Annotated in this window: 50 protein-coding genes (2 of these 50 only partly in view); 13 read left to right on the forward strand and 37 right to left on the reverse strand. The window is 69.0% G+C overall.

Annotation, left to right across the window (positions count from 1 at the left end; all coding sequences use genetic code 11):
- The 21 genes from ACFWDI_RS03030 to ACFWDI_RS03130 form a co-directional block, all read right to left on the reverse strand.
- On the reverse strand, positions 1–1,036 hold the beginning of the coding sequence (locus ACFWDI_RS03030; protein ID WP_385300963.1) for a putative baseplate assembly protein. It extends 2,132 nt beyond the left edge of the window; 1,036 of the gene's 3,168 nt are visible here — the first part of the coding sequence; its start codon is at positions 1,034–1,036; its stop codon lies off the left edge, out of view.
- Entirely contained in the window at positions 1,033–1,410 is a 378-nt protein-coding gene (locus ACFWDI_RS03035; RefSeq protein WP_385300964.1) for a GPW/gp25 family protein, read from the reverse strand. Before ACFWDI_RS03035 ends, ACFWDI_RS03030 begins: the two co-directional genes overlap by 4 nt.
- A gap of 5 nt (positions 1,411–1,415) precedes the next feature.
- Complete coding sequence (locus tag ACFWDI_RS03040) at positions 1,416–1,787, reverse strand: hypothetical protein (protein ID WP_385300965.1); 372 nt, start codon at positions 1,785–1,787, stop codon at positions 1,416–1,418.
- Positions 1,784–2,311 (reverse strand): phage baseplate assembly protein V, encoded by a 528-nt coding sequence (locus tag ACFWDI_RS03045; protein WP_385300966.1) that lies wholly within the window; start codon positions 2,309–2,311, stop codon positions 1,784–1,786. Before ACFWDI_RS03045 ends, ACFWDI_RS03040 begins: the two co-directional genes overlap by 4 nt.
- A gap of 26 nt (positions 2,312–2,337) precedes the next feature.
- Positions 2,338–3,477, reverse strand: a complete 1,140-nt coding sequence (locus tag ACFWDI_RS03050) for a hypothetical protein (RefSeq protein WP_385300967.1) — start codon at positions 3,475–3,477, stop codon at positions 2,338–2,340.
- Positions 3,470–3,820: a LysM peptidoglycan-binding domain-containing protein gene (locus tag ACFWDI_RS03055; protein WP_385300968.1), complete on the reverse strand. Its 351-nt coding sequence runs from the start codon at positions 3,818–3,820 to the stop codon at positions 3,470–3,472. The genes ACFWDI_RS03050 and ACFWDI_RS03055 overlap by 8 nt, the downstream gene beginning before the upstream one ends.
- A 3-nt stretch (positions 3,821–3,823) precedes the next feature.
- On the reverse strand, positions 3,824–4,489 hold the full coding sequence (locus ACFWDI_RS03060) for a hypothetical protein (RefSeq protein ID WP_385300969.1): 666 nt from the start codon (positions 4,487–4,489) through the stop codon (positions 3,824–3,826).
- Positions 4,490–4,511: 22 nt separating this feature from the next.
- The gene (locus ACFWDI_RS03065) at positions 4,512–5,225 is read right to left on the reverse strand and encodes a hypothetical protein (RefSeq protein WP_385300970.1); all 714 of its coding nucleotides are present in this window, start codon (positions 5,223–5,225) and stop codon (positions 4,512–4,514) included.
- Between the two features lie 40 nt (positions 5,226–5,265).
- Positions 5,266–5,982, reverse strand: a complete 717-nt coding sequence (locus tag ACFWDI_RS03070) for a hypothetical protein (RefSeq protein ID WP_385300972.1) — start codon at positions 5,980–5,982, stop codon at positions 5,266–5,268.
- 247 nt (positions 5,983–6,229) lie between these two features.
- On the reverse strand, positions 6,230–7,000 hold the full coding sequence (locus ACFWDI_RS03075; RefSeq protein ID WP_385300973.1) for a hypothetical protein: 771 nt from the start codon (positions 6,998–7,000) through the stop codon (positions 6,230–6,232).
- A gap of 14 nt (positions 7,001–7,014) precedes the next feature.
- Positions 7,015–13,449: a DUF4157 domain-containing protein gene (locus ACFWDI_RS03080; RefSeq protein WP_385300974.1), complete on the reverse strand. Its 6,435-nt coding sequence runs from the start codon at positions 13,447–13,449 to the stop codon at positions 7,015–7,017.
- On the reverse strand, positions 13,446–13,742 hold the full coding sequence (locus ACFWDI_RS03085; RefSeq protein ID WP_327321668.1) for a hypothetical protein: 297 nt from the start codon (positions 13,740–13,742) through the stop codon (positions 13,446–13,448). The genes ACFWDI_RS03080 and ACFWDI_RS03085 overlap by 4 nt, the downstream gene beginning before the upstream one ends.
- Positions 13,733–15,877, reverse strand: coding sequence for an ATP-binding protein (locus ACFWDI_RS03090; RefSeq protein WP_385301225.1), 2,145 nt, complete (start codon positions 15,875–15,877; stop codon positions 13,733–13,735). The genes ACFWDI_RS03085 and ACFWDI_RS03090 overlap by 10 nt, the downstream gene beginning before the upstream one ends.
- A gap of 33 nt (positions 15,878–15,910) precedes the next feature.
- Positions 15,911–16,837: a Pvc16 family protein gene (locus ACFWDI_RS03095; RefSeq protein ID WP_385300976.1), complete on the reverse strand. Its 927-nt coding sequence runs from the start codon at positions 16,835–16,837 to the stop codon at positions 15,911–15,913.
- Between the two features lie 4 nt (positions 16,838–16,841).
- Positions 16,842–17,567: a hypothetical protein gene (locus ACFWDI_RS03100; RefSeq protein WP_385300977.1), complete on the reverse strand. Its 726-nt coding sequence runs from the start codon at positions 17,565–17,567 to the stop codon at positions 16,842–16,844.
- Positions 17,560–18,306, reverse strand: a complete 747-nt coding sequence (locus ACFWDI_RS03105) for a hypothetical protein (protein WP_385300978.1) — start codon at positions 18,304–18,306, stop codon at positions 17,560–17,562. Before ACFWDI_RS03105 ends, ACFWDI_RS03100 begins: the two co-directional genes overlap by 8 nt.
- 30 nt (positions 18,307–18,336) lie before the next feature.
- Entirely contained in the window at positions 18,337–18,861 is a 525-nt protein-coding gene (locus ACFWDI_RS03110; RefSeq protein ID WP_030352235.1) for a phage tail protein, read from the reverse strand.
- Between the two features lie 29 nt (positions 18,862–18,890).
- On the reverse strand, positions 18,891–20,741 hold the full coding sequence (locus ACFWDI_RS03115) for a phage tail sheath family protein (protein WP_385300981.1): 1,851 nt from the start codon (positions 20,739–20,741) through the stop codon (positions 18,891–18,893).
- A gap of 470 nt (positions 20,742–21,211) precedes the next feature.
- The gene (locus tag ACFWDI_RS03120) at positions 21,212–22,774 is read right to left on the reverse strand and encodes an APC family permease (RefSeq protein ID WP_385300982.1); all 1,563 of its coding nucleotides are present in this window, start codon (positions 22,772–22,774) and stop codon (positions 21,212–21,214) included.
- A 332-nt stretch (positions 22,775–23,106) separates the two neighbouring features.
- The gene (locus tag ACFWDI_RS03125) at positions 23,107–24,423 is read right to left on the reverse strand and encodes a globin domain-containing protein (RefSeq protein ID WP_385300983.1); all 1,317 of its coding nucleotides are present in this window, start codon (positions 24,421–24,423) and stop codon (positions 23,107–23,109) included.
- A gap of 204 nt (positions 24,424–24,627) precedes the next feature.
- Positions 24,628–25,410: a glucosamine-6-phosphate deaminase gene (locus ACFWDI_RS03130; RefSeq protein WP_385300985.1), complete on the reverse strand. Its 783-nt coding sequence runs from the start codon at positions 25,408–25,410 to the stop codon at positions 24,628–24,630.
- Positions 25,411–25,677: 267 nt separating this feature from the next.
- On the opposite strand from ACFWDI_RS03130, the gene ACFWDI_RS03135 reads away from it, so the two are divergent.
- Together ACFWDI_RS03135 and ACFWDI_RS03140 are read left to right on the forward strand one after the other, a co-directional pair.
- On the forward strand, positions 25,678–26,652 hold the full coding sequence (locus ACFWDI_RS03135; protein ID WP_385301226.1) for an alpha/beta fold hydrolase: 975 nt from the start codon (positions 25,678–25,680) through the stop codon (positions 26,650–26,652).
- A 46-nt stretch (positions 26,653–26,698) separates the two neighbouring features.
- Positions 26,699–29,983, forward strand: a complete 3,285-nt coding sequence (locus tag ACFWDI_RS03140; protein WP_385300986.1) for a BTAD domain-containing putative transcriptional regulator — start codon at positions 26,699–26,701, stop codon at positions 29,981–29,983.
- A 6-nt stretch (positions 29,984–29,989) separates the two neighbouring features.
- Here the strand turns inward: ACFWDI_RS03140 and ACFWDI_RS03145 are convergent, their stop codons facing one another.
- From ACFWDI_RS03145 to dhaK, 6 genes are all read right to left on the reverse strand, one after another.
- Positions 29,990–30,868 carry a siderophore-interacting protein gene (locus ACFWDI_RS03145; RefSeq protein WP_385300988.1) on the reverse strand — a complete coding sequence of 293 codons (879 nt, stop codon included), beginning with the start codon at positions 30,866–30,868 and terminating at the stop codon, positions 29,990–29,992.
- Positions 30,869–30,995: 127 nt separating this feature from the next.
- Positions 30,996–31,628 carry a class F sortase gene (locus ACFWDI_RS03150; protein WP_385300989.1) on the reverse strand — a complete coding sequence of 211 codons (633 nt, stop codon included), beginning with the start codon at positions 31,626–31,628 and terminating at the stop codon, positions 30,996–30,998.
- A gap of 92 nt (positions 31,629–31,720) precedes the next feature.
- Positions 31,721–32,566 (reverse strand): hypothetical protein, encoded by an 846-nt coding sequence (locus ACFWDI_RS03155; protein WP_385300990.1) that lies wholly within the window; start codon positions 32,564–32,566, stop codon positions 31,721–31,723.
- A gap of 391 nt (positions 32,567–32,957) precedes the next feature.
- Positions 32,958–33,368: a PTS-dependent dihydroxyacetone kinase phosphotransferase subunit DhaM gene (locus tag ACFWDI_RS03160; protein WP_385300991.1), complete on the reverse strand. Its 411-nt coding sequence runs from the start codon at positions 33,366–33,368 to the stop codon at positions 32,958–32,960.
- Positions 33,365–33,970 (reverse strand): dihydroxyacetone kinase subunit DhaL, encoded by a 606-nt coding sequence (gene dhaL / locus ACFWDI_RS03165; RefSeq protein ID WP_385300992.1) that lies wholly within the window; start codon positions 33,968–33,970, stop codon positions 33,365–33,367. Before dhaL ends, ACFWDI_RS03160 begins: the two co-directional genes overlap by 4 nt.
- 34 nt (positions 33,971–34,004) lie before the next feature.
- Entirely contained in the window at positions 34,005–34,997 is a 993-nt protein-coding gene (gene dhaK / locus ACFWDI_RS03170) for a dihydroxyacetone kinase subunit DhaK (RefSeq protein WP_385300993.1), read from the reverse strand.
- A gap of 229 nt (positions 34,998–35,226) precedes the next feature.
- On the opposite strand from dhaK, the gene ACFWDI_RS03175 reads away from it, so the two are divergent.
- Positions 35,227–35,688, forward strand: coding sequence for a cyclic nucleotide-binding domain-containing protein (locus ACFWDI_RS03175; protein WP_385300994.1), 462 nt, complete (start codon positions 35,227–35,229; stop codon positions 35,686–35,688).
- Between the two features lie 49 nt (positions 35,689–35,737).
- On the opposite strand, the gene ppk2 is transcribed toward ACFWDI_RS03175, so the two are convergent.
- On the reverse strand, positions 35,738–36,559 hold the full coding sequence (gene ppk2, locus ACFWDI_RS03180) for a polyphosphate kinase 2 (RefSeq protein WP_385300995.1): 822 nt from the start codon (positions 36,557–36,559) through the stop codon (positions 35,738–35,740).
- A gap of 23 nt (positions 36,560–36,582) precedes the next feature.
- On the opposite strand from ppk2, the gene ACFWDI_RS03185 reads away from it, so the two are divergent.
- Positions 36,583–38,967 (forward strand): phosphoketolase, encoded by a 2,385-nt coding sequence (locus tag ACFWDI_RS03185; RefSeq protein ID WP_385300996.1) that lies wholly within the window; start codon positions 36,583–36,585, stop codon positions 38,965–38,967.
- Between the two features lie 87 nt (positions 38,968–39,054).
- Here ACFWDI_RS03185 and ACFWDI_RS03190 read toward each other — a convergent pair whose 3' ends face one another.
- From ACFWDI_RS03190 to ACFWDI_RS03215, 6 genes are all read right to left on the reverse strand, one after another.
- Positions 39,055–39,873, reverse strand: coding sequence for a neocarzinostatin apoprotein domain-containing protein (locus tag ACFWDI_RS03190; protein ID WP_385300997.1), 819 nt, complete (start codon positions 39,871–39,873; stop codon positions 39,055–39,057).
- A 44-nt stretch (positions 39,874–39,917) separates the two neighbouring features.
- Positions 39,918–40,649 (reverse strand): hypothetical protein, encoded by a 732-nt coding sequence (locus ACFWDI_RS03195; protein ID WP_385300998.1) that lies wholly within the window; start codon positions 40,647–40,649, stop codon positions 39,918–39,920.
- A gap of 296 nt (positions 40,650–40,945) precedes the next feature.
- Positions 40,946–42,247: an LCP family protein gene (locus ACFWDI_RS03200; protein WP_385301000.1), complete on the reverse strand. Its 1,302-nt coding sequence runs from the start codon at positions 42,245–42,247 to the stop codon at positions 40,946–40,948.
- Positions 42,248–42,395: 148 nt separating this feature from the next.
- Positions 42,396–44,450: a phosphocholine-specific phospholipase C gene (locus tag ACFWDI_RS03205; protein WP_385301001.1), complete on the reverse strand. Its 2,055-nt coding sequence runs from the start codon at positions 44,448–44,450 to the stop codon at positions 42,396–42,398.
- Between the two features lie 356 nt (positions 44,451–44,806).
- Positions 44,807–45,223, reverse strand: a complete 417-nt coding sequence (locus ACFWDI_RS03210) for a VOC family protein (RefSeq protein WP_385301003.1) — start codon at positions 45,221–45,223, stop codon at positions 44,807–44,809.
- A gap of 55 nt (positions 45,224–45,278) precedes the next feature.
- Positions 45,279–45,449, reverse strand: coding sequence for a hypothetical protein (locus tag ACFWDI_RS03215; RefSeq protein WP_385301004.1), 171 nt, complete (start codon positions 45,447–45,449; stop codon positions 45,279–45,281).
- A gap of 247 nt (positions 45,450–45,696) precedes the next feature.
- Here ACFWDI_RS03215 and ACFWDI_RS03220 point away from each other — a divergent pair, with 247 nt between their 5' ends.
- The 3 genes from ACFWDI_RS03220 (at position 45,697) to ACFWDI_RS03230 (ending at position 46,984) form a co-directional block, all read left to right on the forward strand.
- A complete protein-coding gene (locus ACFWDI_RS03220) occupies positions 45,697–45,945 on the forward strand; it encodes a DUF5133 domain-containing protein (RefSeq protein ID WP_385301005.1) in 249 nt (82 codons plus the stop codon).
- A 149-nt stretch (positions 45,946–46,094) separates the two neighbouring features.
- Positions 46,095–46,493 carry an STAS domain-containing protein gene (locus tag ACFWDI_RS03225; protein ID WP_385301006.1) on the forward strand — a complete coding sequence of 133 codons (399 nt, stop codon included), beginning with the start codon at positions 46,095–46,097 and terminating at the stop codon, positions 46,491–46,493.
- A gap of 11 nt (positions 46,494–46,504) precedes the next feature.
- Entirely contained in the window at positions 46,505–46,984 is a 480-nt protein-coding gene (locus ACFWDI_RS03230) for an ATP-binding protein (RefSeq protein WP_385301007.1), read from the forward strand.
- Here the strand turns inward: ACFWDI_RS03230 and ACFWDI_RS03235 are convergent.
- Positions 46,968–47,903: a SigB/SigF/SigG family RNA polymerase sigma factor gene (locus ACFWDI_RS03235; RefSeq protein ID WP_385301008.1), complete on the reverse strand. Its 936-nt coding sequence runs from the start codon at positions 47,901–47,903 to the stop codon at positions 46,968–46,970. The two genes, ACFWDI_RS03230 and ACFWDI_RS03235, sit on opposite strands and share 17 nt — an antisense overlap.
- A gap of 152 nt (positions 47,904–48,055) precedes the next feature.
- Here ACFWDI_RS03235 and ACFWDI_RS03240 point away from each other — a divergent pair, with 152 nt between their 5' ends.
- Both ACFWDI_RS03240 and ACFWDI_RS03245 read left to right on the forward strand, forming a co-directional pair.
- A complete protein-coding gene (locus tag ACFWDI_RS03240; RefSeq protein ID WP_385301009.1) occupies positions 48,056–48,454 on the forward strand; it encodes an ATP-binding protein in 399 nt (132 codons plus the stop codon).
- Between the two features lie 185 nt (positions 48,455–48,639).
- Positions 48,640–51,579 (forward strand): HAMP domain-containing protein, encoded by a 2,940-nt coding sequence (locus ACFWDI_RS03245; protein WP_385301010.1) that lies wholly within the window; start codon positions 48,640–48,642, stop codon positions 51,577–51,579.
- A gap of 36 nt (positions 51,580–51,615) precedes the next feature.
- Here the strand turns inward: ACFWDI_RS03245 and ACFWDI_RS03250 are convergent, their stop codons facing one another.
- Complete coding sequence (locus ACFWDI_RS03250) at positions 51,616–53,910, reverse strand: SpoIIE family protein phosphatase (RefSeq protein ID WP_385301227.1); 2,295 nt, start codon at positions 53,908–53,910, stop codon at positions 51,616–51,618.
- Between the two features lie 236 nt (positions 53,911–54,146).
- On the opposite strand from ACFWDI_RS03250, the gene ACFWDI_RS03255 reads away from it, so the two are divergent.
- A complete protein-coding gene (locus ACFWDI_RS03255; protein ID WP_385301012.1) occupies positions 54,147–54,470 on the forward strand; it encodes a plasmid stabilization protein in 324 nt (107 codons plus the stop codon).
- A gap of 31 nt (positions 54,471–54,501) precedes the next feature.
- On the opposite strand, the gene ACFWDI_RS03260 is transcribed toward ACFWDI_RS03255, so the two are convergent.
- Entirely contained in the window at positions 54,502–54,879 is a 378-nt protein-coding gene (locus tag ACFWDI_RS03260; protein WP_385301013.1) for an ANTAR domain-containing protein, read from the reverse strand.
- Between the two features lie 383 nt (positions 54,880–55,262).
- Here ACFWDI_RS03260 and ACFWDI_RS03265 point away from each other — a divergent pair, with 383 nt between their 5' ends.
- From ACFWDI_RS03265 to ACFWDI_RS03275, 3 genes are all read left to right on the forward strand, one after another.
- Positions 55,263–55,781, forward strand: coding sequence for an ATP-binding protein (locus ACFWDI_RS03265; protein ID WP_385301014.1), 519 nt, complete (start codon positions 55,263–55,265; stop codon positions 55,779–55,781).
- A 111-nt stretch (positions 55,782–55,892) separates the two neighbouring features.
- The gene (locus tag ACFWDI_RS03270; RefSeq protein WP_327321635.1) at positions 55,893–56,117 is read left to right on the forward strand and encodes a DUF6458 family protein; all 225 of its coding nucleotides are present in this window, start codon (positions 55,893–55,895) and stop codon (positions 56,115–56,117) included.
- A 114-nt stretch (positions 56,118–56,231) separates the two neighbouring features.
- A protein-coding gene (locus ACFWDI_RS03275) for an NAD(P)/FAD-dependent oxidoreductase (protein ID WP_385301015.1) crosses the window boundary here: on the forward strand, positions 56,232–56,571 show its start. Its footprint extends 986 nt past the window's final position; 340 of the gene's 1,326 nt are visible here — the first part of the coding sequence; its start codon is at positions 56,232–56,234; its stop codon lies off the right edge, out of view.

The following is a 56,571-nucleotide window of genomic DNA, read 5'->3' on the forward strand; positions in this document are numbered from 1 at the left end:
ACTCGTCCCGCAGCGTCGCGGAGACTGCGCCCTTGGGCAGCGAACACACCTCGTCGCCCCAGGTCCAGAAGCGGATCGTGTTGTGCTCGGGGCGCAGCACCAGCGGATCGTGGCCGACGACCGGCTCGAACACCTCCATCGATCCGCGCTCGTCCAGTACGGCCAGATCCCGGTCGTCGATGACGGTTCCGATCTCGGGCCGGTCGCGCGGCCCCAGCCTGCGGACGTCGACGGCGGCGAAGCGGAAGGTGCCGGGCAGCAGCGTCAGCTCCCGTACCGTCTCGACCGCGACGAAGGCGCGCGCGTTGACGCCGTCGTGCATCGGGTAGTCGATGAGCCGCACATGCCGGCGCACGGACACCCGGCGGCGGGCCGTGTCGAGGTACGCCTCCGTCGCGACCGCGTCCTGCTGATAGCTGATCAGATCGCCGGTGTGGGCCAGCAGTTCGACCAGCGTTGTGCCGAGGTCGGCGGCGTTGCGCTCGACCCAGTCCGGGGTGGTCAGCGCCAGCCGGTCCAGGATCAGCCGGCGGATCGACTCGTAGTCGCGCGCCGTGTAGTCGATGACCGGCGCGACCATGGGGGCGGGCGGGCAGTCCGGCTGCTCGTCCTTGCAGTCGAAGGGGGTGGGGCAATCGGGACGGAAGTCGAACTCTGCGGAGAAGTACCGCTGGTCGAAGCCGGGGAACGGCTCGGTGCCGGGCCTTCCGTACGGATCCGTGTCGACGACCGAGAGCCGGTGGCGGGAGGTGTCCCCGGTGCGGTCGAGCGTGACGAACAGCCGGTCGTCGAGCTCCGGGTCCTCCTCGCGCTCGACGGACACCTCGACGACCTCGAGGCCGGTGATCCGGCGGCCGCCGTCGATGCGTATGTTCTCCGGGCACAGGCCGTGGGGCGCCTTGCCGAGGAAGGTGACGGTCAGGGTCAGCCCGTCGTCACCGACCTCCACCGCGTCCACGCCACCGAGCTGTGCCGACCGTACCTTTGCGCGCCTGCCGTCGGTGCGGCAGACCAACTCCTTGCTCACCCCGCTCATGCCGGGCCGCTCCCCTCGAAGACCTCGTCGCGCCGGCTGGCGGTGGAGCGCACCACATAGCGCAGATGGACCCGGACCACGTTCTCCTCGCTCACCACGTCCAGGGCTTCCACCTCGATCAGTTCGCCCAGCCGGCGCTGCAGCGAGGCCTGTACCGAAAGCTCCAGCGCGGAGGCCAGCTCCGGGCTGTTGGGCGTGAAGACCAGATCGAGCAGCCCGCAGCCGAAGTCGGGGCGCATCACGCGCTCGCCGGGGCTGGTGAACAACAACTGCTCGATCAGATCCCGCACATGGTCGTCGTACGCCGCGTGTGCGGTACGTCCCCGCCGGTCGATCCGGAGGGGGAAAGCGATGTCGCTCCTCGTCTGCCTCATCCGACTCATCGCGAAGACACCCCCCGCGTCGTCGCAGCGACGACCGGCGGTCCCTGCGGCACGAGCGCGGCGCTGAAGCAGAGTGCGGACGTGCTGTCGAGCAGCACGGGCGAGCCGTCGATCAGCACGCTGTCGCGGCCGGGCGTCCAGCGGACCGTGACGCACGGATGCGGTACGCGGTCGATCGTGTGCCGGCAGCCGCTGACGGTGAAGACATCAGCGGCGGTGGGCACGGGCATGCCGTCGATCCGTACGCCGGACGACGGGGCGGAGGCGGGCACGACCCGGCCGCCGTGCGGGCAGCTGATCGCGGACCCGCCGTTCACGAGATTCCCGGACAACACGTAACTCCCCGTTTCCTTGGTCCCTGTGCTCATCGCTTCTTCGGCACGATCAGCCGGCCCTCGTTGACGTTGACCTGGTCGCCGATCAGCACGATCGACGCGCCCTTGCCGTTGCTGATGGTCACGCCCTTCTCGTCGATCTGGATGTACGCCCCGCCTTTGGCCTCCAGCAGAATCCCCGTACCGCCGGGCACGTCCGACATCACCAGCTTGTGATCGCCGGGAGTCTGGATCACGACCGGCTGGGAGGCGGGCAGTTCGGCGCGCGCACGGGGCGGCAGCTCGGTCTCATCGCCGTACCAACACCCCGTCCAGATCGGGAAGCTGGGATCTCCCTGCTCGAACTCCATCCACACGCCCGCACCGATCTGCGGCACGACATACTGACCGGCCTGGCGCCCGGTGAACGGGAGGCAGGGCAACGCCCAGGTGGAGGCCTCGTCGCCCAGTACGTCCGGCACCTGGGCCGTGATCCTGCCGATTTTGAGAGGATCCCTGTTGTCGATCACCCGCCCCCGGAACTTGCCGAGAAACCGGTTGTTCGGTCCTGCAGCCATGCGAAGTTCTCCTGGTCCTCACGTCTTTACGGACGCACTGTGTCGCTGCGAGCGATCAGGCCCTCTCGGGAGAGCGTGAAGTTCTGCTGGTACGAGCCGGGACGGAGGTTGTGGGTGACGGACTTGACGTAGTAGTCGCCGTCGTACGTCACCCCGGAACCCCGAACCCCCACCAACTCCCGTGGCCGCAGCACATATCCATGCCGATTGACATCCAGCGAGCCGGACCCGGAAATCGCATCCGCGGAGGTCGCCGCCCGGGCCAGGGTCTCGGCCTCTGCCTGTCCGAGTTCCTTCTTCGCCGTACCGGAAAGAGTCTTGCGCTTGAGGGCGGGCGAGGCGCGGCGGCCGAGGGGTGGCCGCAGCGGGCTGATGTCGGGCTGCGCCAGCAACCGGGCGTCGCGCGTCCGCGGGTCCTGCACGCGCGCCTGCGGCTCTTCGCGGGCGGTCCCGTCGTAGGAGAAGGTCAGCTGGTCGACGGTGGAGTTGTTGTCCATGTTGACGTTGAGCGCATGCTGGCGCTGCCCCAGCCGCCGCTCGGGCCCCCAGAAGGCGGTGGACCGGCCCGGCCGGGGGCCGGGGTCGAGGTAGAAGGTGTAACCGTTCGCCCTGGCCAGCTCATTGAGATACTGCAGATCGGTGCCGGTCTGGTAGTCGACGCGGAGCTGCTCGCGGGGTGGCTGATGGATCTGCTCACGGATGATCCAGGGATCGATGCCGTAATCGGCGTACCTCCGCAGAATCCGGTCAACTCGCTGAGCCGGGGCCAGATTCGGATACCGGTCGGTCCGCTCTTCGAGATCCATCAGCAGGGTCAGGTCCTCCCCGGTGACGGTCAGCGTGGTCTGCCCCGGCAGATTGCTGGCACCGACCTCCTGCCGCACGATCAGCCCGTCCAGGATCACGGTCGGCGTTCCCTTCACCGAGGTCGTGACGATCACCCGGGTCTTCGGATCGAAGAACCCCTCGGGCAGCAGCCGCTGTGTGATGAGCCCTCTCTTGGTCAGGTCGAAGGCGAGCTGGAACCCGCTCCGTTCCCCGGCGGTCATGGTGATCTGCGCGGACAGCAACGCCTCGGTCACTTCGGCCGGCACGGGACGGGTGAGCTTGGGCCCCATCTGGAGGTTGAGATATACGGGCCCGCTCCCGATGGGCTCATCAGCCATGGAACCCACCCGGCAGCGGAATGTCGATTTGCTGTCCCGGCTCGTCGGTCAGCTCGCGCGGATCGAGAACGGGATTCGCGTCCGCGATCTGCCACCACTGGCCGGGGTCGCCGAAATAACGCTGCCCGAGCTGGTCCGGGCGCTCGCCGCTGCTGACCGTGTGGGGCGCGGTCTCGTCGGCGGCCGCGCTGAGCGGTGGCAGCAACCGCCGCTTCGTGTAGCGCACTTCGGTGCCGTCGGGCTGCTGGTGAACCCCGATCTCCGCGTCGTGATACCGGCTGGTCCGGGGATACGGATGTGTCCCCGGGATCGCGTCCAGTGCACTCTCGTAAGGATCAATCACGTCTTACAGCCCCCGTCCCAGCCCAAGTTCTGCCAGCCGCCCGCCTCTTGCGGCTCTGGCCAGCCGCTCCTTCTGCGCCAGATGCGCCAGATACAGATCGGCACCCCGATGCCCGGCCGGCAGATCACTCACGCTGAGGACCTTCATGCCGATGCCGAGGCTTGCCCGTATGGGGTTGAGATTGACGTCGAACGCGGACTCATTGATCGACAGTTCGGTGAGCCGGACGGGCATGACGCGCTTGCTCCCCCAGGTGAAGAGGGTCAGGGGCATCTCGATCGGGCTGATCTCGATGGTCCCCTTCTTGGTGAGCCGCGCGGCTTCACGGAGCTGGGCGGTGGTGGGATGCACGAGCATCTCGAGGGTGGCCAGCTCGGGATGGATCCCCTCGGGAGCGGTGACCTCGAACTGATCGGTGGCATCGATCTCGGCGGTGAACTTCCAACTCTCCTCGGCGGGCCCCTTGAGCCGGAGAGCCTCGTTACGGTCCCCTCCGCTGCCGCCTCCGCCGGCATCACCACCTCCTCCGGCGGCTTGGGGGGCGAGTGAGCGCTCCAAGGTGTCCGGGTTGAACTGCAGCACGATGATGCGCTGGGGGGTGCCGCGTTCGGGGTCGACGACGACGATGCCGGAGCGGATGGGCTTGGGTATGTCTGCGAAGCGGGTCATGGAGATCCAATCCGGGGGAGCGCTACCAGGGGGCGACTGAGCTCTGCTCGTGAGGGAGATAGAGGGGAGCGAACGCGAGCTCGACGTGCTGCTTGTCGATGATGTCGAGGACGCGGCCACCAAATACGGGAATGGCCGGATGCGCAAGAACTCTGCCCTGGACCAATTTCCTTGTGGTCCAGGCAATCCCATACACGCGCAAGTGACTCAGGCCGGAGTCCGTGATGATGGACCGGCCGTCATCCAGCACCATCCACAGTCCGTTTCCGCCTTGAACAGTGGCGAACGCGTGAGGCGTGTGGATGGGCTCGGGCAGCTCGCTCGCCAATGTGAGCGACCACAGGTCATCGATAGTTTCGTCGTGTCGCTGCCATTCCAGGTCGGAGGTCACTGGTTCCAGGAGATCGACCATGGTTGTGTTGGCGATCAGGGAGTCTCCCTCCGGGGCCTTGGCGAGAACGGGGTGGGAAGAAGTGATGCGGGACATTGTGAGTATGTCGATGCCCAGGTAGGCGGCCAACTCGTCCACGTGGTCGGTCGACTCGGCCGAGAATTCGTAGCGGAGACGAAAACCGACGCCCGTCCGATGCAGTTCCTCCTTCACCGAACCCCGGGAGCCGGTTGGCACACGCCACTCGCCGAACCGTGATTCAGGTTCTGCTCCTTGACTGACGAGGAACGAATGGAGCTGGGGGTCGGCTTCCTCGTCCAGGGTCACCAGATAGCTGGTCTTCATCATCACCTCCGCTCGTGGTCCTGGAGCACAATGCAATCACTCACAGCCGGGCCTCCAGACGCTGGGCGAGCTCGGTGTAATCCCAGGCGGGAAAGAGAACGGGGAACACATCCAGCATGGTCGTCAGCTGTGTTCGCACAGCTTTGAAGTCCGGTTCGCCGAGAGAGACTTCATCGGTGAACAAGTACTGCCAGCCGAAGGTGCCTTTCGTGAGGGCCAGTTGCTGGATGTACTCGGTGTAGGTGAGGTCCAGACGTACGTACTGCCTGTCCCAGCCTTCGGCTCTGTTGAGGTCCATGTCGTAGTACCAGATCTCCAGCGGGTCGACATGGGGCTGGATCCGGATGGCGGCGAGTTGACCCGTGGCGGCCACGGGAGTGTCGTCGATGACGCGAAGCTCGGCGAAGAACCGGCGTTCCTCATCGCTCGACCCCGACCAGGAGAGCTCCGGCGGATGCTTGAGCACTGCCGTGAAGAGATCCGTCACACGGAACTCCCCATGGAATTCGGGAAGCCCGGAGACGGAGTTGGTGCGCCACCGGTTGCCAATCTCGGTGATCCGGGGGCTGTGGATGCAGAGCTCACGGCTCAGGACGACTCCTTGCCAGTCGGGGAGATAGCGGAAGAGAGCCGGCGATTCCTCGTAGCAGTCGCCCAGCTCGCCGGTCGCGGACCGGTCCACGCTGAAGTGAGGGCATTCCTCGATCTCCCGCTGCGTCTTGAAGAGTTGCTGCTCGATGTCCGTTGGGCTGCGCATCGCTCCCAGTCTCCACTCGGTGTTGCTGTTCCCCTGTCCATGGCTTACGCGGACCGTCTCTAACCCCCGGCGAGTTGATTACCATCTGGGCGATACCCCCGGGCAGACAACCGATCCAAGATCGCGGACCACCACGTGTCGGAGTCTCCTCGAAAGCGAACGAGTCGCATGATGCGCTGGGGGTCGACGACGACGATGCCGGAGCGGATGGGCTTGGGAATGTCTGCGTAGCGGGTCATGGGCTCAATCACTCTGTCGTGTCTGAGGCGTTGTCAGCACGCAAGGCGTCCAGGACGGCAGCTTCGGGATAGGAAACGGTCTCCGGCCAGGTCGAGACAATTTCTTCGACGATCGAGCGGTGCGTGGACAAGTGTGCAGTGGACAAGATAATGGCGGCATCCGTCTCGAAACGGCCTTTGTTGATCTTGGCGGCGGCGGCGATCATGTCTGCAACCTGTGGGATTTTCGCGTTCCCCAATGAGAGCAGAGCGTGCCGGCGCCTGCTCTCTGGCATCGAATCATCGAAGGTGATGTCGCGGAGTGCTGTCACTAGGTTCTGACTCGGTACGTCCGAGCGTTCCAGCAAGGCGCCAGCTGCCATGGTCGCTGCAGCCAATGAGTTGATGCTCACGGCTTTCCGAAGGGCTGCTGCGATGAGGTCTGCATCCTGGGGAAGAGCCAGGTCCATCAGCACGAGAAGAGCGCTGGCGTGATCTGCGCCGTCTTCCTGTGCTCCGGTTGCTTCCTTGGGAAGGGCAGGTCGGCTCAGGAAATCTCGTGCTTTCCTCAGGAGCTGGGGCTCATGGCCCTCGAAAGGATTCCCCCCTCCGAATCGCGTCGTTGACTCCGCATACCGGTAATGGTCGAAGGCCATTCCCACGGCTGCTACAGAGTCGCTGTCGAGCAGTGTTCGAAAATCCCCATCGCTCCTTTCCCCGGATGCAAGAAGCGCGCGTGCTTTTTCAAGCCGGGAGTCCCTGAAATGAACGCTCCCCCAGTGATAGGTGTTGAATGTCATTTCCCCTGCCTCGGTTATGATGGTGGAAAGAATTCGTCGATGGCTTTCCCTGGAATCTCGCCCATGATCAAGACCTCCTGGGTGCGTACGGCGTCCTGGAGGGCGCCCTTGGCCATGGTGTTGTCGGGGCCGCTCAACCCCCATGCGTCTTGATTGTCTCTTCTGGTCAAGTCGAATATTTGACTCGGTGAAACGTACAACAAGTCGATGATTACCCTGCCGTACTGCCCGCCGAGTTTCGTCGTCGTCTTCTTGCCGCTGGTAATGTCCTTCGCGTTCTTCTTTGTTGTCGAAATGAAGGGGGAGTCCTCTTTCATCTCGCCCGTTCCGTGCTGCTGAGGCTTGAATGGTCCCCTGGGGTTCCTCGGGGTTAGGCCCTTCTTCCCAGGCTTTGGCTTGTCTCGTTCCGAGATGTTTCGTTCCACGTAGCGTGGAACGAACTGATCAGCCTGCGCACGCACATACTCCGCTTTCCTGGGATCGCCTCGATGTTGGGAGTCTCGATAGAGGGTTTGATCCCCCACGTCCTGGACTCTTTCATACTTCCTCGTTCGCCTGAATTGCCCGATGGCGATCTTGGGTTTTTCGTGCTTCGGTCGAATGAAATGGAGGATGACTGAATCGGTTACTTCGTCCTCCCTGAGGTTCTTGAGTGCCTCAGGGGTCATGCTTGGCTCCCATTCCAAATGTCCGGTCGTTGATGCGGACGAGCTGTTCTTGGGTGTACTGCTTCTGTTGGTCGCCCCTCTGGTGGTCTTTCGATTCTTCGGCCTCTTCTCCTTCTCGTTGTCCCCGAGAACTTCCCTCGCCGCTTGATTGCAGATGTCTATGATCTCACCTAGCTGCGGATACTGCTTGCCTCTTGTTTTTGCTTCGATTCTTTGCCGAAGGGTGGTTGTAACCTCATCTTCCGGCCCGACGTCAAACGTTTCAAATTGCCCCTTTGTTACCCGTGCCTGTGGGTTGAGGGTGGCGATGAGGGAGAAGTCGTCGGTTCCGTGCGGAGCAAGCGAGGTGAGACGGTTCCAGATGCGCAGCCCGTTCAGCAACGCATAGAAGACCGGCTCAGGTATCCCTTTTTGCAGGAGGCTTACGATCTTTGGGCGAATTCTGGAGACTATCTTGTGGAGGCGTGCTTCTTTGGACTCTTTGGACTTCTCGTTCTTATTTCGCCGGTCCTGATTCTGCTTCTTCTGGTCCTGCTGGTTCTTCTTGTTGGTGCGCAATTGGTCGCGCTTCTTCTTGAAGACGTTGCGCAGCTTCGACGCGCTGTTCTTCAGCGCCTTGCCCGGCTTGCTCTTCTTGAGCTTCTTGCCCAGCGTCTTCGCCGCGTTGCGGACCTTCGTCAGGGCCGACTTGACGGCCTTCTTCGCCTTGCCCAGGGCGTTGCCCAAAGGAGACTTCGGCTTCTTGGGCTTGGTCGGCTTCGGTCCCTCGATTTCCCTCTTCTTCTTGGGAGTCTGGGGGGTGCTGTCCTTCTGGCCGCCCGGAGTCTTGTCCTTCGACGGACCCGGTGTCGTGTCCTTCGGCTTCGCCGGCGCCGGCTGTGGTTTCGGCGGAGCCTTCGGTGTCGGGGCGTCCTTCGGCTTGGGCGGGGCCTTCGGGTTCGGGGAAGGCTTCGCCTTCGGCTTCGGGGCCACAGGCGGCTTGCGCAGGGTCTGGTTCGCGTTGCGCACCGCACCCCGCGCCTTGTTGACCGCGTCGCCCGCCGCCTTCTTCGCCCCCTTGCCCGTCTTCTTCAGGCCCTTCATGATCTTCTCGGCCATCGTCTTGAGACGTCTGCCCACGCCCTTCGTCGCGCCGGCGAGGCGGATCATCAAGAAGTTGGCGATGAAGTCCAGCAGCGCCACGACGCCCGCCGCGACCGCCTCCGCGAACAGGCAGGCTGCCGGTCCGGCCTTGACCGCCTTCAAGTAGGCCCAGAACTTGCTGAAGGCCGAGAGGATCGAGCTGATGCTCTGCCAAGCCGCCATCAGGCCCTGGACGATCGTGAGGATCGCTCCCGCCGCGGGGACGATCATCGAGACGACCTTCTCGATGACGAGCGACGCGATCATCATCGGCAGCGACGCGATGATCGCGTCCCACGCCATCTTCCCGATCTGCTTGATCGAGACGCAGCCCTTCACCAGGACGTTGATCACGGCCTTGCCGAGGCCGAGGATGCCCTCGACCTTGGTGTCGAACCACCGCTTGACGCCCGTCTTGATGGCGCCCCAGAGGTGATCGCTGATCCCCGCCTTCGCCGAGCTGCCCGCCTTGCTGATCCAGCCGCCCGGGTCCGGCGCGATGTCCGCGATCAGCGCCGCGAACTTGCCCAGCGCCTCGATCGCCGCCTGTGCGAACTTGATCGCGCCGAGAATGACCGCCTGGTAGATCTTGATGACGGCCTTGATGCCTGCTTCCAGCGCGTCGAGCAGCGCGTTCAGGCCTGCCGCCAGGGCGTCGAGCAGGGCGTTGACCGCCTTCTTCAGGCCGTCCGCGAGCGCGTTGACCGCCGCGATCGCCTTGTCGCGCAAGCCCTCGATCGCCTTGCGGAACTTGTCCCGTAATTCGGGGAAGGCCGCGAGCAGCACGTCCCCGATGGCGATCAGCGCGTCCGCCAGCGCGTTGATCGCCTTGATGGCGAGGTCACGTACGAAGTCGATGGCCTTGTTGGCCCACTCCTTGAACGTGTCGATGATGCCGTTGACGACCTTGCGCGCGGCGTCGAAGACTGCGGTGACCGCGTCGAGGATCGCGTTGAACGCGCTCTTCACCGCGTCGGCGACCCAGCCGAAGAAGCCTCCGGAGGGCTTCTCCTCCTCCTTCTTCTTCTCGGCCTCCTTCTCCGCGTTCTCCCGCTCCGTGTCGATCTGCTGGTTGTCCTTGTCCTTCCTGTCGCCGACCTCCTTGTCCTTGTCGTCGCGGGCCTTGACGATTTCCTTGTTCTTGTCGGTGTGTTCCTTCTCGGACTTCTTGTCCGCGTCCTCGATCTTCTGGTCCTGCTCATTGCGCCAGCTCTCGCGCTCGCGCTGCGCCTCATCGGCGGCCCGGCCGCGCTCGGCCGTCTGCTTCTCCGCGTTCTGGGTGACCTCGCGGTCGATCTCGGTCTGCTTCTCCTGCTTGGCTTGCTGCTCGCCCTGCTGCTGTTCCTTCTCCTTGGCGACCAGATCGCCCTGCGCCTGGCCCGCCGCACCCTGAATCTCCGAGCCGCGCTCCTGCTTGGCAACAGCGCCGACGCCGGGCTTGGGCATGGGCGAGGCAGCCAGATTGCCGCCCTTGCCGCCGGCGCGGCCCACGGCCTTGCCGACCAGCTGCTCCTGGGGCGCGTTGGGGAAGATCCGGTCCTCACCCATCGGCTTGGCCGCGTCCTCACGGCCCGTGCTCTGGATGTCGGACTGCTTCTCCTTCAGCGCCTTGGCCTGGTCGTCCGTGCGCTTCGGGTCGCTCTCGCCCTCAAGCCTGATCTTGGGGGCGGGGCCCACCGTCTTGTTCTGGAGTTCCGGGTCGACGGTCGGCACCGCGTCGGCCGCGGCGTCGACGTTCTTCGCCTCTTCCGCGGTGAGCTTGTCCGCCACGGGTGGTGGCGGCGGGGGAGTGTTGTCGGTCGACTTCGCGCCTTCCGCCTTCTCGCTGCCCTTCGCCTTCTGCTTCTCGGCCTGGTCCTCGGGCCCGAGCTTCTCGACCTTGCCGGTCACCTCGGCGGCAGGCGCGGCCGCCTCCGGAGGGCCCGACTGGGTCTGGGGCGCGCCCGAAGGGCGTTCCCGCGTAGGCGGGTTGGCGGCCAGGCGCTGCTGCTCCTCGCCGACCTTCTTGTCCGCGGCGGCGTCCACACCGGGCATCGCGGCGGCGGCCTGGTCCGGGGCGAGCTTGCTGACCGTACTGATCGCGGCCTTCGGGTCCTGGCCCGAGACGTCCGGCGGCTCCTCCTGCTTCTCCTCGGGGGCCGCACCGCCTCCTCCGCCGCAGCTGCCGCCGCCCTCGTCCTTCTCCGCCGCGGGCTCCGGCGGGGCGCAGCCACCCCCGTCCTTCTCCAGCGACGCCTCGGGGGCGGCCTGGGCGCCTTCCGGTGCCGGCGCGCCCATCTTGCCGGGGCTCGCGGCCTGTTCGCCCGCCGGGCTGACGGCAGCCTGGGCTGCGGAAGGCGCTGCTCCGGGGCCCGCCGCCGTGGTCGGACCGGCCTGTTCGGCGGCGCCGACCGAGCCGCGGGGAGCCGCACCGGGACCGCTCTCCTTGGGGATCTGGCTCTTGGGCCCGGCCGCTTCCCGCTCGGACTTGGGTGGCTCGGCGTCACGCCGTGCGGCGGGGGAGGGGTTACGGTCCTCGGCGGGCGCCTTCTGCGTCTGCGCACCAGCAGGCCGCAACGCCGCCGGGCCGGGTGATGTATCCGGCGCCGAAGACGCGGCGGCACCGCCCTGCGGCTGCCCCTGCTCGCCCCGCTGCTCCTGATGTCCGCGCTCCTTCAGTTCCTGCTGCTCGTCCTGCGCATCCTTGGCGTCCGGCCTCTCCTCGCCGTCACCGGAGTCCTCGTCCTTGGCGGCCCCGTCTTCCTGCTGTTGCGCGGGGTCCTTCTTCTCGGCCTCGGGCTCCTGCTGGTCCTTTTCGGTGGTCTCCGGGTCGGGGCCGACCTCCTGGTCGGTCGGCTTGTCCGGCTGGAGGTCCTTGGCGCTGCGGTCCTGGGCCTGGGCCGCGGGTCCGCCCTCGGGCTGCGGCGCCTCGCCCTCGACCGGACCCACGTCCTCGCCCGGCGCCTTCGCCTCGGGCCCGGCGGACTCCTCGTCCTCCTCGTTGGCTTCGTTCTCCCGCTGCTGCTCGACCCGCTCCGCCTTGGTCGGCGGCGGCGAAGGGAAGGACGGGACGGACGGTTCCGCGGCGCCGGGGGGCGTCCGGTCGGCGGTCGGTACGGAGGAAAGGTCCAGGTCGGCGTCGGGCAGATAGTCCTCGGGCTTCAGCTCCGGCCCGCCCTTGGCCGCACCGCCCTTGTCCCGGTTGCCGTCCTGCTCACCGCCGATTTCACTGTCCGCGCCCGCCTCAAGCCCGAGCGGCTTCTCCTCCTCGCGCGGTTCGTCCTCGTCCTCGTCCTTCTCGTGCAGGCCGTGCTCGGACAGCGCGCTGTCCCGCTGCTCCGCCCGCTCGTCCACCTTCTCCGGGCGTACGGGACCGGGCTGCCCCTTCGCCTTCGGGTCGAGGTTCTCCTGCTTCGACCCGTCCGCCGGCTTCTTCGCGTCGTCCTTGCGCTTGCGCTTGTCGGCGCCGGGAGCGTTCGCCTGCTCCGGGTCCTGCTCCTCCCGGTCGCGCTGCTCCTTGCGCTCCTCCTTGGCCTGCTCGGCGCCATCCGCCTGGCCCTGCGCACGCTCGTCGGCGGCCTCGTCGACCCGCTGCCGGTCCTGGCCCTGCTGCTCCTCTTCCTGCCGCTGCTCCTGCGCGGCCTGCTGCCGGGCCTGGGCGCGCTCGTCCTCCTGCTCCGTGCGCCGGGCGGCTTCCGCCTCCTCGGCCGCGGCGTCGGACTGGGCCCTGCTCCGGTCACCGCCGCGATTCTCGTCGCGCGCCTTGGCGTCCTTCTGCTCCTGGCGGGCGTCCTCCTCCCGCCTTCCCTTGGCCTCGCGCCCGCCCTCTTCCTTGCGCTTCCACTGCGTGCGCTCGACACCCAGCAGCTCGAAGAGGTCCGCCTCCGGCTCGGGCACCTCGGCCGGCTGGAGGTCCACGGGCAGGACCTCGGCCTGCTCGGTGAGGTCCAGCAGCCGGTCGTACTCGTTCGAGAGGAGGCGCCCCTCCAGCCGGTCCAGCACCGAGTCCTGCAAGTCCCGTGACATCCGGGCAAGTTGGAGGCGTACGCGGTGGGAGAGGTCCGCCGGGTCGCCGCGCAGTGAGCGCAGCACGCCGTTCGCCAGCCGGTCCACCAGGGTCGCCGGGTCCAGCTGCTCCATGCGGGAGCGGTCGGCGTCGACCGTTGCGTAGCGCAGCCAGCCGGGCGTGGACTGGTCCGGCTCCACCTCGGGGGCCTGCTCCCCGTCCCGTACGAGGGCCTGCGCCGCCGACTCCGCCTCGCGCTCCATCGCCTGCTGCGGCAGGCTCAACGCACCCGGATCGCGGCCCGCCCGCAGTGCGCCCAGACCGTCCGGGTTCTGCACGGTGTGCAGCAACTCATGGGCCAGCAGCCGCTGTCCGTCCGCCGTGCCCGGCCGGTACGTTCCCTCGCGGAAGAAGATGTCCTGGCCGACCGCGACCGCGTCCGCGCCCAGCAGCTCCGTGAGCGTGCCCGCGTCCCGGTCGGTGTGCAGCCGCACTCGGCTGAAGTCGTGCCCGAGCTGCTCCTCCAGCTCCCGCCGTACGCTCAGGTCCAGCGGCTGTCCGGCTCCGCTGACGATGTTCTTCGGCTCCGGCGTACGGGACTTGGCCCTCTCCTTGCGCTTGCGCCGCCGTTCGGCCTGCGCCGCCTGCGCGTCCTGGGCGTGTGACGTACTCATTGCGCCTCACCCCGCCCCGAAAGACCCGCGTGCACCGCACGCGCCAGCGCCTCGCCGAGCCGCCCCGGCGACGTGGTGGCCGGCAGCGGCGGCAGCCCGGACAAGGAGTCGAGGGCCTGGCCGCCGTCAGCAGCCAGCGGCACACCCCTCTCCCGTACGAGACGGGCCAGCTCAGCCTCGAAGGCGGCCGACACCCGGTCGGGGTCGAGCCGCTCGAACCCGTCGAGCACCAGCTCGCCGATGTCCACACGGATCGTGCGCTCCGCAGGGCGCGGTGCCTCGTTCAGACCCATCCGTGGACCTCCGAAGGTGTCAAGGAGCGGTCCAGCTTGAGGTATTCGGTACGCGCCGCCTCCAGCATGTGACGCATCTGGAGCCGGTCGCCCTCCTCCGCGGCGAGGAAGGCGCCCGACAGCGCGATATTGCGGATCGAGCCGCCCGCCACGGTCAGCCGGGCGAGCAGCTCCGGATCGACGCCCTTCGTCGGCGCCCGCGCCGGCAGCACCCGCCGCCAGATCTCGGCGCGCTCGCTCTCCCCGGGGAAGGGGAAGTCGACGACGAAGCGGATACGGCGCATAAAGGCTGTGTCCAGGGCCTGCTTCATATTCGTCGTGAGGATCGCCAGACCGCGATACGCCTCCATACGCATCAGCAGATAGCTGACCTCGAGGTTGGCGTACCGGTCATGGCTGTCCTTGACCTCGCTGCGCTTGCCGAAGAGGGCGTCCGCCTCGTCGAAGAGCAGCAGCGCGCCGCCGCGCTCGGCCGCGTCGAAGACCTTGCGCAGGTTCTTCTCGGTCTCACCGATGTACTTACTGACCACCTGGGACAGATCGATGATGAACAGATCCAGGCCCAGCTCCTTCGCCATCACCTCGGCGGCGAGCGTCTTGCCGGTACCGGAGCCGCCCGCGAACAGCGCGGTGACGCCGAGGCCGCGGCGCAGCGTCGCGGCGAAGCCCCACTCCTGGTAGACGGTCGCCCGCTGACGCACATGCGCGACGACCTCGCGCAGGATCCTCAACTGCCGTTCCGCCAGCACCAGATCGCCCCACGCCGCCTGCGGCTCGATCCGCCGGCCCAGCTCGTCCATGCCCATCCGCGCCTCGGTGAGCCCGGCCTTCCAGGCCAGCCCGGTGGCGTCCAGTTCGTCCTCACCGGGCAGATCCCGTACGACGGTCGCGCCGGCGGACCTGATCAGATGCGGCGGCAGCGAGAACTGCTCGACGAGATCCTTCAGGTCCTCCTCGGACACCTCGGGCACGTCCTCGAAGGCGTCCGCCCACACGCCGAGTTGCTCCTCGGTGTCGAGAGCCGGGACGGTGACCCGTTCGCCGCGCGGCCGGGCGGTCGGCCGCGGGTCCGGGCTGGAGACGACGAGCGGTACGGCCGCGCTCTCGATGAACGCGTCTGTGGCCGCGGCCTGTTCGCGTTCCAGGTTGCCCACCTCGACAAGCAACGCGGCGGGCAGCAGGATCGCCTCGCGCTGCCAGAGGCGCGCCAGCCGGTCGCGCTCGGCCGGGTCGGTCGGTATGTCGTCTGCGGCCATCGCGTACAGGCCGAGGCCGGAACGGCGGGCGGCCGCGGCGGCGATGTCGGTGCGGCTGCGCAGATCGCCGCCGACGAGCTCGACGCGGAGTGGTGCGTAGGGGCCCGCTCCCGCCCAGCCCGCGGCGACCCGGCTCGCCGCGAGATCGTACGAAGCCGGCAGGGACTCCGGCACAGTGGTACGGCGCAACAGCCCGTGCAGCCGGGAGTCCAGATACGGCGAGCCGACCAGGAAGTGCAGAATGCGCTCGTCGAGGCGGAGCCGCGAGGTGGTCAGCCGGGTCTCGTCGTCCAGCTCGACGAGCCGCCAGCGGCGCAGCGGGGCGACGGGCGTGAGGGCGCTCCAGTGCGGGTCGGCGAGCGCGGCGAGGGCGAGCGAGAAGGTGGGATGCGCCCGGTCCGGAGAGCCGCTCGCGGCGGCGCAACGGCCGCCGGTGGTGGGGTCCAGCTCCGCGGCGGCGGCGAGCAGGACGATGTCGCGCTCGAAGGGGCTGAGCCCGAAGCAGGCGACGAGCGCGTCCAGGGTGGCGGGGCCGGCGGCGGCGAGTGCGGAGGTGCGGGGGGCGGTGAGCTCGGGCGCGGCGGCGGCCCGCGACAGGTCGGGCGTGGCAGCGGTGGTGTGCGCGCGCCGGTCGTTCCCCGGCGGGACGTCGGCTTCGCGTACGGGTACGGGTACGGGTCCGGCCGCGTCCGCTGCGGGGCCCCCGGCCGCCGCACTGGATCCGGCAGATGCGTCGCCCTCCGCCGTCCGGGTACGGTGCTGCGCGCGCTGTGCAAGGGCGTCGACGCGCGCGAGGACGGACCGCACGGCCGCAGCCAGCGCGCGGCCGTCCGCACCGGCGTCCGCCGTGCCCGGACCGGTTCCCTCGTACGTACCCATGCCCTCACCCGCCCCCGTGTCCCGCACCGCGCCTCAGCTCTCCTTGCCGTCTGTGCTCGCGCCGGAGTCCTTGCCGGTACGGGAGGCGGGCGCGGCCCGCTTGGCCACCGGCCTGGAGACCGTGGACTTGGACGCAGCGGTCTTGCTCGCACCGGCCTTGCTCTGGACGTTCTTGGACGGCGCAGTCCTGGAGGACGCTGTCTTTGACGGTGCCGTCCTGGTCGCGGCCCGCTTCTTCCCGGCGCCCGGTTCAGCGGATGCCGTCTCCGCCCCGGCGGCCTCGGTCTCGTCCTCGGCACGCGCCGGCTCCTCGGCCGGCGGCGTGGTTCCCGGCGGCACCGGCGCTCCCGGTGCCCCGAACGGCAGCACCCGTACCGTCCGCTGCTCCACCGGCTTCGCCGGGACCGGCTTCTCGCGGCCCTCGATCAGGACCAGCGACGCCTGATACGCCACCGACAGCGTGTACGGAGTCTGGTGGAGCATCCCCCACAGCTTGGACGTCTCGTCGATGTCCATCACCGTCGGTGTGAAGCGCACCTTCTGCACAGACGCCGCAAGGTCGCTGCCCGCCAGGTACGGACGTTCTGCGGCGAGCTCGATCAACTCCTGTGGCAGGACCGGGATTTCGTGCAGGGTCCGGATCACGCAGCCGATCAGCCGCTGCCCGACCAGCTCCGCCTCCTCCCCGTAGGCGCTGATCAGAAAGTGCAGATCAAGCGGCGCGGCAGGGCGTTTGAGCAGTGTCCCGTCCGAGGCGCGCGTCGGCAGGTCGGTGTGGCGCATCGAGGGGTTCGGGGTGACCTGGTACAGGAAGACATTGATCGTCGGCTCGGCAGGCGGCTCGGCCGGCGGTTTGCGGGTCTCCACCTTGACCGCGATGTCCATCTCGGGCCCCAGATTGCTCTCGATCAGCAGTGCCAGGGCCTGGGTGACCGTCGCGAGGGCAAGTCCATTGCTCATGACGTCAGTCCCTCTTCTCGCCGCGCGACAGATAGTCGTCCAAGGTCAGTGCGGGCGCGCGCCGTCCGGTGCGGTCGGGGCGGCCGGTGGCGGGACGGTTCGCGCCGGGTGGCGGTGCCGCGCTCACTTCCAGTCGGCCGATCTGTACGTGTACGACGCGCTCGGCCGGCCGGGGCGCGCGCCGTCCCACTCCGTTCAGCGCGGCGCCACGGGCAGTGGCGGTGTCGGCGCCGCGGGGCCGGGCCGCTGCCGCAACCACCGGGAGAGCGGGGTCCGCGGCGCGCGCCACGGTCCCGGGCGGGTGGCGCGGTGTGTCGGACTCCGCGGGCGCCGCCGCCCGCCGGGCCGAGCGCGGGATGTCGGCAGCGGACGGACGCGTTGCCGGCGACGCGGGCACCGCCGGCCGCAGCAGCGGTTCCGTACGCGGTACGGCCTGGACCGCGGGCCGCTCGGGCTCACCGGGCCGGGCCGCCTCGGTCCGTACCACCGTGTGCCTGTCGGTCCGTACCTCCCGCTCCTGACGGACCAACTCGGCCGGTCCGAAGGCGGGGCCCGGCGCGGACGGGATCAGGGCGGCCGGCGCGTCGGGCTCCGGCGGAGTGCTCCGCAGTGCCTCGACCCGCTCGAACGGGCCGGGCAGCCGCGGCCGGACCCGCGCCGTGCCGGCGCCACCACCGGCCACCGGCACCGGCGTGTACCGGGCGAGCAGCCGGTCGAAATAGTCAGGCATCTGCGCACAGCTCCAGGTAGTAACGACGCCGCAGCGGGCTGAGCGCCAGAATCTCCGGCTCGTTCCACCCGTAGGCGGTGGCGAGCAGATGGACATCGAGCATCAAGTCCCGTGCCCAGGTGTCCAGTTCGGTCCACAGATAGGAGGTGATGTCCAGCTCGGCCGGGGTGGCCTCACCGCACTCGGGGCAGACGACGTTCAGCGTCACATCGGCCGCCGGGTCGGCGTCCGCCGCCGTCTCGGCGAGCCGCTGCTGTACGCGCTCCGGCAGGAGAGAGGCCAGCCGCTCCGAAGGGACGGCCTCCCCGCCCCGTACGGCCGAAACCGTGCAGCGCGCCACGAGCAGCCGACGGGCCGCCGCCGGATCCGGCACCGCACCGGCCGCCGCGAGGTCGGCGACGGTGGGCAGCCGGAACTCCACCACCCATTCGTCCTCCTCCACTCGCAGCGGCCGGTGCGGTGTCCGCGTCCGGGCGCCCAGCAATGTCGCGTCGAGGTCGAACTCCATGGCCTCGCCGCACGGCGCACACTCGACACGCACCTGCATACGCTCGCCGAACAGCGCCCGGCGCAATGCGAACAGGTCCGCTTCCCGCTCGCCGACCGGCATCGACAGCAACTCGTCGGTGCCGGCCCCCGGGCGGGCCGCCCGGTGCAGCAGCAGGGACCTCCCGGATTCGTGCTGTGCCAGCCCGGCCTCCCAGGTGGCGAGCAGCTTGGCCGGCCCCGTCGGCGTCATCCCTCACTCCTCCGGTGCATTCCGCAGGGCTCAGGCCGGATGGGTGAAGGAGGGCTCGACCGGCTCCTCCACCTCGTAGTCCCGCTCCCAGCCCTCGCACTCGAGCTTGACGCTCTGAATGGCGACCGCGTTGGCGTTGGCGTCCAGCTCACCGAGCACCTGGTACTCGCTGACCCAGGCCCGGTAGAGCTTGTGCGAGACGGCGACCTGTCCGGCCTCGTTGAGGACCTGGATGATGATGTCCTTGCGGAAGTCCCGCAGCGAGACCTCCGAGCCGAGCCCGGCGCCGACCTGCCACACCTTGTTGGCCCAGCGGTCGAACTCCGGGTCGTGGGTGACACCGCGCTCGAGCGTGACGCCCTCGAACTCGGAGCGGCCCGGCGACTTGCGCGGCGAGCTGGGGTCACCGCCGTGGCGGTGCTTGACCACCTCGGTGGTGCGCTTCAGAGGACTGATCTTGCTGATGCCCGCGACCGTTCGACCGTCCCAGAGGACCAGGAACTTGAAATTCTTGTACGGGTCGAAGCGATGGGCGTTTATCTGGAACTCAGCCATCGGTTTCCTTCGTGTTCCTTTTCCTAGGGTTACGAGAGGTCGAACTGCCCGGCGACCTGCTGGATCTTGACGATCACGAACTCCGCGGGCTTGACCGGCGCGATGCCGATCACGACATTGACCACTCCGGCGTCGATATCGGCGTCGGTGGTGGTGTCCTTGTCGCATTTGACGAAGTACGCCTCACGCGGCGTGCCGCCCTTGAACGCACCCTGCCGGAACAGGTCGTTGAGGTACGCCGAGGCCTTCAGCCGGATCTGCTGCCAGAGCTGCTCGTTGTTGGGCTCGAAGACGACCCACTGCAGACCGCGGTAGAGGCTCTCCTCGACATGCAGGGCGAGCCGGCGCACCGGCACGTACTTCCACTCGCTGTCGAGCGCGTCCGCGCCCTCGAGCGTGCGCGCGCCCCACACCAGCGGACCCACCACGGGGAAGGTGCGCAGGCAGTTCACGCCCAGCGGGTTGAGCAGCCCGTTCTCCCGGTCGGTCAGCTTGACGGTCAGCGACCGGACACCGGCCAGCCGCGCCTCGGTTCCGGCCGGCGCCTTCCACACGCCGCGCTCGCCGTCGGTGCGGGCGACGACGCCGGCGATGGCACCCGACGGCGGGAAGGAGCGAAGCCGTCCGGTGAGCGGGTCGGTGAGCTGCAGATGCGGGAAGTACAGGGCCGCGTGGTTGCTGCGTACGGGTTCGAAAGCGCCGATCCCGGCCCGTGCGGCGTCCACGCTGCCCCAGGTCGATGGCGAGTCGACGAGGAGGAAGATCCGCCGCTCCCGGCAGAGCTGCTCGGCCGCCGACAGTACGGTGACCATGTCCTCGGTGGACTCGTACGCCGAAAGCTCGGGCAGAGCCAGCAGGTTGACGTCGTCCACGTCGCGCAGCGCCTGGACGCCCGTCTTGCGGGCCTCGCTGCCAATGAGGTCGCGCGGACCGGGCGGGTCGCCGTCCTTGCCGCCCTCCAGCGGGAAGACAGGCGGGTTGACCGAGGCCTCCAGGCCCAGGTCGTTGGCGCATTCGCCGACGAAGCGGACCACGTCGTCGGGGTCGACGGATCCGGCGACGACCTGGATGCGCCGGCCGAAGGCGGTCACCTCGGCGCCGGCGAAGGCGTGCTTGCCGGGAGCGTCCGGCAGCGCGCGCAGCTTGCGCTCGAGCAGGAGGGCGAGTTCGGTGACACTGCTCGGCGGCTCGTCGTCGTGGTCGGGATCGTAGAGCGTGAACTCACGCTCCACATCGCCGATCTTGACCTTCAACTCGACGTTCAGATGGGGCAGTTCGGCCGCGAAGGGCTTGGAGACGGTGCCGGAGGGGTCGGGCCGGTCCTCGTCCAGAGCCTTCACGCGGACGAGCGAGGAGCCCGCGTTGACGACGGTCTCCACGAAGCGGCCGTGGCCGGAGTTCATCGACAGACCGGTGAAGGACTCGCGGGCCCCGCCGCGCGCGTCGAGGATCTGGAGATTGAACGTCCTGTCCGGAGTCGGGGTGTCGTGGTCGACGGCCACCCGCAGGCCCGAGCCCCAGACGCCGGGTTCCTTGGCGTGCACCTCCAGCACCGGGCACTCGCTGTGCCCCTCGGTGGAGTTGAGCGTGACGCAGGCTTCCTCGCCGGTGCCGGCCTTGGCCACGCGGACGATCACCGCGACCGTGCCGCCGTTGCCGAAGAACTGGTGCACTGCGTAGCTGACAGCGCTCTGTGAGGTGAGTCCGCCGAAGCGACGCTCGAAGTCCGCGAAGCTGGTGATCCGCACGGGTTGGTTGAGCGGACCCCGGCGGGTGTGCCCCACGAACGCGGTCACCGAGGTGGTGACCGAGGCGATGGTACGGATGCTGCTGGGAAGTTCCTCGATGTAAACGCCGGGATAGCCCATGTGCGTCGGCATTCCCCCTCCATTCCCTTCGCGCACCAAGAGATGAGGAGGGGATGTGAAGGACGCGCGTATGTACTGAGCACGCATACGCGCTCTCCACTGCATTCCCCCGTCGCACACCCCGTGCGATATCGGTCTCGCAGGGCCATCGGCATGTGCCTGCGCTTGTGGCTCCTGATGCATGAGTGCCTCTGGGGAGTCTGGTTTGCATCTCAACGGTGGGTCAAGAGACCGATTCGGTCATCCGGTCATCACCGGCTCCGGAGGCAATGAGAGGTGATTTGATGCGCTGGGAGTGGTATCGCTGATCGAATATGAAGAGGAATTCACGAGCGCTTCACAGGAAAATTCGATCCACGGTGGGAAACAAGCCGAATGGACGCGGCATCGGCGCGCCGCCTTGTGTCCTGTTGATGAAGAATGGCCGCTTTGTTCCACTGTGGGCCGGGCTGCGGCCGCGGGCGTCACCGGAAGCAAGTGGCCTACTGGGGCGAGGACTTGGACGCGACGCTGACGGGCACGTCGGGGTTACGGAACCATGAGCCCTGCACTGCCCGCTGAATGAGCATCAGGACAACGCCCAGCGCCAGGGCGCCTATGCCGATGACGGACACGCCGCCGGTCCTGCCGAGCAGCGGCAGGTCGATGACGGTGGTTCCGTACGCCGGGTCGGAGTAGACGTGGAAGGCCGCGTAACAGAACAGGCCGAGCAGCATCAGGGCGCCCAGTGCGGGGAGGAGGCCCTTCAAGAAGAAGTCGGCGGCGCTGCGGGTGAGGACCTTGCGGAAGTACCACACGCAGGCGAAGCCGGTCAGTCCGTAGTAGAACGCGATACCCAGACCGACCGAGGCGATGGAGTCCTCCAGGACATTGCCACTGATGGCCGTCAGCCCGGCGTAGAAGACGATCGACGCCAGGCCCATGGCGACGGTCGACCACGTCGGTGTCAGGAAGCGAGGGTGGACGCGGGCGAAGGCCGCCGGCAGCGCCTTGTGCGTGGCCATCGAGAAGCTGGTGCGGGCGGTCGGCAGGATCGTGGTCTGCGTGGAGGCGGCTGCCGACGTCAGCACCATCAGGACCAGCATCTTCGCCAGGAACCCGCCGAATCCCTCCGTGCCGAACACTTCGTCACCGAAGCTGCCCAGGACGTCGCCCGCGTTGTCGGGGTTGGCCAGGCCGATGCCCTTGTCGCCGATCCCGGCGAAGGCCTGCGCCGAGGTGGTCACCAGGACGTAGATGAGCAGCAGGAGAACGGTGGAGATGACGGCGGCGCGGCCGGGGGTGCGTTCGCGGTCGGCGGTCTCCTCGTTGACGGAGACGGCGGTGTCCCAGCCCCAGTAGATGAAGACGGCCAGCAGGACACCCTGCGTCAGCGAGCTGGCGGAACCGATCTCGAAGGGGTTGAACCAGGCCGCGTCCACATGCAGCGATTCCTGCGGCGCGTTGCCGCCGTACACCTTCACCAGTGCCATGACGGAGAGGATGGCGAGAAGCAGCAGCTCGATGCTGAGCAGCCACTTCTGCAGGGCCGCGGAGATCTCGATGCCGATATAGCAGATGGCCGTCATCACGATGATCCAGATGACGCCCGCGAGAGCAGTCCAGCCGCGGCTGCCGGCCAGACCGTCCGCTCCGACCAGCTGGAATCCGTACTGGCCTGCGATCTGCGCCAGGTTCGCCATCACGATGATGTCGGCGATGATGATGCCCCAGCCACCCATCCACGCGGTATGCGGTCCGAAGGCCCGCGCGGACCAGGTGAAAGTGGTGCCGCAGTCGGGGTCCACGGCGTTCATCGCCTTGTAGGCGTAGGCGATGAAGTACATCGGGATGAATCCCAGGATCACCACGACCGGTGACTGGAGCCCGACGGCGAGGACGATGAAGCCGAGTGTGGCGGCCAGGCTGTAGGCGGGGGCGGTCGAGGCGAGGCCGATGGCCACGGAGGAGACGAGACCCAGCGCGCTGCCCTTGAGTCCCTTCTCGCCGACCGCGGACGACTGCGGAAGCGGAGGGCTGGGGGATCCGCCGGGCGCTGTTTGCATGAGGCGGCCTTTCGCCGTCGACCACGGGCAGCCCGATGCCGGAGCGTGTACGAGCATGCACCGCTATGTATCCGGGATACACCCATTTGCTCCTGATCGAAAGCCGAAAAGTGTTTCCCTGTGGGGGTTCGGGGACCCAGGAACTCTGCCGGTGTTGACGGCGGACGACGCAACCCGTTGATGGAGCCGCCGAACGCTCCGGCGCTCTGGCTCGCCTCCTGACCCGACTCCTCCGCGCAGTGGGACGGCAGCGGCACCACCCTCCCCGGTGGTGCCGCTGCTCCGTGTTCCGTACGGAGTTCCGCGACGGGGAGTGAGGGTGGAGCGGGCAGTCAGACCCGTCCGACCGCGCCGTGCGGCTCGAACCAGCCGCCACTGCTGTCCGGTGGCGCGGGCCTGTGCAGGGGTTGAGGTTCGGGATGGGGCTGCGGCGCCGGGAGGTCGAGCGGGCGCGTACGGGCGTCCGGATCGATCCAGGTCACGGGCGGTGGATCGAGGAACTGCTCCGCGTGGGAGACGTATCCGCGCGGTTGCACCGACGCGGGCAGTGGATCGCGGATAAGCGATTCTGCAGGCAGGCCGCAGTCGTGGAGCAGTTCGGCCGTCTCCTGCACGAACATCACGGGACCGCAGAGGTAGACGGTTTCGCCGGGCCACCCGCGGCGCGCGCTCAAATTGCTGTGCAGACGTTCCGCGGCCCTCATCCGGCCCTTGCCGCGCTCCTCGTACCACCAGTACGCGCTCAGATAGGGGTGGGCGCGCAGGATGTCGACGAGAGAGCCGCCGTCGTAGAAGTCGGCCTCGCCGCGGGCGACGACGTCGATACGGATACGAGGCGCCGGCCTGCGGGCGAGTAACTCGTCCAGGACCGCCTTGACCGGGGCCCAGCCCGTGCCGGCGGCGATCAGTGTGACGGCCGGGGTGCCGGCCGGCGGGGTCAGCGCGGATCCCGAGGCGGCGCCCAGCCGCAGTGTGTGGCCGGGCGTCGTGCCGTCGCACAGGACATTGCTGAGCAGGCCTTCGGTGACCCGGCCGATATGGAACTCGAGCACACCGCCGCGGCCGGGGCGGCCGGCCAGGGAGTAGGGCCGCCACACGCCCGGCAGATCCGGGTGCTCGATCGTGGCGTACTGGCCGGGCAGCCATGGGTAGTGGGCGGAGGGGACGACGCGGATGACGGCCGTGTGACCGCCGTGCAGGCGGTGCGAGACGACAGTGCCGTCCCACCACGCCGGCTCGTTCGCGGCGAGCGAGCTGTGCGCTCCGCCGGTCATGGCCGCGGCGACGAATCCGTACACCCGCAGCCATGCCTGCTCGGTCCGGTCGTCCCAGGTGTGTGTGCTGTGGTAGCGGATGGCGGCGACGAGGCTCTCGCCCACGGCGGTGTAGTCCTCGTCGGATATCCCGAACTTGCGGTGATCCCGGCCGAGTCGGTTCAGGTGTGCGGGGAGCGCGGGGTGGCCGAGATGCTCCACGACCTGCACCAGCGCGGCGAACAACCGCTCGTACTGGTCGTCCATCGCGGCGGGGAACAGGGGGCGCAGCCGCGGATGGTGGGTGAAGAGATGCGCGTAGAAGTAGCGCACCACATGGCCGGCCCGGAGTCTGACTCGTTCCAGGCTTGCTGTGACCACATCGATGTCGTCCATGAAATCCCCCGCGCTCCTGCGATGCACTGGCCTGGCCGCGCAGGGTCCGGGGGCGGCAGGGCGGCGCGTCAGCTGAACGCGCGTGAAAAGTGCTGAGCGAGCAGCACCGTATCAACTCATGGGCGGTGTCGAGCCGTTGTGGCGCGAATTATGTCTCGACTGGAACATTCCTCTTCCGGCCGGGACGGCGACGGCGGCCGTGTCCTATATGCCCTGCCAGTCGGGCTTGGCGGCATAGGTGGCGCGGAAGTAGTCGGCGAGCTTGAGGCTGGAGGCCGCCGCCTCGTCGACCACGACGGTGGCGTGCGGATGGAGCTGCAGGGCCGAGGCGGGCACCAGTGCCGACAGCGGGCCTTCGACGGCGAGCGCCACGGCCTCGGCCTTCGCCTCACCGGTCGCCAGCAGGACCAGATGACGGGCTTCCAGGATGGTGCCGATGCCCTGGGTGATGACGTGGTGGGGGACCTCGTCGAGGCCACTGAAGAACCGGGCGTTGTCCTGCCGGGTCTGCTGAGTCAGCGTCTTGATCCGGGTGCGGGAGGCGAGTGAGGAGCAGGGCTCGTTGAAGCCGATGTGTCCGTCGGTGCCGATGCCGAGCAACTGGAGGTCGACGCCGCCGGCTTCGGCCAGCGCACGGTCGTAGGCGAGGCAGGCGGCCGCGACGTCCTCGGCGGTGCCGTCGGGGCCCATGAAGGAGGCGTCGGTCAGGCCGAGCGGCTCGACGACCTCACGGAGGACCACCGAGCGGTACGACTCGGGGTGGCCGGAAGGCAGTCCTACGTACTCGTCGAGCTGGCAGATCCGGCCGCGGGAAGCATCCACCTGCGCGGCGCGCACCTTGGCTGCGAGGGCATCGTAGATCGGCAGCGGAGTCGAGCCGGTGGCTACGCCCAGGAGTGCGTCGGGCTTGCGTCGCAGCAGTTCGGCCATGGCTTCGGCGATGAGCTCGCCGCCGGCGGCGGAGTCCGGAACGATGACAACTTCCACGGAGATCCCTGTCTCTGAAGGCGCAAGTGGTGTAGACCAATCTACCCGGTGGGCGGCGGTTCTGTCGCGCGAAGGGCTCCCGTACCCATGAACGCGCCCGCCCTGGCGACTGCACACGGCGCGTATGAGCACGCGGCCTCGAAAGCCGTACCCGGAGTGAAACCTGGCGGAAATCCCCGGTGCGGCGGCGGTTCTACGCTCGGATGAGGAACCGCAGGGGACAGGGGAGGGGTGAGCGCGATGGCCGTCGGCCTCGGACCGCACGCAATGGACCGGAGCAGGCTGCGCTCCGTGAGCGAAGGCGACGCGCAGCTGCGCCACCATGTAGTGCACGGCTACCGCCGCGCGTACCGGATCGCCGGAGAAGGACCGGCCGTCCTGCTCATTCACGGCATCGGCGACTCCTCCGCCACCTGGGTCGACCTCATACCGGGACTGGCCCGCAGATACACGGTCATCGCACCCGATCTGCTGGGCCACGGAGCGTCGGACAAACCCCGTGCCGACTACTCGGTGGCGGCCTACGCGAACGGCATGCGCGATCTGCTCGGCGTGCTCGGCATCGACCGGGCCACGCTCGTCGGCCATTCGCTCGGCGGCGGAGTGGCCATGCAGTTCGCGTACCAGTTCCCCGAGCGCACCGAACGACTGGTCCTGGTGAGCGCCGGCGGTGTGGGCGGGGAGGTCAATCCCGTCCTGCGGGCCGTCTCGCTGCCCGGGGTCAACCTCCTCCTCTCGATACTCAGCCTGCCCGGTATGCGGCAGGGAACCGGCCTCTTCACGGAACTGATCAGGCGGCTGGACACCGACCTCGGACAGGACGCTCCGGAGCTGCTCAACCTTGTGGACGCGCTGCCCGACGCGACCTCGCGCAGCGCCTTCATCCGCACACTGCGGGCGGTCGTCGACTGGCGCGGCCAGGTGGTGACCATGCTCGACCGCTGCTACCTGACGCAGGGGATGCCGACCATGCTGCTGTGGGGATCGCGCGACGGCGTGGTGCCGATGGAGCACGCGTACGGAGCGCACGACGCGATGCCGGGGAGCCGCCTGGAGATCTTCGAGGGAGCGGGCCACTTTCCCTTCCATGCCGACCCAGCGCGCTTTCTGGCCCTGGTCGAGGACTTCATCGAGACCACGCGGCCGGCCGACTGGAGTACGGAACGCTGGCGTGAGCTGCTGCGGTCCGGGCGCGAGATCGAGGACGTCCTGCAGTTGGCGAGCGAGCGCAGCGCGACCTGATCGGCAGGGACATCGGGCCGGGACCGTCGGCAGGGACAATGGGCCGGTGATCTACCGATACCGCGTACTCGGCACCACTCAGGCGCTCCGCCCGGACGGTACCGAGGCACCGCTCAGCGGGGCCCGACTGCGGGCCCTGCTGGCCGCGCTGGCCGCGGGCGGCGGCCGGACGGTGGCCGCCGAGGAACTGGTCGCCCAGGTCTGGGGCGAGGGCGAGGAGTGGCCCGCCGACGAGCCGGCTGCCCTGCAGGCGCTGGTGGGACGCCTGCGGCGAACCCTCGGCAGGACGGCGGTGGAGTCCGTGCCGGGCGGCTACCGGCTGGCGGCGGACCGGGACGACATCGATCTCTTCCGCTTCGAGCGGCTGGCGTCGCAAGGAACCGCCGCACTCGATACCGGGGACGCAGCCGCGGCAGCCGGTCTGCTGGACGAGGCGCTTGCGCTCTGGCACGGCCGGGCGCTCACCGATCTGCCCGGCAGGGACCGTGATCCACTGGCCGTGCGCGCGGAGCAGCGCCACACCGAGGCGCGCCGCACCCGGCTCGCGGCCGAGGTGGAGCTGGGCCGGGCGCAAGGAGTGCTCGCCGAGATCACGGCGCTCGCCGCCACGGCTCCACTGGACGAACCGCTCCAGGCGCTCCGGATCAGGGCCCTGCGGACGGCGGGACGGCAGGCCGAGGCGCTGCAGGCGTACGAGGACATACGGGTGCGCCTCGCCGAGCAGCTCGGAACGGACCCCGGCGTCGAACTGCGCGCTCTGCACGCGGAGTTGCTGGCAAACCCGGAAATGCCCGTCGCGCGAGGCAACCTGCGCGTCAGGCTCACCTCCTTCGTGGGCCGCGAGGCCGAACTGGCCGACCTCGCGGAGCAGTTGCGCTCCCACCGGCTGGTGACCCTGCTCGGCCCCGGCGGCGCGGGCAAGACCCGGCTGGCCATGGAGGCCGCCGAAGCCGCGGCCGGGACATGGCCCGACGGGGTCTGGATGGCCGAACTCGCCCCCGTACGCGACGAAGAGACCGTTCCCGAAGCGGTCCTGACCGCGCTCAAGGCCCGGGAGACCCAAGCGCGCGGACCGGCCGCCGCGCAGGCCGCTACGCGCGACCCGCTGGCCCAGCTGGTCGACTACTGCGGACGACGGCGGATGCTGCTCGTCCTGGACAACTGCGAGCATGTGATCGACGCGGCGGCCCGGCTGACGGAGGCGGTACTCACCGGCTGCCCGGGTGTGCGGGTGCTGGCCACCAGCCGCGAGCCGCTCGGCGTCCCGGGCGAATCCGTACGCGGCGTCGGACCTCTGCCGCAGGACGTGGCGCTGCGGCTGCTCGCCGAGCGCGGCGCGGCCGCCCGGCCCGGATTCCGTACGGACGACGACACGCAGGCGTGCGCCGAGATCTGCCGCAGACTCGACGGACTGCCGCTCGCCGTCGAACTGGCCGCCGCCCGGCTGCGCGCTCTTACACCGCGTCAGATCGCGGACCGGCTGGACGACCGTTTCCGACTGCTCAGCAGCGGCAGCAGGACCGTACTGCCCAGGCAGCGGACGCTGCGGGCGGTGGTCGACTGGTCCTGGGGCCTGCTCGATGAGGACGAGCGGATCGTACTGCGCCGTCTTGCCGTCTTCTCCGGCGGCTGTGCACTGGCCCAGGCGGAGGCCGTGTGCGGGGCGGGCGCCCTCGATCCCCTCGACCCCCTCGCCTCTCTTGTCGACAAGTCGCTGGTGGTCGCCGTCCCGGACGGTCCCGGCCGTCCGGACGGCATGCGCTACCGGCTGCTGGAAACCGTCGCCGAGTACGCGGCGGAGCGGCTCGACGAAGCCGGTGAGCGGGCCGAGGCCGAACGACGGCATATGAGCGCCTACCGAGAGCTGGTCCGCACCGGCGATCCGCAGCTGCGCGGCCCGCGCCGGGCCGAGTGGCTGGAGCGGCTCGAGACGGAGCACGACAATGTACGGACCGCGCTGCGCACCGCCGTCCGCCGGGCGGAGGAGCAGGAGGCGCTCTGTCTGGTGCTGTCCATGAACTGGTTCTGGCAGCAGCGCGGTCACCAGGCGGACGCCCGCACCTGGTCGTCGGCGGTCGCCGGGCTCGGCGTCGACCCCTTCCGGTCGCCGGTACGGATCGCGGTGCCGCTGCCCGCACGCTGCACCGACACTCCGCCGCCCTGGTCCGAGGAACAGCTGTGGGAGGCGCGGCGCGGGGTGCGGCTGATGGTGCTTGCGAGCACCGCGGACGAGGGCACGGCGCTGAGCGAGCCGCAGACGCAGGTGTATCTGCGCGGAATCGTCGCCGCCTACCGCCCGGGGCTGCCGCAGATCTGCCGGCAGCCGGGCTCCATGTGGTTCTTCGCCCGGCTGATGACGGGCGAGTTCGACGGGCTTGCCGAGACCATGGACGCCATTGTCGCGAGCTGCGAAGAGCCGGATCGGGCGAGCGACCTGAGCCAGGGCTGGGATCTCGGGTTCGCGCTGCTGCTGCGCGCCAAGCTGCTCGGCTACCGCACCGGCGGACTCGAACAGTGCACGAGCGATGCCGACCGGGCGCTCGCGCTGTTCGAGACCGCGGGCGACCTGTGGGGTATTGCCGAGTCGCTGTCCGCCCGCGGGGAGGCGTTCGAGCGGCGCGGTCTGTACGAGGAGGCCGCCGCGGACTTCGAGCGGGCCATGCGGAGCTCCGCCCGCGTCGGCAAGCACGCCCAAGTGCCGGTCTTCAAAGCCCAGTTGGCATCGGTGCGACTACGGACGGCCAAGACCCCGGCGGACAGGGAGCGCGCCGAGCGGCAGCTGCTCGAGGCGGTGGCCGAGTCCGGCGATTTCGTGACGGAGGCACTCAGTACGGCCCGGATGCTGCTGACCCAGTACTACGGCCGCACCGGCCGCACCGGTGCTGCCCGGGAACAACTCGTAGAGGTCGAAGGCGAGTTGACTGCCGACTCGCCGGGACTCTTCGGTGGCATCGTGGCGGGGGTGTACGGCTGGCTGGACTGTATCGACGGGGAGTACGGACGGGCCCGTGGCCGGATCGAGGAGGCGGTGCGGCGGCTGGAAAGCCTGGCGTATCTGTTGGACCCGCAGATGATTGTCGATCAATTCCTGTGTGCCGCTTGGGCGATGGCGCATCTGGGGGCGGCGCGGGACGGGGCACGGCTGCTCGGGGCGTACGACCGGGGCAGTCGGCAGCCGGGCGGTCTCGGGTTCCGGCCGTTCGCCGAGGAGAAGGAGCTCCGGCAGCGGGCCGAGTCCGACCTGCGTGCGGTGCTGCCGGGGGAGACGTATGAGCGCGCGTACGCCGAGGGCGGCGGCCTGTCCGCACGGGAAGCCGCCGCCCTGATCTGACCGACCTCAGCCGTCCGCCCCCGCCTGCGCGTCGGCCAGCCGCTCCCGCGCCTCCGCGAGGTCCTCCTCGGTCGGCGCGTCGTCCTGGGTCAGTCGCAGCCGCCAGTACCCGGCGAAGTCGATGTCGCGCTTGCCGATACCGCGTTCCTCGATCAGATGGCGGCGCAGTGCACGCACCGCGCCGGCCTCGCCGCCGAGCCAGGCGAACACCGACCCCGGCGGGAACCGCCCCGCGCGCACGGCCTCGATGAGCAGCTCGCCGTGACCCGCCCGTGCCGCGGCCCGGTGCAGCCAGTGCACGGTCACCTCGCCCTCCGTCTCGAAGCGCTGCTCCTCGGCCGCGTCGGCGACCTCGATGTACGCCACGGCCCTCGCCCCCCGGGGCAGCGCCTCCACCAGCGTGCCGATCGCCGGCAGCGCCGCCTCGTCCCCGGCCAGCAGCATCCAGTCGGTGGTGCCGAGCGGTAGGGCCTTGGCGAAGTACGCCGACGGGCCGTACATGCCGAGCGTGTCTCCGGGCCCGGCCGCCAGCGCCCAGCGTGTCGCGGGCCCCGCGTCGTCGTGCAGGACGAAGTCGATGTCGATCGTGGTGTGCCCCGGGTGATGGGCGCGGATCGTGTAGCTGCGCATCCAGGGCCGCTCGTCCTCGGGGATCGCGTGGTACGCCTCGTACCACCGCATCACATCGCCGTCGCCGTCCTTGGGCCCCGGCAGGCGCGGGCCGCTCCGGCCCGGCCGGGGGAAGTACAGCTTCACCTGCTGGTCGGGGGCGTCGAGAGCGAAGCCTTCGAGATCGGGGCCGCCGAAGGTGATACGCGCCATGTGCGGGGTCAGCCGGGTGACCTCGGTGACCTGGATGAACCGGACCGGCAGCCGCTGCTCCATCGAATCTCCTGACGGTGTGGGTGGGAGGGGTGTGCTGATCACCGTCACAGAGGGCACCTACATGCGACCGACAGGCCGCCTGCACGGGGCCGCGGCTCTCCCCTGCGCGGGGGCCGCGGGCGAGCCGTCAGCGGAGCTCGACCAGGCGGGCGAAGACCACGACGTTCCCGTCGTACCCGGTCTTCTTCGCATAGTCGCCGCCGCAGGTGAGGACCCGCAGCTCCGGCTCCGGGCCGTCCGCGTACACGCGTGCCGCGGGGAACTCCTTCTTGGCGAACACCTCGACGTCGTACACAGCGAACACCGCCCTACGTCCGTCCTCGCGCGGGATCTCGATACGGCTGCCCCGCTCGAGGGCGCCGAGCTCATAGAAGACGGCCGGTCCCGCCGTGTTGTCGACATGGCCGACGATGACGGACGTGCCCCGTTCGCCGGGGGTGACCGACCCCCGGTACCAGCCGGCGAGGTTGCTGTCCTCCAGCGGCGGGGGTTCCACCCAGCCGTCGGCGTCGAGGCCGACCTCGGTCAGCGGGGCGTCCACCTTGACGGACGGGACGGTGATCCGTTGCGGCGCGGAGTGGGGCACCGGAGCGGGTGCGGGTGGCAGTGGATCGGCCGTGCCGTGCGGGGCCGCGACGGCTGAGCCGGGTTGGGGCGGGCCGTCGGCGACCTGCGTGGATCCGTTACGCAGGAGGAACACTGCGAGCAGCAGGACGCAGACGACCGTGAACCAGGCGCCGCGCCTGTTGTACGTAGGCATAACCCTTCCCTTGTGCCTTCTCAGGCCCTCCGTTGGCGCTCCGCCGCGCCCGACCGTCGGGGGCCCGGCGCGGCGGAGCCGCTCTGTGCCCGTCAGACGCTGTCAGCGGCGCGGTGGCGCAGCAGAAAGACGCCGGCGCCGAGCGCGCACGCGAGGAGCGCGGAACCGACGGCGATCTGCGCGGGGCTCAGATCGGAGACGCTGCCGCCGGCACCGCCTTCGACCCCTCCGTCGGGCTTCGCCATCCCGGTACCTCGGTCGGGCTTGGTCGTGTCGTTGCCTCGGTCGGGCTTCGCCGTGTCGTTACCTCGGTCGGGCTTGGCCATCCCGGTACCTGTGTCGCTGCCGGTGCTCAGCTCGGTACTCGCGTCGCCCCCGGTTTCCGTCCCGGTACCTGTGTCGCTGCCGGTGCTCAGCTCGGTACTCGCGTCGCCCCCGGTTTCCGTCCCGGTACCTGCGTCGCTGCCGGTGCCCATCTCGGTGCCGGCGACGGCTCCCGTTTCCGTCCCGGCGCCGGCGTCGGCCCCCGCTTCCGTACCGGTACCAACGTCAGCGCCTGTTCCCGTGTCGGTGCGAGAGCCGGAGCCACTGGTGATGGTGAGGGGGGCGGTGCCCTTTTCGCCCTTGCAGTCGAAGGTGACGTCGTACTTGGCATCGGGCTTGGCGTCCGCGGCGACCTTCGTCGTGGCGGGTTGGCCTTCGTTGAGGGTGACGGTCTCGAAGACGCCCGAGGAGGCCGTCACGGTCGGCGCCTCGCACTCGGTGGCGTTGAGCGTCACGGTGCCGCCGGGCGCGACGGTCGCAGGGGTGGCGGTGAAGCCGAACGACGTGGCGCTGTTCCCGTCGTCGTCGTCGTCGGCGGCGACGGCGGCCGGGGCGCCGAGGGCCAGCGCGGCGGTGCCGATCAGTGCGAGGGAGGCGACACGTATCGCAGGCATGGTGAATTCTCCGAATTCCCGAGGCGCAGCCACGGATGTATTCCGCGAAACGTAAGAAATGCACCTCGATGGAGAAGACGCTATGAGGGCCCATGGGGGCGCCGCATGTGGCGCGGGCTGCCCGGCCGCGGTGTGTCACCACCGTCTGCCGCCGTGGTCGTGTTGGTCGTGCCAGGTCACGCGGTATGGCCGGGCGCCCGGCCGATCCGCCGGGTACGCGACCCCAACGCAACTCCAAAAGAGTGACGGGGTCACTCCGGCGGCCTCTACGGTCGAGAGCCCGCCGGAGCGGCACCCGGTACACCGAGCCGTCGATCGTGACAGGCACGAGCTGCGGCGTGGTGGGCCACCTGTCGGCTTCCGCGGGCGTCACACCGTCCGGTCGCGGGCGTCACACCTTCCGGTAGTCGTACGCCTCCGAGGCCGCCGCTTGGACCGCGTCCAGGTCGCCGCCCGCCGACGCAGTCACCACCGCGGCCACCGCGCCCTCCAGGAACGGCGCGTCCACCAGCCGTGTTCCTTCCGGGAGTTCGTCGCCCTCGGCCAGCAGCGCCTTCACCGTCAGCACGGCGCTGCCCAGGTCGACGAGCACGGCCACCCCCGTACCCTGGTCGACCGAGGCGGCCGCCGCCGCGATCAGCTCCGAGCTGGTGCCCAGGCCGCCGTCCGTAGTGCCGCCCGCCGACGCCACGGGCGCCGTCGTGCCGCCGCCCGCGAGCCCCGTCGCCAGCTCGGCGACAGCCGCGGCCACCTCCCTGCTGTGCGAGACCAGCACGATCCCGACCGGCTTGCTATCACTCATCCCGCCACCTCCGCCAGCGCGGCGATCAGCAGGGCCGACGAGGTCGCCCCCGGATCCTGGTGCCCGATGCTGCGCTCGCCCAGATAGCTGGCCCTGCCCTTGCGCGCCTGCAGTGGCACGGTCGCGAGCGCGCCCTGCTCGGCCGCTTCGCTGGCCGCCGCGAAAGACGCGGTGGTGTCGCCGAGGGCCGCGACTGCCGGCTCGAGCGCGTCCAGCATCGTCTTGTCCCCGGCCTTGGCGCCGCCGAGCTGCGCCACCGCCGCCACACCCACGCCCAGCGCCTCGGCGAACTGTCCGGGCGTGACCTCGGCGTCCTCGCCGAGTGCTTTGCCGGTACGCCGCAGCAGCGTCCCGTACAGCGGACCCGATGCGCCGCCCACCGTAGAGATCAACTGCCGTCCCGCCAGCGTGAGTACGGCCCCGGGTGTCTGCGGCGCCTCCTTCTCCAGGACCGCCGTCACCGCCGTGAACCCGCGCTGGAGATTGCTGCCGTGGTCGGCGTCACCGATCGCCGAGTCCAGCTCGGTGAGACGGTCCGCCTCGCGGTCCACGGAGACTGCCGCGGCCGTCAGCCAGCGGCGGAAGAAATCGGCGTCGAGCACATGAACTCCCTGTGGTGAGTCGGGCCTGGACGGGTCAGCGACCCCAGCGGAGCGCGGGGGTCTGCACCGGCGCGTCCCACAGCCGCAGCAGCTCCTCGTCGACCTGGCACAGCGTCACCGAGCAGCCGGCCATGTCGAGCGAGGTCACATAGTTCCCGACGAGGGTACGGGCCACGACCACGCGACGCTCGGTGAGCACGCGCTGTACCTCGGCATTGAAGCCGTACAGCTCGAGCAGCGGCGTCGCCCCCATGCCGTTGACGAGCACCAGCACCGGGCTTGTCGGCGGCAGATCCTCCAGCACCGCATTGACCGCGAAGTCCGCGATCTCCCGCGACGTCATCATGGCGCGCCGCTCACGCCCCGGCTCTCCATGAATGCCGATGCCCAACTCCAGCTCGCCCGACGGCAGATCGAAGGTCGGACTGCCCTTGGCGGGTGTGGTGCTGGCGCTCAGCGCGACACCGAAGCTCCGGGAGCTCTCGTTCACCTGGCGGGCGATCGCCTCGACCCGCTCCAGCGGTGCGCCCTCCTCGGCGGCCGCGCCCGCGATCTTCTCGACGAACAGGGTCGCGCCGGTGCCGCGGCGGCCCGCCGTGTAGAGGCTGTCGGTCACCGCCACATCGTCATTGACCAGAACCTTGGCGACACGGACCCCTTCGTCCTCGGCGAGCTCGGCCGCCATGTCGAAATTGAGGACGTCGCCCGTGTAGTTCTTGATGATGAACAGCACCCCCTCGCCGCTGTTCACGGCGGCGGCCGCCCGCGCCATCTGATCGGGAACGGGAGAGGTGAAGACCTCTCCGGGGCAGGCGGCGGCGAGCATTCCGGGCCCGACGAACCCGCCATGCAGCGGCTCGTGCCCCGAGCCGCCCCCGGACACCAGCCCCACCTTCCCGGCGACGGGCGCATCGCCCCGTACGATCACCCGGTTCTCCACGTCCACGGACAACTCGGGGTGCGCGGCCGCCATGCCACGGAGCGCGTCCGCGACAACGGTCTCCGGCACATTGATGAGCATCCTCATGACTACCTCCAGGTGAGATTGGCAGGTCGGCCGCGGCCGGGTGGCTTCGCTGTCGTACTGGGGAACTGTCGGCTCATACCCAGTATCGAGGGAATTCCGTCCCGGGGCACGGACGACGACGCCGGGTCCGCTCGCCGCCGCGCAGTCCGGGGAGAAGCCGCGCAGTCTGGGGAGGGGGAGGGGTACCATCCCGGGCCCCCGCTGCGGCCCCCGAGGGACGGAGACAGCGATGACCACGGTGGCCCCACTGCTGAACGTCCTGCCGCCCGAAGGCCGCGACAGGATGATGGAACTCGCCACGGAATCAGCCTTCCCGGCCGGCGCCCGCATCTTCGAGGAGGGCTCGCGCGCGGATCGCTTCTGGATCATCCGCTCCGGAGCCGTCGAGCTCGACATGCACGTTCCGGGACGGCGCGCCGTCGTCGTCGAGCAGCTCGGCCCCGGAGATCTGCTGGGCTGGTCCTGGCTGTTCCCTCCGCGCAGCTGGCATCTGGGCGCCGCGGCGGCCACCCCCGTCCGAGCGCTCGAATTCGACGCCGCGAAGGTGCGCGCCCTGTTCGATGAGGAGCCGGAGCTCAGCCAGGCGCTCACGCTCCGTATTGCCGAGGTGATCGCACACCGGCTCCAGTCCGCCCGCAGCCGCCTGCTCGATCTGTACGGACCCGCCGGCGGCGGAAGCCTGCGTCGCTGACGGCCGCACCGTGCCGGCCGATGTCGGCTTCAGCTGCAACCTCCGGACATCACTCCAGGAGGCCCGCCGCATGGTCCGGTACGTACGACTGCAGATCCCGCGGTGGTCGCTGATAGCCCGTGGCGGGCGGACGCGGCGGGAGCTCCAGTTCCGGTGGCGGCACATCGCGGTACGGCACGGTCGACAGCAGGTGCGCGATCATGTTGAGCCGCGCTCTGCGCTTGTCGTCGCTCTCGACGACATTCCACGGCGCCTCCGCGATGTCGGTATGGACGAACATCTCGTCCTTCGCCCGCGAGTACGCCTCCCAGTGGGTGATCGACTCCAGGTCCATGGGTGAAAGCTTCCAGCGCCGCGTGGGGTCTTCCAGCCGACGCCGGAACCGCTGCTCCTGTACGGCGTCGCTCACCGAGAACCAGTACTTGCGCAGCAGGAGCCCTTCCTCGACCAGCATCCGCTCGAAGATCGGGCACTGGTGGAGAAAGCGCTGGTGCTCCTCCTTCGTGCAGAAGCCCATGACGTGCTCGACGCCGGCCCGGTTGTACCAACTTCGGTCGAAGAGGACTATTTCCCCCGCGGCGGGAAGGTGCTCGGTGTAGCGCTGGAAGTACCACTGGGTGCGTTCGCGCTCGGTGGGCTTGGGGAGCGCGACGATACGCGCGACCCGAGGATTGAGATGTTCCGTCACCCGCTTGATCGTGCTGCCCTTGCCGGCCGCGTCCCGTCCTTCGAAGACGACGACAAGGCGGGCGCCCTCGGCGCGAACCCACTCCTGAAGTTTCACCAGCTCCGTCTGCAGCCGGTACAGCTCACGTTCGTACAGCGCACGCGGCATTTTCGCGGGCTGCCTCGGCCCCTTCTTGACTGCCATGCAACGACGTTATGGAGGAAACCATGCGCAAGGTCAAGCGTCAGGACCGCACCGTGCTGGACGCCTTGGAACTGAGGGCGCTCGACGCGCACTGGCGGGCCGCGAACTACCTCGCGGTCGGGCAGATCTACCTGATGGGCAATCCGCTGCTGACCGAGGAGCTGCGGCCGGAGCACATCAAACCGCGGCTGCTGGGCCACTGGGGCACCTCACCCGGCCTCAACCTGGTCCACACCCATCTCAACCGGGTCATCAAGGCCCGCGACCTGTCCGCAGTGTGCATCTGGGGTCCGGGCCACGGAGGTCCCGCCGTGCTCGCCAACTCCTGGCTGGAGGGCAGCTACTCTCAGACGTACCCGGACGTGAGCCGGGACAGGGCCGGCATGGAGCGGCTCTTCCGGCAGTTCTCGTTCCCCGGCGGAGTGCCGAGCCATGTCGCACCGGAGACTCCCGGCTCCATCCACGAAGGAGGAGAGCTGGGCTACTCCCTCGCGCACGCCTATGGCGCCGCGCTCGACAACCCCGGCCTGCTGGTCGCCTGCGTGATCGGCGACGGCGAGGCCGAAACCGGACCGCTCGCCGCCTCCTGGCACTCCAACAAGTTCCTCGACCCGGTGGGCGACGGCGCGGTGCTGCCCATCCTCCACCTCAACGGTTACAAGATCGCCAATCCGACGCTCCTCGCGCGGCTGCCCGAGGCAGATCTCGCCGAACTGCTGCGCGGATACGGCCATGAGCCACTCCACGTCACCGGCGACGAACCGGACCAGGTGCACCGGGCGATGGCCGCGGCGATGGACGAGGCGCTGGACCGGATCGCCCGTATCCAGCACGACGCCCGTAGTGGTGAAAAGGCCGAACTGCCGCGCTGGCCGGTGATCGTGCTCCGTACGCCGAAGGGGTGGACCGGGCCCGCCGAGGTCGACGGCGTCCCGGTCGAAGGGACCTGGCGCTCCCACCAGGTCCCTCTCGCCGGTGTACGGGAAAACCCCGCGCACCTCGCCCAACTGCAGGCATGGCTGCGCTCGTACCGCCCCGAGGAGCTCTTCGACGAGTCCGGCAGCCCCCGCCCCGAGGTGCTGGCCTGCGTTCCCGAAGGCGAACGTCGGCTGGGCGCCACACCGCACGCCAACGGCGGGCTCCTCGTCAGGGACCTGCCCGTACCACCGCTGGAACACTTCGCCGTCCCCGTCGACAAGCCGGGTGTCACCCTGCACGAACCCACCGGTGTGCTGGGTGGCCTCCTCGCGCAGCTCATGGCGGACACGGCCGAGCGCCGGGACTTCCGCGTCGTGGGACCGGACGAGACCGCCTCCAACCGGCTGCAGGCCCTCTTCGACGTCACCGGCAAGGCCTGGCAGGCACAGACCACCGCCACCGACGAGCACCTTTCGCGGCAGGGCCGGGTGATGGAGGTGCTCTCCGAGCATCTGTGCCAGGGCTGGCTGGAGGGCTATCTCCTCACCGGCAGGCACGGACTGTTCTCCTGCTACGAGGCGTTCGTCCATATCGTCGACTCGATGGTCAACCAGCACATCAAGTGGCTCAAGACCTCCCGGTCCCTGCCCTGGCGTGCCCCTGTCGCCTCTCTCAACTACCTGCTCACGTCGCATGTCTGGCGGCAGGACCACAACGGCTTCTCGCACCAGGACCCCGGCTTCGTCGACCACGTCCTGAACAAGAGCCCCGAGGTCGTACGGGTCTATCTGCCGCCGGACGCCAACACCCTGCTCTCCGTCGCCGACCACGCACTGCGCAGCCGCGACTATGTCAATGTGATCGTCGCCGGGAAGCAGCCGACTTTCGACTGGCTCTCCCTCGACGAGGCCCGCGCCCATTGCGCGCGCGGCGCGGGTGTGTGGGAGTGGGCCGGAACGGAGAACGGAGAAGGCGAACCGGATGTCGTCCTGGCCTGCGCCGGCGACGTACCCACTCAAGAGGTCCTCGCCGCGGCCGGACTGCTGCGCCGCCATCTGCCGCAGCTTGTGGTGCGCGTCGTCAACGTCGTCGACATGGCCAGGCTGATGCCCCAGGGAGAACACCCGCACGGGATGGCGGACTTCGAGTACGACGCCCTGTTCACCCGAAACAAGCCGGTTGTCTTCGCCTATCACGGCTACCCGTGGCTCATCCACCGCCTGGCCTATCGACGGGCCGGCCACCCGAACCTGCACGTCCGCGGCTACAAGGAGATGGGCACGACGACGACACCCTTCGACATGGTCGTACGCAACGATCTCGACCGGTACCGGCTCGTCATGGACGTCATCGACCGGGTTCCCGGGCTCGGCGTGCGGGCCGTGGCCGTACGGCAGGCAATGGCCGATGTACGCACCCGCCACCACGCCTGGATCCGCGAGCACGGCGTCGACCTGCCGGAAGTCGCCGACTGGACCTGGGCCGGCTGATCAAGGACGCGGCGAGCGTCCCGCAGCCTGCCCGCTGCGGGACGCAGGGCCGCGGCACCGTGCGACCGGCGCACGGTGCGCACCGCACTAGGGAAGCGGCTGAGCCGGGTCGAAGTGCAGCCTGGCCCGTACCGTCTCGGGCCCCCGGACCCGCGAGGCGAAGGCGACCAGCTCACAGCTGTTCCTGGGGCGGCAGTCGACCGTACGACCGTCGATGCTCGTGAACGAGACCGACACCGCGATTTCCCGGTCCATACGGCCCTGGTCGGTGGTGCCCGGCGGCCGGCTGCCACGGCAGCCGAAGGTACTGGTCGAGCCGGTGACGCACTCCAGCACGGAGACGTGGTACTGCGGCTCGTAGCCTCGACCGGTCACATGCACCACCTGTCCGTGGAGCAAGTCCTGGTTGGGGTCGGCCCACAGGGTGGGCGCCGCCTCAAGAGGACCGTGCGGCCGGAAACTCAGTGGCACCGTCGTCAGCAGCGCGCCCGCGTTGTCGGTCAGCGCCAGCGAGCACGGGTTGGTCCGAGCCACGGTGCGGCAGTCCACATCGCCGGACTCGGTGCTCAACCGGGCGTAGAGCTTCTTCGGCGAGACGTCGTACGTCCCGTCGGGCAGCACCCGGAACTGCCGTCGGGTGTCGTCGTCGCATGTGGTCACGCTCGCGGAGGGACCGCATTCCTTGACCCACACGTACTGTTTCGGCGGCCCGCCGGTGATGCGGAAGTTGACGATGTCGCCGTCGAGCAGTCCCGTCGTCCGGTCCACCGTCAGCGCGGGCCCCGCAGGCACGGGCTCGGCCCATCCCGGCTGGGCGCCCATCAGCGAGAGCAACAGCGCGCCGCAGCCCAGGCCTGCGCCCAGGGCCGCCGCGCGTGCTTTCGCCGTCCGTCCTATTGCTGTCATTGCCATCATTGCTGTCGGCCTCCCAGCCTCTGCGAGAACAGTGATCACGCGCACCGCGGAGTGACACACAGCTGCCAGGGGCCCCAGGCTCCGTGCGGAGCCGGCTGAGTGACCTGCCAGAACCGGGTATCGCGGTTCCACTCGTGGACCGTCACATGCAGTCGACCGTCGGGGAGTTCGGTGACCGTGCTCGGATGGCTGAGCCCGATATTCGCCTCGGGCACCTTGCCCATCGACTGCACGGGTCCCCAGACGTCCCCCGGGCTCTGCTGGGTGCGGACCTCCATCGAGCGGCCGGTCGTCGTGGTCGACGCGAAGGCGTCGAGGCTGCCGTCCCGCTCCTTGAAGAGGACGACCCCTCCCATGTACGGGCCGGGGGCCAGGCCGAAGGGCTCCGGCGCGGTCCACTCCAGGTCGTTGACGTCCTGCACGGAGTGGCAGAACTGGCCGTAGGCGGAGAACAGCAGCTCCACCCGGCCGTCGGCGTTCTCGGCCGCGGTGACGTAGTAGCTCTTCGGCCCGACGGTGGCGGCGCTCACCCGCTCCCAGGAGCCGTACGCGCCCCCGGGGCCGGCCTGCTCCCGATGCCAGACGAACGGCAGGCCCCCGGTCGCGGTGGCGTCATGGAACAGCTGGAACTGGTCGACCCGGCCGTCCGCCCGGGAGACCGGGACCAGGCTGCCCGCCACCGGGCTGCTCGCCAGCCCCCGGGCCGCATTGTCCGTCCTGCACAACGAGGTGGAGACGGAGACGGCCTGGGCGCCGGATGGTGCCATCAAACCGCCGGTACACGCGAGAACCAGCGCGATCACACGGGGTACCACGGGCCTTAACGGTCTTCGCTTCATGAGTAACTTCCCCCCTGCTTCCTCTGCTCGGCCACATGGATCTACACGGGGCAATCCGTGAGGACTGCCCGTGCATCCTCCGTGGTCGGCAGGCCGACCGGCCAGGGCGCGATTCGGTCACCGAGCGGACCGGAACCCCCGGCGGCGGCCCAGCTCTTGGGGGGAGCGAGCAGCTCAGTCGGGCCGGGGGACAAGCAGCTCAGTCGGGCCGGGGGACAAGCACCTCAGGACGTCCCGCACCGCAGCCGGTCGCCGGAGGTCGGCGCGCCTTCGACGCCGCTGCGGTCATGGACGACCTTGACGACCGCGGCCGCCTCGGATCCGACGGTGACGTCGAAGACCTGGCCGTGCCCGGTGACGGGATCCAGCCGGGCGCCGGGGAGCGCGGCGGCGAGGGTGGGCGCGTAGCGGGCCCAGTACGGGTCGTAGGTGATGACGGTCGGGCCCTGCGGCCGTGGCGCACCAGGCTGACCCGAGGGGCCCTCCACCGCGAACCCATTCGCACGAAGCGACTGGGCGACCTCGGGATCGGTGACGCGAAGCCGAATGGTGGACGGCGGAAACTCGACCGGGACGTCCTTGGTGGGCTGGATGCGCGAGTCGTTGATGATCGACCGGTCCGCACGCAGGGCCGCCCACAGTGCGGCGGAACGTTCCTTGTGCCACAGAAGTGTGGAGCCCCACTGCGGCACTCGGTGGTCGAAGTCCGAAATGGGCACGGTCGCGAACTCCGTCTGCTGTGCGTTCAGCCGGCCCACTACCCAGCCCAGGCCGATGAGGTCACTGAGGCCGGTGTCCGCGTCGGTGCGTACCGACTTCAGCAGCGTGCGGGCCGTGCGGGCGGCGGCAGCCGGGTCGGTAAAGGCTCCTCCGTACCTCAGCCGGGACATCATCTCGACGAGTACGCGCTGCTGGCGGCGGACCCGGCCCAGATCACCCGGCGGGGAGACATGCCGGGCGCGTACGTAGCGCAGGGCGCGTTTGCCATTCAGCTGGTGCGTGCCCGCAGCCAGTTGAAGCCCCGAATTGAGGTCTGTCAGAGGCTGGTCCGTGCACACCTTCGCTCCGCCGAGGCGGTCCACGGTGTCGGCAAAGCCTTTGAAGCCCGTTTCCAGATAGTGATCGATCCGTAGGCCGGTCGCCTGCTCCACGGTCCGTACGGCCAGATCTCCACCGCCGTGCGCAAAGGCGCCATTGATCTTCCCGGAGTGGCGGGGGTGTGCGTGTTCGGCGAATTCCACATAGGAGTCGCGGGGGATGGACACCACGCTCATCCGCCGTCCGTTCTCGGCAAGGTGCACGAGCATCATCACGTCTGTGCAGTTGCACTCCCGGCCGTTGACGTGCAGGCGGTTCCGGTCCGTGGCGGAAATGCCGGTACGCCGGTCGATTCCGACCACAAGGATGTTGGTGCCGTTGCCCTCCTGCGTGAGCTGGGAGGGCCCGCCGGGGCTGTTCGCCGCCCAGATGGAACCACCCGAAGCGAGCGTGGCGACCACAACTGCCGAGACGGCGAAACTGCGCACAGAGGACTCCTACGACAAGGATATCGGCCAATTCAATGACGAAATCACGAATTCTGCGCCAAGTCGTGCATTTCGCGGCGAGTCCGTATCGAGGTGTCGGACCACGGCCGCCCGCGGGTTCGGCGGGCGGCCGTAGCGGGTCGGCAGGTCAGACGGTGATGATGGCCGGGTCGCTCACGCCGGGCTGACCGTTCTCCACGTGTCCGGCGAACCGGCGAAGGAATGTGCCGTCCTTGTCGGACACCACGGTCAGGTCGTACCAGCGCTTACTCGCACGCAGGTCCACCGTGTGCACCACGCGTCCGCCCTTGCGCACGGTGAACGTCTCGCGCTTTCCACCGTACGCATTGGTGACCTTCAGCTGGCAGTCGACGGTGCCCGCATTGGTCATCGTCAGCTCGATGCAGCCGCCCGGGACATGGCGGGCCGTCACCTCGGGGCCTGCGGTTTTGCCCGGGCCCCTGAAAGTGCGCAGGAAGCCGTTCGGGCCGAACACCGAGAGGTCGTACACATCCTTCGAGTAGGCCGTGTTCCAGGTGTCGGAGATCTTCTTGCCGGCTTCGGCGGTGTAGGTCCACGGTCCGTCGGTGCGGTTCGCCGACGTGACGGAGAAGCACGCTCCCGCCGCTGCGCCGCCGCTGAAGGTGAGCGTGAAGCGCCCGGTCGCCGGCGTCGCGGCCCCGTCCACCAGCGGTGCGTACTGCAGCGGGCGCGCGGGCCTCGAACCCCGCTCCTGCTTGGGCAGGACCGGGTTGGCAGGCGGCTTCGGCACGTAGCTGGGGTGCCGCTCGCGGTCCGGCGGCTCGTATCCGTCGGTGTCCGGGAGCGAGGCGGGCCTGGTGTCCTTGAGCCCGAAGTCGAAGGCCGAGGCGAGGTCGCCGCAGACGGCGCGCCGCCACGGTGAGATGTTCGGCTCGCCAACACCGAACCGGCGCTCCATGAACCGGATGATCGAGGTGTGGTCGAAGACCTCCGAGCACACGTAGCCGCCGGTGCTCCAGGGCGATACGACGAGCATGGGCACACGCTGGCCGAGGCCGTAGGGTCCGGCGGCGTAGGTGCTGTTCCCGCCGAACTGGTCGAGCTTGGCGTCCACGGTGGACAGGCCCTGGGCGGCGGAGGCCGGCGGGTAGGGCGGGGTGATGTGGTCGAAGTAGCCGTCGTTCTCGTCGTACGTGATGAACAGCGCGGTCCTGCTCCACACCTCGGGGTTGGACGTGAGCGCGTCCAGCACCTGCGAGATGTACCAGGCGCCGTAGTTGGCGGGCCAGTTGGGGTGCTCGCTGAAGGCCTCGGGCGCGGCGATCCAGGAGACCTGGGGGAGCTTCCCGGCCTTCACATCGGCCTTGAGGATGTCGAAGTAGCCGTCGCCGCTCTTCGCGTTGGTGCCGGTGCGCGCCTTGTCGTGGAGCGGATCGCCGGGCTTGGCATTGCGGTACTTGTTGAAGTACAGCAGGGAGTTGTCGCCGTAGTTGCCGCGGTAGGCGTCCTCGATCCAGCCCCAGGAGCCGCCCGCGTCCAGGCCGTCGCCGATGTCCTGGTAGATCTTCCACGAGATCCCGGCCTGCTCCAGCCGCTCGGGGTACGTCGTCCAGTCGTATCCGGCCTCGTCGTTGCCGAGAACGGGCCCGCCGCCCTTGCCGTCGTTTCCGGTGTGCCCGGTCCACATGTAGTAGCGGTTGGGGTCGGTGGCTCCGATGAACGAACAGTGGTAGGCGTCGCACACGGTGAACTTGTCCGCGAGCGCGTAGTGGAACGGGATGTCCTCGCGCGTCAGATACGCCATCGTCCCCGCGGATTTGGCGGGAATCCACTGGTCGTACTTGCCCTGGTTCCAGGCTTTGTGGCCGCCCTGCCAGTCATGGTTGAGGCCCTCGATGAACTGCATGCCGAGGTCCTCGGCGTCCGGGTGGTAGGGCAGCACGTCCTTGGTGCCGTCCGACTGGTGCCAGACCGACTTGCCGCCGGGCAGCGTGACGGGACGCGGGTCACCGAATCCGCGTACGCCCTTCAGCGCGCCGAAGTAGTGGTCGAACGAACGGTTCTCCTGCATCAGCACGACGATGTGGTCGACGTCCTTGATGGTGCCGGAGCGGCGGCTGGCGGGGATGGCGGCGGCGCGGTCGATGCTGCTCGACAGGGCCGCGAAGCCGGCGGTCGCGCCGGCGATCTGGAGGAAGCGGCGCCGATTGAGTTCAGGCATGAGAGTGGGCACCTCTTGGAGTGAGGAAACAGGAGTGAGCGGAGTTTCCAAGAGGAGCGACTGGAAAGGAAGGGGCGGTGTCGGCCGTGTGAAAGAAGGAGGTACGGGCCGCGAACAGCGCAGCCGGGCCCGCGCTGAGGCCTGCTGAGGTCTGATGGCGCCGTGGCCAGGGAAGGAGCGGCGCGGGAGCGGGAAGGCCGGCGCGCGCAGAGGGATCTACTCGAAGGCACTCCTCAACTGCCCTGGGTGGCTGGTGACTTGCGCATGTCCTCCGTCTTCACGCAGGCGGACCACGCCCTCGGGCTGTGGTCCGCCGTGAAACGCTGGTGGGCGCGGATGTTCAGTCGACGCAGCGCTCACTGACGTGGCAGCCGAGAGCCGGCGTTCCGGCCTCGCGGAGACACGGCCAGCGAGAAGGAGTGCCCGGCCGGGTCGGCATAGACACGTACGTCGCGCGGGCCGCCGTTGTCCTTGGTGTCCACCGGCCGGGCGCCGAGGCTGATTGCCTCGCGTTCGGCTTCGTCCATGTCGCCGAGGTCCACCAGGATGCGCAGATGCGCCTGCTGGGAGTCCTCGGGCCGCGGCCAGCTGGGTGGCGCGTAACCGTGATCCTTGCGAATCGCCAGATGTACGCCGTTATGACCGATGACTTCCACGAAGTCGGGGTCGCGCCCGATCCGCAGTTCTGCGTGGAACAGGCCGGCGTAGAACTCCGCCAGCTCTGTGGGCTCGGCACAGTCCAGGACGAGGACACTCGTTTTTTCGACCGTCATACGGTGCCGGGTACCCGTCGGCTTCAAGAGCACACAGTGTTGATTACGGGGGCGTTCAGCGCCGCTCGACGGGGTCCCGCTGGACCGGGACACTCTGCCCCAGTGCTTGGTCCGCGTACTGATGGGCCAGCGCGGCGATGGTTCGGGCTTCGGCGAGAACGTCGCCGCGCTCGCGAACCATCTGGTCGTAGATCGGCGAACCCGGGGTAGAGGAGTGGGAGGACACGCGTCGGGATCTCTTTCCGTGTCGGGCGGGGAACAGACGAGGCGCTCCTGCCCGCAAGGGCGCCGATCATGCTGAGTGAACGGTGCAGCAGCCCCTTGATTGCTGTAAGTAATCACACGAATGGCGGGTGTGAATGCTCCGGGCGAGAATGAACGGCCGGGTGACGCTCTTTCGAGCGGGAGCCCGCTCTGATCATCCGCCCTTGCGGCCCGACTCCCGCTGGTGCTTTCAGTCAAGGAGGGCACTGATGTTGATGCCGGATGCAGGTGTGATCGCCGGCCTGATGGCCCGTTATCGGGCGCAGGAACGCCGCGTTCTTGTCGCCCCGCACGACCCCCGTGCCCGTAGCCGCTTCGAAGACACCGTGTACACCCTGTGCGTGCTGATGGGCAGGCGCACGGCGGCCGAGGCCGTCATCGCGGCGGAACGCTACATCGCGCAGGCACGGCCGGATCGGCGGCCCGGGGAGCGACGCATCACTCCCCGGCGGTTCTAGGGTGTTTGAGAAGTCCCGCATGCCCCGCGACCCCTGGCACGCACAGTCGCGCAAAACACGCCCTCGCCCCTCGCCGGGCTGGCCGCGTCGGCCCAGTCGGGCAATAGTCGAACTGACCGGATGTACGTCAAGGAGGTGGGAGGACCCCCATGGTGTCGGGAGCCGCCGGGCAGCCACAGCGGGAGGGTGTCGCCGGCAGAGGGCGCCTCAGTGTCGAAGTGAGAGCGGAGGCCGACGCCGTCGTACTCCTACTCGTCGGCGAACTCGATCACGACACTGCCGATCCGCTGCGTGAGGCACTCGCGGAAGCCGTGGAGGCCGGAGCCGAGCGGATTGTGGTCGACTGCGCCGAACTGCGGTTCTGCGACTCCACCGGCCTGAACGTGCTGCTGCGTGCGCGGCTCGCCGCGAGCGAAGCGGGTGGCCGCCTGGAGCTCGCCGCGCTGCGCCCACCGGTGGCGCGCATGTTCGACATCACGGGCGCGCACGCGGTGTTCCGGGTGTACGCCAGTCTCGACGAGGCGCTGGCGGACCAGCGGCCGAAGTAGCGGAGGAGCCGATGGGCGTGAGCCTCCGCGGACAGGGGCAGACCCGCCGTCTGGCGCTGTTCGGGACCAAGGGGGTGGTGAGCCGCTGCCGTGACTTCACCAGGGAGGCGCTGAAGGACTGGGGATGGATCCCCGCCGAGCCGGCGGCGGAGGAGGAGCCGGAGACGGACGAGGCGGAACTCGTCGAGGACGTGCTGCTCCTCGTCTCCGAGGTGGTCACCAACGCCTGTCTGTACGCCGGCGGCCCGACGGAACTGGTGTTGATGCACGACGGCGAACGGCTACGGATCGAGGTCGCCGACGCCAGCCCGGAGTCTCCGAGGCCCCGGCCGCCCCAAGACGCCTCGCAGCCCGGCGGCCACGGTCTGATCGTGCTGGAGCGGCTCGCGCGGAGCTGGGGCTGGGCCCCGCGCGGCGACGGCAAGGTCGTCTGGCTCGAGGTCGGCTCTCCCTCAGGTGCCGAGCGGGCTCGTCCTACCCGGAACCGTTAGCGGCTCTGGGCTGCGCATCGTCCAGCAGCGCGGTACGAAGCGTCGAGCATATGCGCGCCAGCAGCCGCGAGACATGCATCTGGGAGAGGCCCAGACGGGCCGCGATCTCGGACTGCGTGAGTTCCTCGCCGAAGCGCAGCGACAGTATGAGACGGTCCCTGTCCCCGAGGCCGGCGATCAGCGGCTTGAGGGATTCCACGGACTCCACGATGTCGAACGCCGGGTCTTCCTCGCCAAGAGTGCGGGTGACCGCGTTGAGAGAACCTTCGTCGTCGTCGAGCGGCCAGTCCAGGGATCGCGCCACGTACCCATTGGCCGCCCGTTCGCCCTCGACCACCTCGGCCTCGGTGATGCCGAGGTGTTCGGCAAGCTCGGGCGCGGTCGGCAGGCGTCCCAGGTGCTGCTCCATGGCGTCCCGGGCCTTGGCCAGGTCGATCCGCAGCTCCTGGAGCCTGCGCGGTACCTGGACGGCCCAGCTGGTGTCCCGGAAGGACCGCTTGATCTCGCCGACAATGGTCGGAAGAGCGAAGCTGGCGAATTCCACGCCCCGGTACACGTCGAATCGGTTGATCGCCTTGATGAGACCGATCGTCCCGACCTGGACGATGTCCTCCATGGGCTCGGCCCGGTTGCGGAACCGCTGCGCGGTGAATTTCACCAGACTCAGATTGAGCTCGACCAGCGTGTTGCGGACGTATGAGTACTCCGGAGTGCCCTCGTCGAGCGCGCCCAGACGCTTGAACAACGACGTTGACAGAGTCCGTGCGTCCACAGGGCTGACCGACAAGGGATCGGTGATCTCCGGCAGGCCGTCCAGCGCGGTACGGCGCACCTCGTGCCCCGGTGGCGGCGGCGCGACAGCCGCGGCGATCTGGTCAGTACGAATCCCGCTGGAGGCGGTATGAATCCCGCTGGACATGAGGCTCCTTCGACGGGGCGGAGGTCGGCGCTGTCGGGCACAGCGCGACCGTCGTACGAGCTTCCTGTCCTTAAAGATGCCCACTTCTGATGCTTTGATGTCGGTTTACGGGGCATCGGCATGATATGGAGTGGGCACAGAAAGAGCGGAGAGTGACCTACAGCCGCCGTTTTTCCCTGAAGGGCGGCTCAGGTGTGGTGGGCCAGTGCCGAGACCTGACGCGGCGGGTGCTCGACGAGTGGTTCAGCCTCTCCGGCCCGGCGGGGAACGTCGTAAGAGGCGACGTGCTGCTGCTCGTATCCGAGGTCGTCACCAATTCGTGCCTGCATGGTGGGACTCCGTGCGAGCTGAGGCTCGACCGGTCCCCCGGGCGTCTGTGGGTCCAGGTCAGCGACACCAGTCCGGTACGGCCGCGGCCTCATGGCCCGCATCGCGCGGCCCGGTCCTCGGGGCACGGCCTCTATCTGCTCGAGCGGCTGTCCGCGGGCTGGGGATGGGTGCCGCGCGGAACGGGCAAGGCGGTCTGGTTCGTGGTGGCCGTCCCCGAATGACCGGGCCGTCCCGAGCGAGGGTCCCCGAGGACCGGGCGATGCCTGTGTGACGACGGGTGATGCCTGCGTACCGCCCCGGGTGTCCGGACCGATACCGCATGCCACAGTGGGAAGAGCCGTTGAGGCCGCCACGCTGCGGGTTCTCGCAGCACGGCGTCGCGAGTCACGACAGCGCGAGGTCAGCGATGGATGTGCCTGCCCACATGCCTGATCCCCATCAGGCCCGGCTGCCCGCAGAGCTGAGCGAGGAAGGACTCAGGAAACTGCTGGCCGGGCTGACGGCCGTACGGGACGGCGACCTCTCGGCCAGGCTTCCCGACGCCGAAGGGCTGCTCGGCGAGATCGCGACCATCTACAACGGCATGGTGGACCAGCTGTCGGTGGTCACCTCCGAGGTCACCCGGGTCGCCCGGGAGGTCGGCGGACAGGGCCTGCTCGGCGGTCACGCGCAGGAACCGCGAGTGAGCGGCGTGTGGCAGGAGCTCACCACCGGCGTCAACACCATGGCGGACAACCTGACGTCCCAGGTCCGGTCCATCGCCCAGGTCGCTACGGCCGTGGCCCGCGGCGACCTCACCCAGAAGATCAGGGTGGACGCGCGCGGGGAGATCCTGGAGCTCAAGGAGACCATCAACACGATGGTGGACCGGCTGTCCTCGTTCGCCGAGGAGGTCAGCCGGGTTGCCCGCGAGGTGGGAACGGACGGAAAGCTCGGCGGTCAGGCCACCGTCCGAGGAGTGTCGGGCACCTGGAAGGATCTGACCGACAACGTCAACTCCATGGCGACCAATCTCACCAACCAGGTTCGCAACATCGCCCAGGTCACCACGGCCGTCGCCGGTGGCGACCTGACGCGCAAGATCGATGTCGACGCGCGCGGGGAGATCCTGGAACTCAAGACCACGATCAACACCATGGTCGACCAGCTGTCCTCATTCGCCGCCGAAGTCACGCGGGTGGCCCGCGAGGTCGGCAGCGAGGGGCGGCTGGGCGGCCAGGCCGAGGTGGAGGGCGTTTCCGGCACCTGGAAGCGGCTTACCGAGAACGTCAACGAACTGGCCGGCAATCTGACCCGCCAGGTGCGTGCCATCGCCAAAGTGACCAGCGCGGTCGCGGAAGGCGATCTCACCCGGTCCATCACGGTGGAGGCTCCCGGCGAGGTCGGAGATCTCAAGGACAACATCAACGCGATGGTGGAGTCGCTGCGCGCGACGGTCCGGGCCAATGAGGAACAGGACTGGCTCAAGACCCATCTGGCCCGTATATCGAGCCTCATACAGGGCACCCGAAGCCTCTCCGCGGTCGCCGAGCTGATCATGACGGAAGTGCCCCCGCTCGTCTCCGCCCAGTACGGCGGCTTCTTCCTGGCCGGGGACGAGGGCCGTGGAACAGAACTGGTCATGATCGCCGCCTACGGCGCGCCCGACGACCCGGCCGCAGAACCGCGCCGTTTCCGGCTGGGACAGTCGCTGGTCGGCCAGGCCGCGCAGAGCCGCCACACCATCACCGTGGACGACTTGCCACCCGGCTACGCGACCATCGTGTCCGGCACCGGCCGCATGGATCCCAGCCACTTGATCGTGCTGCCGATCGTCGTGGAGGAGCAGGCGCTCGGCGTCATCGAACTGGCGGCCCTGCGCCCGCTGACCGCCATCCACCGGGACTTCCTCGACCAGTTCATCGAGACGGTCGGCGTGAACGTCAGCTCGCTGATCGCCAATGTGCGTACGGACGAACTCCTGGACCAGTCGCAGCGGCTGACGGCGGAACTCAGCACCCGTTCCCGGGAGTTGCAGGCACGTCAGGAGGAGCTGCAGCGTTCCAACGCCGAACTCCAGGAGAAGGCGGCGCTGCTGGCGGACCGCAACCGGGACATCGAGCGCAAGAACCTGGAGATCGAGCAGGCCCGCCAGGAGCTGGAGGCCCGCGCCCAGCAGCTCTCCCGTACCTCGATGTACAAGTCCGAGTTCCTGGCCAATATGAGCCACGAACTGCGTACGCCGCTGAACAGCCTGCTGATACTTGCCCAGTTGCTCGCCCAGAACATCGAGGGCAACCTGACACAGAAACAGGTCGACTACGCCGAGGTGATCCACTCCGCGGGGTCCGACCTGCTCCAGCTGATCAACGACATCCTGGACCTGTCGAAGGTCGAAGCCGGAAAGATGGACATCCACGCCGAGCCGTTCGCGCTGCACCAGCTCCTGGAGTACGTCGAGGCGACTTTCCGCCCGGTGGCGAGCGAACGCGAGCTGGAGTTCCGTGTGATCGCCACGCCGGGGCTCCCCGACGAACTCATCACCGACGAGTCCCGGCTCCGGCAGGTGCTGCGCAATCTCGTCTCCAACGCGCTGAAGTTCACCGAGCAGGGCCGCGTCGAACTCCGCGTCCACCACGCCGCCGGCGACGAGCTGCCTCCTGCCCTGCACGACCGCGGTCCGATTGTCGCCTTCCGTGTCTCCGACACCGGAATCGGCATCCCGGCCGACCGTCTGCAGAGCGTGTTCGGAGCTTTTCAGCAGGGCGACGGGACCACATCCCGCCGCTACGGTGGCACCGGACTCGGACTGTCCATCAGCCGGGAGGTGGCTCAGCTCCTCGGCGGTGCCATCGTCGCGGAGAGCGCTGTGGGCCGGGGCAGCTCCTTCACGCTCTACCTGCCCGTGCGGGCCCCGGCGCTCCAGCAGCAGTCGCACGACGGTACTGAGGAGTACGCGGAAGGCGTGCCTCGCGGGGGCGAACCAGCCACCGGGCACACGGTGTTGGTGGTGGACGACGACACCCGGAACATCTTCGCGCTGACTCAGGTCCTGGAACGCGAGGGGATGCTGGTGCTTCAGGCGGACAACGGCAGAGCGGGGATCGATCTGCTCATGGCGCACGACGAGGTGGATCTCGTCGTGATGGACGTGATGATGGCCGGTATGGACGGCACCGCCACCATGGCGGCGATCAGGGAAATGCCCCGCTTCGCCGATGTGCCGATCATCGCGGTCACCGCCAAGGCCATGCCGGGGGACCGTGCCAAGGCTCTGGCCGCCGGAGCCAATGACTATGTGGCCAAACCGGTGGACGCGGACGATCTGATGGCGAGAATCCGTATGTGGCTGGCGCGCGACGGCTGAACCGGGACGGGTGGCGCGCTGCCCGGCACCGACACCTCAGCGTTCTGGGCAGACGCGGACCGCGATAAGGCTTGTGTCGTCGTCCGTGTCACCCGTGGCGCCGCTCAGCAGCCGGTCGGCCTGCTCCTCGACCTCGAGGGAGCTCAGTTTCTCCGCCGCCCGCAGGAGTGTGGCCAGGCCCTCGTCCAGTCCGTCGTGGCGGCGCTCGATGAGTCCGTCCGTGTACAGCAGCAGTGTGTCGCCGGGCAGTAGTTGGGTGGTCCGCTCCTGGTAGACGAAGGACGGCACGGCCCCCAGCAGGATGTTCCCTGGCGGATCGAGCAGCCGCGCTCTGCCGTCACGTATCAGCAGGAGCGGCAGATGCCCGGCGCTCGCCCAGCACAGGGTCCGGTCGGCCGGGTCGTAGAGTGCACAGACCGCGGTGGCGGTCGGGTGGCCCTGCGTGTTCACCGTGACGTCGTTCAGCCATTCCATGAGCCGTCCAGGGGTGTGCCCGGTGAAGGCCAGTCCCCGCAGCGCGTTACGCAGGGCGACCATTCCGGTGGCGGCGTCGATACCGTGCCCCGCTATGTCGCCGACCGCCACCAGCACCTTGCCGCTGGGCAGCGGGACGACGTCGTACCAGTCACCGCCCACGCGGTACTCCTGGGCCGCGGGCCGGTAGCGGGCCGTGGCCTGCAGTCCGGGCAGTCGCTGAAGGGCGGGCATCTCGGGGACGATCGCCTGCTGGAGCTGGAGAACCAGCCGGTGCCGGAGGGTTGCCTGCGCCTGGACGGCGGTGAGCTGGTCGAACGTGGCGGTGAGGGCGACCTCCGTGTGGAATCCCGTGGAGACGTCCTGGTAGACGCCGGTGATTCCGGTGATGCCGGTGATTCCGGTGAGGGCGCCCTCGTCCATGAGGGGCTCTGCGGCGATGCGTACATGTCGCATTCCGCCGTCCTCACGGATGACGCGGACGACCGCGACCGCGCCCTTCCGCCGCTCGGTCAGCGTCATCAGGAGTTCGGTCAGATCGTCACGATCCTCCGGGTGCACGCGGAGCCGCAGGGCTGTGAGAGGGATCGGTTCCGACTCCCGGTCGATGCCGAGAATTCCGTACGCCTGTTCACTCCACTTCGATGTGCCCCTGGTGAGATCGTCCTCGAACGGCGCGACGCCCTGCAGCTGGCCCACCGCGCGGGTGGCGGACAACCGCCGGTCGCTGCTGGTGTGCCACAGCACGAGGGTGCGTTCGGCGCCGACCGGCAGGACCCGTACGTCGAGAAGAGGCGCGGGGGAGCCCGCGCCGTGCTCCGTTGGCAGCCTGGCCGCGCGCTGAAGGGAGGTGCCGGAGTGCGCGCGCTGGGAGAGCAGCGCGAGATCGGAATGGTGCCGGGGGAGCGCGACTTCGAGGGGCTGCCCCGTCCGGTGTGTCCCGCCGAGAGCTTCGGACGCCGGCCCGTTGAGGTGTTCCACCGACAGGGTCGAGGTGGCCGGATCGCGGCGCAAGGTCATCGCGGGATGGGCCAGCGCGTCGACCAGGTCGTCGAGGAGCGGCGACTGGGACGGTTCGGCGTCGGTGGCGTTGAGGACCCTCGCCGCCACTTCGATCACATCGGTGAGCGCCCGCCGGACGCTTTCGTCAAGATCCGCGCGGCCCGGCCAGACGGCGAGAGCCAGCCCTACGGTCGAGCCTCTCAGCCGCAGTGGGAGGAGGGCGCGGGCAGCTTCGGGGCCGGGGCCCGGCAGCGCCACATCCGGCGGAGGCCCGGAGGCCAGCCAGACGGGGGAACCTTCGGTGACCACCTGCTGGAACGGCGCCGGGGCCGCCGGCGGGATCCACTGCCACCGCGTTGCTTCCCCGGCGCTCACCCCGGCGTGTCCGGCGAGGCGGAGACAGTCGGATTCTGTGAGCCGCCACAACCAGAGGCTCTCCACCCCGAGCGGGCTCATGCCGCCCTGCAGCAGGGTGGCCGCGGCCTCGCTGACGGTGTCGTTCGCCTCTGCCGCGGTGGCGACACGGCGTATCCGGCGGGCCTCGGCAACGGCGCCCTCGTCTCCGACGGGCGGAGTGGGTGACGTGACGGCGATGGTTCCCGCCGCGCCGTTCACGATGTCCGCGGCGAGATCTTCGGCGCTCAGGCCGGTTGCCTCGGCGAGCAGTACGAGGTGTTCGGCCGCCTCGGCGGGCGACGCCTCCAGCTGGGTCACCAGGATCCCGGTGGCCAGGTCGGTCAGGTGCCGTCGCGTGAGTCGCTCGCGGAGAGTGGCGTTCTCGGTGGTCAGGCTGACGACCGCTGCGGACAGCTCTTCGTGCCCGCCGCCTGAAGCCGGAGGCTCCTGCGCAGGCATGGTCACGACTACTCCCATTCCGAGCAGACAACGCGAAGTGTGTGATCGCGCCCGATCTGGATTCTACGCGGGCATTCCTTGCACGGCAGATGTCCGGACCCGGCCTTCCCGCTGCTTCCCGCTGCGCCGAAGGTCGCGCCGGTCGGTACCCGGATTGCGGTGGTATACGGCGCGGCACAGGGTAGTGGGGAAAACGTCCGGACAGTTGCGGGCAACAGTCTCAGACAGGAGTTGTCATGCCTCGCGGTTCTAGTCCCAAGCGGGAACGGCAGTACGAACACATCAAGGAGAGCGCTGAGCAGCGCGGCGAGAGCAAGAAGCGCGCGGAGGAGATCGCTGCCAGGACGGTCAACAAGGAACGTGCCCGCTCGGGCGAGTCCAGGACGGCGAGCAAGAGTTCCACGCAGGACATGTCTTCGTCCCGGCGCGGCGGCAAGCGCTCCCACAGCGGATCCGAAGGGCCGACCTACGACCAGCTGTACGCCGAGGCGCAGCGCCGCGGTATCCATGGCAGGTCCTCGATGAACAAGGCGGAACTGAAGCGCTCACTCGGGAGCTGAAGGGCCTCGGGGGTGCGGCGCACGCCCCGACTCACCGACCGCGGTCGGGCAGGGCCGAGAGTGCGGAGCTCAGTGCGGCCCGGACCGGCTTGGCGGGCGGCGGTCCTTCGACGCTGTCCACGATGTGCTGCGCGATCTCGCGGAGCTTGATGTTCGTGTGCTGGGAGACATTCACCAGCACTTGCCAGGCCTGGTCCGGCGTGCATGAGGCGGTCGCCATGATGACCCCGCGCGCCATGTCGATCACCGGGTGCGTGCTGAGCGCGTGGCGCAGCCCGGCCACTTCCTCCCGCAGCGCCTGCGCTTCGAGCTCCGCGCTGACGACGCGGTACTGCGTCTCGTCCGAGGCCGCCCACGCCGCGGCAGAAGTTCTCTCGAGGGCCGATCCGGTGTTGTCCATCCGCGTCATGCTCCTGCTCCCCTTCCGGCTCTACGGGCCGGTTGGCACGCCCTGCGCCTCCCTCACGTTGTTGCCCCGAGTGCCGAGCAGGACACGTGCCCGCAGGCTTCCTGGCCGAAGCTGGAACTCCCCTGTGCGGCGTTTCGAGCGCCGTGATCGCGGTACTGGATCTGGACGTTCCCCACGTACGAGGGAACGGAGGCGCCGGTCCGGTTGGGCTCATCAGCTGCCGGCGCCGACCTGTGCCGTGGTGGCCGATTGTCCCCGCGCGTTGCGGTTTGCGGTATTCCGGGTGCAGTCTGATAGTGACCCAGAAGCGACAAAGGCTCACTCTTCGTACTCGGGGTTCCGCATGCGAATGGGTGAAGCCGTCGCGGTGAGGAGCCACGGTCATGAACGTTCCGGTCGCCTGCCGCTACAGCATCGAAGTGTCGGCATCACCCGAGCGGATCCCGCAGATCCGGCGCATTCTCGCAGCGCACCTTCGGTACTGGAGCCTCGAGCCCCATATCGTGCCTGTCTGTCGTGCCGTCGACGAGCTCGTCGGCAACGTCGTACAGCACGTGCCGGGCGACAAGACGTGTGTCGTGGAGCTGCGTTGGACCGGGAGGCACGTGATCGCGTCCGTGGCCGACAAGGACCGCCGGATGCCCCGGATCCACAGTTCCTCTCCGTCGAAGGGCGGACTGGCCACGGTTGCCGTCCTCAGCGACAGCTGGGGGACATGCGGCACCGCCACGGGCAAGGTCATCTGGTTCAGCAGGCGTGCGAAGGCAGCGCAACGCGTGGCTGCGAAGCCGTCTGCACCGATGCCGCTGTTGCGCGAGTTCAGGCCGCTGTCCGCGAGCTCGCCGGTTGCGAGGGACAGTGTCCCGGCCGGCAGCGAACCCGCTGTGGCCGCGCGCGTCTGAAGCGCAGGTCCGAAGGACCGATGCCGCGATGCATGAGGCTCGTAGACGCATGGCTGGTCCCGGCGCGGGTACTCGGCCGCGACCAGCAGTTCGAACCGGAAGGTGAGTCACATGGGTCTCGGTGGGTGCATCATCCTCATTGCCGCAGGGGCGATCCTCACGTTCGCCACCGACTGGAAGGTGCAGGGCGCCAACCTCGACGTGGTCGGCCTGATTCTGATGGTCGTCGGCATCATCGGCGTCGTCACGTTCACCAGCATCGCCAAACGTCGTCGCGTCGTCGTGCCGCCGGCAACCCCGGTGGTCGATGAGGAGCGAGGTCGCCGCTACGAGTGACGGTGCCGGTTTGGCGCGGTGCCCAGGGGCATCCGCCGGGCCGCTTGCCGCACCGCACCCCTCCAGCACCACATCCTCTTCCGCACCACACCCTCTCCTGCACCGGAGTTGATTGTGAGTCGTTCCCGTGTCGTTGTCGTCGGAGCCGGTTTCGCCGGTTTCCAGGCCGCTCGCGCGCTGTCCCGGACCGTCCGGGACCGGGCCGAGATCGTCCTGCTCAACCCCACCGACTACTTCCTCTATCTGCCGCTGCTGCCACAGGTCGCAGCGGGGATCCTGGAACCCCGCCGGGTGACAGTCTCGGTCCCCGATGCCCTGCCGCGGGTACGGCTGGTGCTCGGCGAGGCCACCGGTGTCGACCTGGCGGACCGGCGGGTTCACTACACCGATCCCGAAGGCGGTTCCGGCGCGCTTGCGTACGACCGCCTCGTACTCGCCGTGGGCAGTATCAACA

The sequence above is a fragment of the Streptomyces sp. NPDC060064 genome (genome assembly GCF_042736455.1).
Taxonomy (GTDB): domain Bacteria; phylum Actinomycetota; class Actinomycetes; order Streptomycetales; family Streptomycetaceae; genus Streptomyces.

Bases quoted from the DNA above. Each gene is read 5' to 3' on its own strand.
- ACFWDI_RS03035 (WP_385300964.1), bottom strand. From the start codon at position 1,410: ATGAGGCAGACGAGGAGCGACATCGCTTTCCCCCTCCGGATCGACCGG.
- ACFWDI_RS03040 (WP_385300965.1), bottom strand. From the start codon at position 1,787: ATGAGCACAGGGACCAAGGAAACGGGGAGTTACGTGTTGTCCGGGAAT.
- ACFWDI_RS03045 (WP_385300966.1), bottom strand. From the start codon at position 2,311: ATGGCTGCAGGACCGAACAACCGGTTTCTCGGCAAGTTCCGGGGGCGG.
- ACFWDI_RS03050 (WP_385300967.1), bottom strand. From the start codon at position 3,477: ATGGCTGATGAGCCCATCGGGAGCGGGCCCGTATATCTCAACCTCCAG.
- ACFWDI_RS03060 (WP_385300969.1), bottom strand. From the start codon at position 4,489: ATGACCCGCTTCGCAGACATACCCAAGCCCATCCGCTCCGGCATCGTC.
- ACFWDI_RS03065 (WP_385300970.1), bottom strand. From the start codon at position 5,225: ATGAAGACCAGCTATCTGGTGACCCTGGACGAGGAAGCCGACCCCCAG.
- ACFWDI_RS03070 (WP_385300972.1), bottom strand. From the start codon at position 5,982: ATGCGCAGCCCAACGGACATCGAGCAGCAACTCTTCAAGACGCAGCGG.
- ACFWDI_RS03075 (WP_385300973.1), bottom strand. From the start codon at position 7,000: ATGACATTCAACACCTATCACTGGGGGAGCGTTCATTTCAGGGACTCC.
- ACFWDI_RS03080 (WP_385300974.1), bottom strand. From the start codon at position 13,449: ATGAGTACGTCACACGCCCAGGACGCGCAGGCGGCGCAGGCCGAACGG.
- ACFWDI_RS03085 (WP_327321668.1), bottom strand. From the start codon at position 13,742: ATGGGTCTGAACGAGGCACCGCGCCCTGCGGAGCGCACGATCCGTGTG.
- ACFWDI_RS03090 (WP_385301225.1), bottom strand. From the start codon at position 15,877: ATGGGTACGTACGAGGGAACCGGTCCGGGCACGGCGGACGCCGGTGCG.
- ACFWDI_RS03095 (WP_385300976.1), bottom strand. From the start codon at position 16,837: ATGAGCAATGGACTTGCCCTCGCGACGGTCACCCAGGCCCTGGCACTG.
- ACFWDI_RS03100 (WP_385300977.1), bottom strand. From the start codon at position 17,567: ATGCCTGACTATTTCGACCGGCTGCTCGCCCGGTACACGCCGGTGCCG.
- ACFWDI_RS03105 (WP_385300978.1), bottom strand. From the start codon at position 18,306: ATGACGCCGACGGGGCCGGCCAAGCTGCTCGCCACCTGGGAGGCCGGG.
- ACFWDI_RS03110 (WP_030352235.1), bottom strand. From the start codon at position 18,861: ATGGCTGAGTTCCAGATAAACGCCCATCGCTTCGACCCGTACAAGAAT.
- ACFWDI_RS03115 (WP_385300981.1), bottom strand. From the start codon at position 20,741: ATGCCGACGCACATGGGCTATCCCGGCGTTTACATCGAGGAACTTCCC.
- ACFWDI_RS03120 (WP_385300982.1), bottom strand. From the start codon at position 22,774: ATGCAAACAGCGCCCGGCGGATCCCCCAGCCCTCCGCTTCCGCAGTCG.
- ACFWDI_RS03125 (WP_385300983.1), bottom strand. From the start codon at position 24,423: ATGGACGACATCGATGTGGTCACAGCAAGCCTGGAACGAGTCAGACTC.
- ACFWDI_RS03135 (WP_385301226.1), top strand. From the start codon at position 25,678: ATGGACCGGAGCAGGCTGCGCTCCGTGAGCGAAGGCGACGCGCAGCTG.
- ACFWDI_RS03145 (WP_385300988.1), bottom strand. From the start codon at position 30,868: ATGGAGCAGCGGCTGCCGGTCCGGTTCATCCAGGTCACCGAGGTCACC.
- ACFWDI_RS03150 (WP_385300989.1), bottom strand. From the start codon at position 31,628: ATGCCTACGTACAACAGGCGCGGCGCCTGGTTCACGGTCGTCTGCGTC.
- ACFWDI_RS03155 (WP_385300990.1), bottom strand. From the start codon at position 32,566: ATGCCTGCGATACGTGTCGCCTCCCTCGCACTGATCGGCACCGCCGCG.
- ACFWDI_RS03160 (WP_385300991.1), bottom strand. From the start codon at position 33,368: ATGAGTGATAGCAAGCCGGTCGGGATCGTGCTGGTCTCGCACAGCAGG.
- dhaK (WP_385300993.1), bottom strand. From the start codon at position 34,997: ATGAGGATGCTCATCAATGTGCCGGAGACCGTTGTCGCGGACGCGCTC.
- ACFWDI_RS03175 (WP_385300994.1), top strand. From the start codon at position 35,227: ATGACCACGGTGGCCCCACTGCTGAACGTCCTGCCGCCCGAAGGCCGC.
- ppk2 (WP_385300995.1), bottom strand. From the start codon at position 36,559: ATGGCAGTCAAGAAGGGGCCGAGGCAGCCCGCGAAAATGCCGCGTGCG.
- ACFWDI_RS03185 (WP_385300996.1), top strand. From the start codon at position 36,583: ATGCGCAAGGTCAAGCGTCAGGACCGCACCGTGCTGGACGCCTTGGAA.
- ACFWDI_RS03190 (WP_385300997.1), bottom strand. From the start codon at position 39,873: ATGACAGCAATAGGACGGACGGCGAAAGCACGCGCGGCGGCCCTGGGC.
- ACFWDI_RS03195 (WP_385300998.1), bottom strand. From the start codon at position 40,649: ATGGCACCATCCGGCGCCCAGGCCGTCTCCGTCTCCACCTCGTTGTGC.
- ACFWDI_RS03205 (WP_385301001.1), bottom strand. From the start codon at position 44,450: ATGCCTGAACTCAATCGGCGCCGCTTCCTCCAGATCGCCGGCGCGACC.
- ACFWDI_RS03210 (WP_385301003.1), bottom strand. From the start codon at position 45,223: ATGACGGTCGAAAAAACGAGTGTCCTCGTCCTGGACTGTGCCGAGCCC.
- ACFWDI_RS03220 (WP_385301005.1), top strand. From the start codon at position 45,697: ATGTTGATGCCGGATGCAGGTGTGATCGCCGGCCTGATGGCCCGTTAT.
- ACFWDI_RS03225 (WP_385301006.1), top strand. From the start codon at position 46,095: ATGGTGTCGGGAGCCGCCGGGCAGCCACAGCGGGAGGGTGTCGCCGGC.
- ACFWDI_RS03230 (WP_385301007.1), top strand. From the start codon at position 46,505: ATGGGCGTGAGCCTCCGCGGACAGGGGCAGACCCGCCGTCTGGCGCTG.
- ACFWDI_RS03235 (WP_385301008.1), bottom strand. From the start codon at position 47,903: ATGTCCAGCGGGATTCATACCGCCTCCAGCGGGATTCGTACTGACCAG.
- ACFWDI_RS03245 (WP_385301010.1), top strand. From the start codon at position 48,640: ATGGATGTGCCTGCCCACATGCCTGATCCCCATCAGGCCCGGCTGCCC.
- ACFWDI_RS03250 (WP_385301227.1), bottom strand. From the start codon at position 53,910: ATGCCTGCGCAGGAGCCTCCGGCTTCAGGCGGCGGGCACGAAGAGCTG.
- ACFWDI_RS03255 (WP_385301012.1), top strand. From the start codon at position 54,147: ATGCCTCGCGGTTCTAGTCCCAAGCGGGAACGGCAGTACGAACACATC.
- ACFWDI_RS03260 (WP_385301013.1), bottom strand. From the start codon at position 54,879: ATGACGCGGATGGACAACACCGGATCGGCCCTCGAGAGAACTTCTGCC.
- ACFWDI_RS03265 (WP_385301014.1), top strand. From the start codon at position 55,263: ATGAACGTTCCGGTCGCCTGCCGCTACAGCATCGAAGTGTCGGCATCA.
- ACFWDI_RS03270 (WP_327321635.1), top strand. From the start codon at position 55,893: ATGGGTCTCGGTGGGTGCATCATCCTCATTGCCGCAGGGGCGATCCTC.